The organism is Acinetobacter sp. YH12239, from assembly GCF_013417635.1.
Lineage (GTDB): Bacteria > Pseudomonadota > Gammaproteobacteria > Pseudomonadales > Moraxellaceae > Acinetobacter.
In genome coordinates, this window is record NZ_VPDP01000013.1 from 1 (window position 1) to 57,671 (window position 57,671).

The following is a 57,671-nucleotide window of genomic DNA, read 5'->3' on the forward strand; positions in this document are numbered from 1 at the left end:
AAAGTCATTTGAATGATTTCTTCTTGGTCTACGTGTCATAAAATACTCCATATATTGATGTTTATAACATCATTTGGGGAGCAAAATATCACTTATAAGTGTTGTTCAAATTTCCTGATCCACCTCTCCAATAGAAAAACTTGGTAGGTCTGTTTTTTGGAATCATCACATTGAAAATTTAAATTTTTTTGTGTGGGACTATTGAGCTTGACTGCATGATCAGAAGACACGGTGTAAAGGTAAATTTTCTGCTGATCTGGAGATTCAATACTTTTTGTAAAACGATAATGACTGTTGTGCGTCACTTTTAAGAATCCATCAATTAACGATGTACAAATAAATTTTTGCTCAAGTGCAGCTTGATCGATCGCATGCTCTGGTTGGCAAGCTGTCAAAAGTGTTACCAAGGGTAATATCAAATATAATTTATCGTTGTTCATGTGGCCTCCTGTGTCTTTTTAACTGTAAGACCATCATAAATTTGCTAGGTTTATAGATACAGATACACAAATTTTATAAAAATGAGCACAGTTCATGTTTCAGTATCAAATCTTAGCCAAACATATCAAACAGAAAATTTTGAGTGGAGAACTTTGTTCAGGACAGAAGCTCATTTCCCTTCGACAATTTTCAGCATTACATGCCGTCAGTTTAAATACAGCAAAAAATTGTTATACATTATTGGAATCGGAAGGGCTCATTACTGTTAAAAATAAATCGGGTTATTTTGTTCAACATTTGAAATCCAGAAACGATCCGCCAGTGTTGCCTTATCATCGTGAATTTGAAGCTGAAGCAAAGGATATCACTAACTTAGATTTGCAAATTGAAATACAGGAGTCTTCAACCAATAATCGATCAATTCATTTAGGTGCAGTACAAATCTCTCCAAATCACGTGCCTGTAGATGCAATCCGAAAGTCAATTCAACGTGCTTTAAAACACAGTCAACCAGAAGATTTCCTTTATAGTAATCGACAAGGGCATTTGAGATTGAGACAAGCTTTATCAGACCATTGGGCTGAAGATGGGTTTTATATCAATCCAGACGAGATTTATATCACCAATGGCTGTATGGCTGCGTTATCACTCGTGGTTCAGCTCTTGACCAAGGAAGGGGATGGCATTGTGATTCCAACCCCAAATTTTAATGGTCAATTACAGTTGTTAGGGACACTGAAACGCAAGTTGATTGAGATACCTGCAAATGTGGATGGTTTTGATTTAGAACGTCTAGAAAGAGCTATGCAGCACCCCGATACCAAAGCCTGTCTATTGACTGTGAATTATCAAAATCCACTAGGATTTGAGCTTTCAAATCATGATAAGCAGAAGATTGTGCAATTGGCTGAACAGTATCAATGCTATGTGATCGAAGATGATATTTATGCTGAATGTAGTTTTAATTTACAACGACCTTTACCGATCAAACATTGGGATGAAGCAGGCTATGTCATTTTATGCAGTTCAATATCAAAATCATTGTCCAGCGCATATCGAGTAGGTTGGTTTTGTTTACCGCCAAGGCTTAAACATTTACATCGTCAAATTGTCATTCAAAATGTCAGTGTGAATACACCTTTGCAATTGGCTTTGGCTGACCTGATGTATAGTAGAGCCTATCGTGAGCATCTACTCCGATTAAAACCAAAATTAAATCATCAAGTTGATGAATATCGACAAACGATATTAAGCGCTTTTCACGGGATTGACATTGGTTTAAGTCAGCCAGATGGTGGCTATGTTTTATGGCTGCAATTGCCGACACATATTGATGGTTTAGAACTCTATTATGCCGCACGTCAACATGGTATTAACATTGTTCCCGGAGATGTTTTTGGAGAAGAGCGCCGTTATAAAAATTATATTCGCTTAAATGCAGGGCATGAACAGACTCATGAAATTCATGACTCCATCGTGTTTTTAGCGGATTGGGTGAAACAAAAAATGAGGTCATCATCCCAAGCACCTTCTTGAAAAGTTTATGGCGCTAAACTAAGCTTTTTAAAGCAGTGATTTTCATGATCATCAATCATTCCTACCGCTTGCAGATAAGAATAGATAATGGTTGGACCCACGAATTTAAAACCATTCTTTTTTAGAGTTTTAGACAGTTGCAGGCTTAATTCGCTTTGTGTTGGTGCTAAGCGATAGTCTGGCACAGAATGAACTTTGGGTTGATGCCCTACAAAACTCCATAGCCATTTGACCATATCAGGCATGATTTGGCGCATATTCAACCATGCTCGAGCATTATCTCGAATCGCCTTTAGTTTACCTAAATGACGAATTATTCCCGGATCTTGTGCTATTTCGATTAAATGTTCATCTGTAAAAGTCGCAATTTCTTCAATGGTGTATTGAAAGAAATGATGTTGATATCGCTCGCGTTTTTTTAAAACAATAATCCAAGCGAGTCCTGCTTGCTGACCTTCTAAACAGAGCATTTCAAATAAGGTGTGTTCATCATATACAGGAACACCCCATTCTTGATCGTGATAATCAATATAAATCTGCTCATCGGAGCACCAGCTACAGCGTTGAATCGTCATGCGAATGCTCCGAAGTGATCAAATGGTAAAAGCAACCCACTGATCGTTTTGATTGTCCCAAAAGAACAACTCTGCTTGTTCTAAATCCGAAAAATTAATCCAGAAATCTTTACCTGCTTTATCTGCAAAACCAGTGCTAATCAACAGAGCTTCTTCGGTAATTTCCATAATCCAGCCCTGATGGCTTTGTCCATTTAAGACAATACGTTGTTGATTGCCAGATTCTGCAAATTCAACTAGACGATTAATCAAGGCTTCTGACATGAAAACTTCCTAAAAATAAAAACTTTAATTTAACGTAAATAAGGGTATGGATTGACAGGGCCTCGACCGCGACCATCTAAGTAAATTCCATAATGTAAATGAGGGGCAGTATGTCGAGCATTACCCGTATTGCCGACATAACCAATATGGTCACCTCGTCGCACGAAGTCACCCTCATTGAGACCTTTTTTATGCTGATCTAAATGCGCATAATAATGCCAAGAACCAGCGGGTCCTAAAATCCAAATGACTTTCCCACCCAGCTTATTATCGCGCATACTGCGAACAATTCCATCAGTTGCACTATAAACTTTTGTACCACGAGCCGCCAAGATATCAATGCCTTCATGTGTTCGACCGTGACTTCGTGATGCACCCCAAGTGTCTGTCAGTTGTCTCGCTTTTACACCTTGTACTGGGATAGGTAATTTTCGATCCAAAGGAAGCATATGTAAGCGAGCAACGAGGGTTGGATCAAGCGGCGTTTGTTTTGGAGGTTGGCTACTGCAGGCGACAAGTAAAATAGCTACACTTAGGATGATGTAATGTCGCAAATACTTAGTCACTCGAACTCCTTGATATGATACAGCCACACTTATTTGAATCGACTATGTCACAAATTCACGGCTGAGATCAATTTTTTCATCGCAGTTGGAATGCCCATTTCTGTTACAACTTGTGGAGCGAGCCATTCACCTCCTAATTCTGTTTGGAGGTATTCCATCTGGTCGAGATCAATATGGAAAATATGTGCATTCAGCAACCAGGTAAAGTGGGTGAAACTGTGTGAAATTTGAGTTGGTAATTGATTACTCACCAAACCATATTGTTGAGTCAATTGACTAAATTCTGAAGTTTCATCAATGATGGGTAAGGTCCATAAACCACCCCATAATCCTGAATGCGGACGTTGTTGCCATAACCATGTATTTTCAGTACTTCGCAGTAATAAAACATCCGCAGTTTTTATAGGCACTGCTTTTTTTGGCTTTTTAAATGGTAACTCTTGTGTCAGACCCTGCTTTAAAGCTTGGCATTCTGACTGCATTGGACAGTACAGGCAAAGTGGTTTTTTAGGAGTACAAATTGTTGCACCCAAATCCATAATGGCTTGCGTGTAATCATGGTTGCGTTGTTCAGGACAGAGTTGCTCGGCTAATTCCCACATTGCACGTTCATGGACAGGCTTTGATAAATCATCTTCAATGGCAAAGAAACGTGCTAAAACACGCTTAACATTTCCATCCATTATCACGCCGTATTTGCGTAATCCAAGTGACATCAATGCACCAGCCGTTGATCTACCTATTCCTGGCAGGGCCATCCAAGCTTCTAAAGTCTCTGGAAAATGTCCATTTTGACTTACGATTGTGGCTGCTTTATGCAGGTTGCGAGCACGCGCATAATAGCCTAGACCTGCCCAGTAAGGAGCAACTTCATCCCAAGTAGCACGACCTAAATCGGTGACCGTCGGAAAGCGCTCAATAAAACGATCATAGTATTTCAGAACAGTTTTCACTTGGGTTTGCTGCAACATAATTTCAGAGACCCAAACTTTGTAAGGATCATCTGCGACTTGCCATGGCAGGTCATGTCGACCATGTACATCAAACCAATCAAGTAACGCAGTTGAAAAAGAAAACATGAAAATACCATTAATACAATCTGTGCTCAGTATAACCAATCTAGGCAAAGACCTTTTAAAAAAGCATGAAAAAAGGCGCATATTGCGCCTTTTTGGAAAATCAACATTACTCTTGAATAATGCCCCAACGACTATCTAATTTAAGCGGTTGGTTTTTGTAACGAGGAATAATATGGATGTGTAAATGTTCCGACTCTTCATCGCCAAAAACTTTGCCATCATTAAAAGCGATATGAAAGCCTTCCGGATGATGACGGATTTTTAACTCGTTACGTGCCAGTTCTAACAGCGACTGTAAACTTTTACGCTCTTTATCAGTAATTTCAAAAAAAGAACTCACATGACGTAAAGGAATAATAACGGAATGTCCTTTAGTCAACGGCTGATGTTCTGGCAAAATCACACCGAATTCATTTCTATCAATCACATCATATTCATCGTGATTGCAATAAGTACATTGTTCACTCATCCTTACATTCCTCTTATATTTTATCTTCTTTCTTCAATAATCTTAGCGCTAATAAACTTTGAAAGTATATTAATCTAAGTGACGCGACAGTAACTCATACATCGCAGCTAAGCTTTTTTCCTCAGCTTCAGCGTTATAACCGAGATCTACACCATTGGCTTTTGCCCGTTCATCAGCTTGTGGATTGCTAAAACCGTGTTTTGCATCCTCAAAGATAATGACCTCATGCGGCACCTGAGCTGCAAACATTTCTTCTTTAAATTGTGCCACATCATCTAGCGTGACCATACTATCTAGCTCACCATGCAAAACTAGAATTTCAGCTTTAACTTGACCTTGTTGAGCAGGTGTTTGCGCAGATAAATTAGCATGGAAAGTAGCAACTGCTTTTAAGTTCGCACCAGATCGAGCAAGATCTAAGACAACTTTTCCACCGTAACAAAAACCAATCGCACCTAATCGAGTTGCGTCAACTTCAGGCTGTGTAGATAAAGTGTCTAACGCAGCAGTAGCGCGGTGTACAATCGTTTCAGGCTTTGCGAAAGTTTGCATCATCCATTCATTTGCTTGAGAGGCTTCAGTGGTTACCTTTTTGTCGCCGTACATATCAATGGCAAAAGCAGCATATCCTTGTTCTGCAAGTTCTCGAGCACGTTGTTCTGTATATTCATTACGACCCCACCACTCCGGGGCTACAATAATACCCGCAGCTCCTGAAGAGTTTTCAGGTGCGGCAAAATAACCAATCAATTGTGTACCATCTGCCGCTTTATACTGAATTTCTCTTGTTTGAATTGCTGAAGTCATTATTGAAAGTCCTTTCGTTTATGAAAATCAGCAAAGATTAAAGCATAAATGTTTTCCGAAGTGATGAATTTGCAATAAGAAAGTAAAATCAAATGTGAGAATTTATGAAAGATTGGAATATGTAAAACACGTATAAAAGCACGAATGAAAAGAAATAAAAAAAGAAGAAGGAGTACCTTCTTCTTTTCATCAATCTTGTGTTTTCAGTTTAATCTAGTGTTTAGAATACTAGACTTTGCCTCTTGAGATAAAGCCTACAATTGCGAGAATCACTGCAATCACAAGTAAGATAATTGCGAAATCTTTAGATAAGCCTGCTACACCACCAAACCCTAGCAAACTTGCTATCAATGCAATCACTGCAAAAATAATCGCCCAACGGAACATTTTGATTCTCCATAAATTTTTATTAATGTTCATTCAGTATAAGAAAATAAACTGAGCAAAATGTATACAAAGGGTATTTTAACGTAGAGTATTGATATTCTTTAGTTAATCAACTGTAACTGAGATTGATGAAATTTTATGAGAATTATTAGTGATATACTGACTCAAATTTTTGATATTTAGCTGAATCATGAGCACATCTTTACGCCCTGAATTTTGGAAACATTATTCACTGTTTGAAATGAACCAAGCAGAATGGGAGGCACTGTGTGATGGTTGTGGTATGTGTTGTTTGGTTAAATTAGAAGATGATGAAACCGAAGAAATCGCATATACCAAAGTTGCGTGCAAACTTCTAGATTGTCAGACGGGGCATTGTTCAGATTATGAAAATCGTCAGGTGCATGTACCTGACTGTATTCAGTTAACGCCTGAAAAATTACAACAAATACGATGGCTACCTTCGAGTTGTGCATATCGACGTATTAATGAAGGTAAAAAGCTACCGAGTTGGCATCACTTGGTGACAGGCAATAAACAAAGTGTGATTAGTGCTCGAAAATCTGTAGCAGGTCGTTGTATATCTGAACAGCTTGTTAATGAAAATGAAATAGATGAATACATCGTGCGGTGGGTACGCTAGTACATTCAATTGCTAGACTGCACATATTTTGTAATATAAAAACACTTTTAAAATGATCATTGCCGTTTAATCCTTGAGACTGATATTCAAGGATTTAATAAAGGGAAAGACATGTTAAAAGCTGCAAAACTGATTTGTATTGTTGGTTTGAGCGGAATCATAATGGCGTGTCATGCCAATCAAAATAAGGCCACTGAAGCACAGAATCCGCAGGAATCAACAGTCAAAAACGAAAATTCAAAAGCTCAAGAACAACGATATCAAGTTGAAAAAATTGCTCTATTTAATGAACCATGGGCGATTGCAACTTTACCAAATGGTCAACTGTTAATTACAGAAAAGTCAGGCATACTTAAGTTGTTTGACCCACAATCAAAACGTAGTTTTAAAGTGGCTGGTGTGCCTCAAGTTGCTTATGGCGGACAAGGTGGGTTAGGTGATGTTTCGATTCATCCTAATTTCAATAATAACGCTTGGTTATATCTCAGTTATGCCGAAGAAAAAAATGGATTGTTTGGTGCAGTGGTAATCCGAGCGAAATTGGATTTATCGAATATCGAAGCACCGAAACTGACGGATATCGAACGCATATGGGAGCAAGTCCCTAAAGTGTCGGGTCAGGGGCATTATGCACATCGTATAGTGTTTGACCAGCAAGCGAATTTATGGATTAGTTCAGGGGAACGGCAGAAGTTTCAGCCTGCACAAGATATGCAGTCTAATCTAGGTAAAATTGTATATTTGTATGATGATGGTCGTGCTCAAGAATCTAATCCATTTGCCAAACAAGGTGGTGTCTCAGCGCAGATTTGGAGTTTAGGTCATCGTAATCCTTTAGGTATGGCATTTGATCATCAAAATCGTTTGTGGGTGGCAGAAATGGGCCCTAAAGGTGGCGATGAGTTCAATCTTATTGAAAAAGGTAAGAATTATGGCTATCCAATTGTATCTAATGGTGATCACTATGATGGGAAACAGATTCCGAATCATGAAACGCGACCTGAATTTATAGCCCCTAAACTTGATTGGTCTCCAGTGATTTCACCCTCGAGTCTGATTTTTTATAAATCTAACTATTTTCCACAATGGAAGAACAAAGCCTTAATCGGTGGATTATCATCGAAAGCCATTATTGTGGTAGATCCACAATCTGAACCTGTACGAGAAATTCAGCGCTTGGATATGGGGGTTCGAGTACGAGACTTGCATGAAGCGAAGGATGGCACAATTTGGGGAATAGAAGATGGACCGCAAGCTTATTTATTCAAATTAAAAGCAAAACTCGAATCTGAGTAAAATGAAAAATGTTGAATAGTGATGGTTGTTTTGACTATTAATATTGGAATTTGACTATTACATAGTAGACTAGTCAACAGTACTTTGAGATCTATAAAAAATATGTCCGATACACAAATTCCGCTACCTGAACGCTTACGTCCACGTGATTTGTCTGAGATTATCGGACAAGATCATTTACTTGGTGAAGACGCACCTTTACGTCAAATGATTGACCAAGGACATTTACCTTCGATTATTTTTTGGGGGCCTCCAGGGGTCGGCAAGACCACCATTGCGCTATTGTTAGCTCAAGCTGTAGATCGTACTTTTATTAGCTTGTCTGCACTCAACACTGGTGTTAAAGAGCTTCGAGAAATCATTGGGGAAAGTGGCGATCTCATTGTGCCAGTGGTTTTTATTGATGAAATTCATCGCTTTAATAAATCTCAACAAGATGCCTTACTGAGCGCAGTAGAAAAAGGCAAGATTACTCTGGTTGGTGCAACCACAGAAAATCCTTCTTTTGAAGTCAATAATGCTTTGTTGTCGCGCTGTCAGGTGTATACGCTGAATGCATTATCTGAGCATGATATTCAACATTTAATTGAACGTGCACTCAAGCAAGACCAATTTCTGAAAGACCGTCATATTCATATCGAAGAATATGATGCATTAATTCAATTTGCCGCAGGTGATGCTCGTAAAGCACTCAATTTATTGGATCTCATTGCAAGCACATTTGAAGCAGATGTTGAAAATATTGTCACCAATGCCATCGTGGTGAAAGTAGCTCAACAAAATATTGCGAGATATGACAAATCTGGTGAGCAGCACTATGATTTAGTCTCAGCATTCATTAAATCAATTCGTGGAAGTGATCCTGACGCTGCACTATATTGGATGGCGAGAATGTTAAAGGGGGGGGAAGATCCAGTCTTTATTGCGCGTCGGATGTTGATAGCCGCTTCGGAAGATATTGGAAATTCTAATCCTAATGCGTTGTTATTGGCTGGGGAGTGTTTTAGATCCGTTCAAGCGGTTGGGATGCCAGAATGCCGTATTATTTTAGGACAATGTGCAGTGTATTTGGCCACAAGCGCGAAAAGTAACAGCACTTACTTAGCAATCAATAAAGCATTAGAGTTGGCTGAACGTACGTCAAATCTTCCAGTTCCATTGCATTTAAGAAATGCTCCAACCAAGTTAATGAAAGAGCAGGGATATGGTGTAGATTACTTATATCCACATCACTATCCAGAACATTTCGTGTTGCAGGATTATATGCCTCCAGAGCTGAAAGGTACCAAATTGTACGAATCAGCTCGTAATAAGCGTGAAGTCGAAGCAGAGCGTTTACAGCAGCGACGTTGGCAGCAAGAGCAGCAACAACAATAAAAAAAGCCCAGTTCTATGGGAAGCTGGGCGAAAAGCGATTCATCTGGTCGGCAACTACAGTCTCTCTCTTGAGCCACCAACTCCTGTAGTTGCCTGGTATAAAAATATATTAGTTGAACTTAGTAATATTGTAAAAACGATCATTTTAATAAATAGCATTAATTTATTCGATTAATGGGGGTAAATTTAAAAACAAAAACAACAATTGAGTTTTTTAATGATCAATGCCCCAGATTTGTCATCTTATTTAAATATCGATTCGATAAATTAATAGCATTACCAATGAGGAGAGAGCATTGGTAATGCTACTTAACAAAAATAATGAATGCATAACAACAATTTCAAAATATAAAAATAATATCAACAGATACAAAAAAGCCGAGTCATATGACTCGGCTTCATTTTATCTAAATTTTGATTTAGATATCAGAAAGGTCAACACCGATACGTGTAGCAACTTCTTCATAAGCTTCAACTACACCACCTAAACCTTGGCGGAAACGGTCTTTATCTAATTTTTTCTTGGTATCTTTGTCCCATAGACGGCAACCATCTGGAGAGAACTCATCACCAAGAACGATACGGTCATGGAACACACCAAATTCAAGTTTAAAATCAACCAAAAGCATGTTGCCTTGAGCAAAAAGATCTTTTAAAACCACGTTTACTTGGTGAGTTAACTCTTTCATACGCTCAAGTTGTTCAGCAGTAGCCCAACCTAAAGCAATTGCTTGAGATTCATTCACCATTGGGTCGCCCAAAGCGTCATCTTTGAAAAATAATTCAAATGTAGGTGGTGTAAGTTCTAAACCTTCTTCAACACCCAAACGACGGCAAAGCGAACCAGCTGCATAGTTACGGATTACACATTCAACTGGAATCATGTTTAACTTTTTAACCAAAACTTCGTTTGGTGTTAAAAGTTTTTCGAAATGAGTTTCGATACCTGCAGCTGCAAGTTTTTCCATGATAAAGGCGTTAAAACGGTTGTTCACCTTACCTTTGCGATCTAGCTGTTCGATTTTTTCGCCATTAAATGCTGAGGCATCATCACGAAAGACTAAAATCAGGTGGTCTGCACTATCGGTTTCATAAACGGATTTAGCTTTACCAGTATAGAGCAAGGTTTGTTTTAACATGGTGGAACCTTTTTCAGAAAAAATATGCCTAGAACGACTAGGCTGGCCAGTTTTGATAAATCTGGGTTAACAGGCTTGCAGCTTTTTGTTTGTCTGCAAACGCGTTAGTTGAGGTAAACACGGCCAAGGTATGACTCGAACCTACAGATGTCAGTTTAAGCACTAAACTTTCACCATCCACTTGAATTGTCGCGGAATGGGGATTCTTAGGTTGATTGACAAAGTTGTAGTTGAGGCTACTGAGAGTGGCGATTGTGTATTGCCAAATTGTAGCAGAATTTCCGTCAATTTTGATCAACGGATTGCCATTTCCATCAGTTAAAAGTTGTGGACGACCGACAGCAGTTGATTGTTCACTCTCAACAGGATTAGAAACGGTTGGTGCCACATTAGGACGAGGTAGCTCGAAACGATTACCTCGCTTATTAACCATTTGTGGCGCATTGTCTATTGCAAGCTGTTCAACAACAGGCGCTGGATAAAGCGGTGTTGCTGGTCTAACCATTGAACCTTCAGGAAATTTAAGCGGGGTTTGTGCAGTAGATTTTTTATAATCGAGTGAACCATTATCGATACCAATCGTACTACAACCGACCATGCTGAGGGCTGAAAGGGCAAGGGGTAAACCAAAACGTAGTTGCATAGTTGTTAAACTCTTCTTTAAATAATGCTCGCAGCTTTTAATGCATCACGCAGTGAAGCTCGATATTGTTCTGCTAATGGAGTAAGTGGTAAACGGATACCTGTACCAATTAATCCCATTTCATGAAGTGCCCATTTCACAGGAATTGGGTTTGATTCACAAAATAGAATTTCGTGTAAATTTGCAACTTGATCATTAATTGCTTTTGCTTGAGCTGCATCACCCACTAAACCAGCGGCACACACTTGGCTCATTTGCTTTGGAGCAACGTTAGCGGTCACAGAAATATTACCTTTCGCACCATGCTCAATCAGTTGATATGCTGTTGCATCATCACCTGAATAGACCACCATATCTTTGCCTTCAAGGGCTTTTAAAAGCTCAGCACCGCGAGGAACATCACCTGTTGCATCTTTAATCCCTACGATTTGAGGAATATCAGCAAGACGAACTACAGTTTCATTGCTCATATCAACGCCAGTACGGCCAGGTACGTTATAAAGAATTTGTGGTAAATCAACAGCTTCAGCAATTGCTTTGTAATGCTGATACAAGCCTTCTTGAGTCGGTTTGTTATAATATGGCGTTACTAAAAGTGCAGCATCTGCACCAAGCTCTTTAGCTTCTTTGGTAAGCTCAATCGCTTCATGCGTTGAGTTTGCGCCTGTGCCGGCAATAATTGGAATGCGTTTATTGGCTACACGAATGATTTCTTTGATCACTTGAGTGTGTTCAGCCATGCTTAAGGTCGAAGCTTCACCTGTTGTTCCCACGGCAACGATACTGTTTGTACCTTGCTCAATGTGCCATTCAACAAGCTTCTCGAGACCCTTCCAATCAACAGTTCCATCTTCAAACATTGGAGTGACGATTGCGACGATTGAGCCTTGAATTACCTGAGCTTGCTGAGTAGTCATTTTAAAACACGATCCTATTTTTCCATCCAGTGAAGGTTGAGAAGCGAAGTTTGGATGGGTATGTATTTTGATTTATATCACGATCCAATATGCCTGCATACTGGATAATGCGTATGCAAATTATGAACTAAGCAACCAATAAGAACAATATGAATTCACTTCAGTCAAAAAAAAGTTTAGTTAAAACAAGTAACTTTTTTAAAAAAAGCAATTTTAAGACCTGATGGTTAGGCATTTAAATAACAGTGAAGATAGATGTTCGTCTATCAAACTATTGCGGATAAAAATCAAAATTCGAAGTAAATCCGACCAATTTACCCTGAATTAATAGCTTATATCACTTACATCAGATTTAAGATGTATGTATAAGCAGGTGAATAAAGTAATAATTTTTAAATTATGTGATTATTGTAATTTATAAAACGTCTTAATTTTTTTACTTAAAGGTTAAATTATTCTAATACTTATAGATTTTATAATAGATTTTCCTTGGTTTTTTTCTAAATAAAAAAAATAATTAATCGTTTTGAAGACTAGAATTTATTTTGGTTGGCAACAGGTATGAAATTTAATCTTATTTTGATTACATTTTATTACACCATTTGATAACTCTCACTTTCATTGACTTACATAGATAATCGGGCATCGGACTCAAATGCTGATGAGTGAGGGAAGTTCAATGCAAGAATCAGTAAGTAACAAACATGCAATTTTGACGGTAGGTATCTGCTTCCTCATTGCAGTAATTGAAGGCTTAGATATTCAGGCTGCAGGTATTGCAGCTGCGGGTGTTCGTGAACATTTTGGTTTAGATAGTTCACAATTAGGTGTGTTTTTTAGTGCCGGTATTTTAGGTCTGTTACCTGGGGCACTGGTAGGTGGGCGTATTGCGGACCGTATTGGTCGTAAAACAGTTTTAATTTGGTCTGTTGCTGTTTTCGCTGTATTCACTTTATGTACGGTATGGGTAAATAGTTTTAACAGTTTATTGGCTGTACGTTTCCTTGCAGGTGCAGGACTAGGTGCAGCAATGCCAATTCTCATCACTTTGGCTTCTGAAGCAGTAACCCCACAAAATCGTGGTCGTGCTGTAGGGCTAATGTATTGCGGTATGCCTGTCGGTGCTGCGACCTTATCTTTAATTGCAAGTACAGATTTCGGTGCTAATTGGAAAAATATTTTCTATCTTGGTGGTTTATTACCATTAATTGTTATACCAGTGATGATGAAATTCTTACCTGAATCTAAAGAATTCTTGAAAACGCAAAATAGAACTGAAGCTGAAATTGCAGAAGCTCCACAAGGTTCGTTTAAAGATTTGTTTAATTCACAGAATCTTCTTCGTACGATGTTCATCTGGTGTAGCTATTTCTTCACGCTCATGGTGGTTTACATCATGCTCAGCTGGTTACCTTCTCTATTCCAAGAATTAGGTTTCTCAAGAAAAGAAGGTGCGACAGCGCAATTCTACTTCATGGTAAGTGCTACTGTAGGTACTGTGATTTTAGGTGTATTAACTGACCGCTGGAAAAAAGCTTATGTGATCTTGTTAATGTACGGTGGTATTTTGGCTGGCCTTCTTGCATTGAATGCAGCAAGCTCACTCACACAAATGTATTTGGCTTCAGCATTGGTTGGTGCTTTCGTGATTGGCTGTCAAGGTGTGCTTTACGCATTTGGTGGTATTGTGTACCCAACAGAAGTACGTGGTACGGGTGTTGGTGTAGCATCAGCAGTAGGTCGTATCGGTGCTATGCTTGGGCCAGCAATTGCAGGATCATTATTAACGGCTGGATTTGGTGCAGCAGGCGTAATCTCTGCAGCAATCCCTTGTATTATTATTTCTGCAATCTTCATGTTAATGTTGGTACGTCGTATCCAGAATTAAGACAAAAACATAGATTAAAGCCTGCTTGATGCAGGCTTTTTTATAGAGTTTTCATATCAAATTTTCTACTCAAACAATTGTAGTTCTCATGATCCTATGCAATAGTCCCTAACAATTTCAAAAATATTGGGAGCTGAAAAGGATGTTCCAACCACAACAAAGTGCACTTATCGTTGTTGATGTTCAGAATGGATTTACCCCTGGGGGAAATTTGGCGGTAGCGAATTCAGATCAAATTATTCCAACCATTAATTCACTTGCTCAGCATTTTGACAATGTTGTCCTTACCCAAGATTGGCATCCTCAAGACCATATTTCATTTTTTGAAAATCATCCTGGAAAGTCTGCTTACGAGACGATTGAATTAGCTTATGGTCGTCAGGTGTTATGGCCTTCACATTGTGTACAGGGTACACATGATGCAGATTTCCATCCAGAGTTGAATATACCCAAAGCGCAGTTGATCATTCGTAAAGGTTTTCATCCGCATATTGATAGTTATTCTGCCTTTTTAGAAGCTGATCATCGAACATCGACTGGCTTAGCAGGATATCTGCGTGAGCGTGGAATTCGTGACGTCTTCATTGTTGGGATTGCCACTGATTTTTGTGTGGCTTGGACGGCAATTGATGCTGCAAAATTAGGTTTTAACAGTTATGTCGTGTCAGATGCGACTAAAGGTATCGATTTAAATGGTTCGTTGCAACATGCATGGCAAGAAATGCTTGCACAAGGTGTGAAACGAATTTACGCCAAAGAGCTGATGAACCTCAGGCACTCAGCGCAAACCATTTAAAGGTCATGGTTCAAGATCATACGTCGTTAATCCAACAAGTGAACTTTTTAAATGAAAGCCATCAATCGATTCTTGCAGAAAACCTTTGCAGTGTGGGTACTCCTTTTTGCAGGAATTGCCATGTATATGCCAGAAGCATTTATTTGGCTTAAGTCTTATATCACTTGGATGCTCGGGATTATCATGTTTGGCATGGGAATGACCATGTCGTGGAAGGATTTTAAAAGTGTTCTCAGTCAGCCTAAGGCGGTTGCCATTGGGGTGGGTGCTCAATTTATAGTGATGCCATTATTGGCATGGGGATTGTGCATAGCATTTCGATTACCCGCTGAAATTGCCATTGGTGTACTCCTTGTTGGATGTTGTCCCGGAGGTACAGCATCTAACGTCATTGCTTATATGGCAAAGGCAAATGTGGCTTTGTCTGTCGCGTGCACCTCAGTTTCAACGATGTTAGCACCTTTGCTGACACCCTTGATTTTTTATCTCTTAGCGAGTCAGTGGATCGATATAGATGTGGTAGCAATGCTTGTGTCGGTAATGCAAGTGATTTTGTTCCCTATCATTTTAGGGGTGATCGTGAGCGGTCTATTTAAGCAAAAAATAGATCAATATATTGAAATGATGCCTATGGTTTCAGTCATCGCGATTGTATTGATTGTGGCTGCGATTATTGCTGGAAGTAAAGTGCAAATTTTACATTCAGGGTTACTGATCCTTGCTGTTGTAATTTTACATAATGGATTAGGATATTTTATAGGTTATTGGGCTGCAAAATTATTGCAGCTTAATCAAGCAGATGCTAAAGCAGTTTCGATAGAAGTAGGGATGCAAAATTCTGGCTTAGGCGTTGCTTTAGCTGCGGTTCATTTTGCGGCAACACCCATTACAGCACTTCCAAGTGCGATTTTTAGTTTATGGCACAATATTTCGGGACCCATCTTGGCGAGTTATTGGGCGACGCGTGACAAAGCTGTCCTTAAAAAAAATAAGTATGACGATGATGTGATTAAGTAGCTGATTTTATTTCATTAACTGATCTAGAAATTCTTTTTCAGTCATGATGTGGATACCATGTTGCTTTAAAAGCGCTGCTGTAACACCGTTCGCATTTATTTTCGTCCCTGAAAAAGAGCCATCATAAATCTGACCAAAACCACACGATGGACTTTTAGCTTTCAAAATCGCATGAGTAATCCTATGTTTTTTAGCAAAAGCCAAGGTCTGTTTTGCTCCTAAAATAAATGCTTCGGTAACATCTTTTCCCGAAAGATCAAATACTTTTGCATGACCACTCAAAACATCGGAGCCTGTTCCTTTTTGAATTTCAGCAGGGGCTCTGGGAGTGCTAAGCCCTCCAGAAATTTCAGGGCAGATTACGACGGCCTGATCGGTATCAATGAGCATTTTAATTTTTTGTTGAAGGCAATGTTGGCCATCGTAGCGAACTGGATGTCCGACTAAACATGCACTGATAAGATATTTCATTTAATAAAAAAAAGACCAATAATATGCATTATCGGTCTTTTTAAGTGTAGATCAAATTGAATTATTCAACCGTAACTGACTTTGCTAAGTTACGCGGCTGATCTACATCGGTACCGCGTAGTACAGCGACATGATAGGACAAAAGCTGCACAGGAATACTGTATACGATTGGTGATAATAGTGCTGAAACGCTCGGAACTTGAACGACGTGTTGGCGCTCTTTTTCCCTAATGCCACTATTTTCATCTGCAAATACAAACAGCTCACCACCACGTGCTTGAACCTCTTCCATATTTGATTTGAGCTTATCAAGCATGTCATCCTGTGGAGCAAGAATGACAACAGGCATATCATTATCAACTAAGGCCAATGGGCCGTGTTTCAACTCACCAGCTGCATAACCTTCAGCATGAATATATGAAATTTCTTTCAGTTTAAGCGCTCCTTCAAGCGCGATTGGGAACTGTGTTCCACGACCTAAAAATAGGCAATGTTGTTTTTCAACAAACAATTCAGATAGGCGTAAAATTTCTTTATCACATTGTAATGTGTCAAGAATCACTTTAGGTGTATGCCACAATCCCGTAATGATTTCTGTTGCTTGTTCATTAGAAATCGTTTGTTTAACTTGACCGAACTTAAGCACGAGAAGCATCAGGGCAGCAAGTTGTGTGGTGAATGCTTTGGTCGACGCAACCCCAATTTCTGGACCCGCTAATGTCAATAAGCTGTAATCTGTTTCACGCACCATGGAAGATGTTGCAACGTTACAGATCGTCATCGTGGTGATATTAATATTTTTCGCTTTGGCACGTTTTTGTGTATCACGAAGAGCAGCCAATGTGTCGGCAGTTTCACCTGATTGAGAAATACACACATAGAGTGTATTGTTCACGATCACTGGAGTGCGATAGCGGAACTCACTTGCAATTTCAACTTGGCAAGGTACATCAATCAGTTGTTCAAACCAATATTTTGCGATCATGCCTGCATGGTAACTGGTACCGCAAGCGATGATTTGAACTTGCTGAATCTGAGAAAAATCTTCTACAGCATTTGCAAGAAAATCATCACGTAAGTGATCGGCATTTAAGGCTTGAGAGATGGTTTGCTTGATCGCTTCGGGTTGCTCATAAATTTCTTTAAGCATGTAATGCTTATATTCACCTTTTGAAGCATTACTCACTGTCGCATCAAGTTCTTTGACAGGGCGTTCAACGCGCTTACCTTGTACATAGACTTCAATCGTATCACGTGTTAAACGCGCAATATCACCTTCTTCAAGGTATATAAAACGATTGGTAATCGGTAATAGGGCCAATTGATCAGAACTGATAAAGTTCTCACCAATTCCCACACCGATCACGAGCGGTGAACCTTCACGAACAGTGATCAATTCATTTGGGTAATCTGTATGTACGATACCGAGTGCAAATGCACCTTTGAGTTGAGGCACAACTTGTTCAACGGCTTTAAGCAGGTTAGGAGCAGACTTCAGTGCATCATGAACTAAGTGTGCAACAACTTCAGTATCTGTTTGGGATGTAAACACATATCCTAATGCTTCAAGATCATCTTTAAGCTCTTGGTAATTTTCAATAATACCGTTATGTACCACAGCAACTTGACCAGATATATGCGGATGTGCATTATTTTCTGTAGGTTTGCCATGAGTAGCCCAACGTGTATGTGCGATACCAAGCGCGCCAGTGATCGCTGCTTCTGAAACCGCTTCTTCAAGGTTGATAACTTTACCGACACGACGTTCACGTAAAACTTGACCTGCATTGATTAAAGCTAATCCCGCTGAGTCATAACCACGGTATTCAAGACGCTTTAAGCCTTCAATTAGAATATTCGTTATGCTTCGTTCTGCTACACCGCCGACGATACCACACATATTGCAATCCCCTTAATTCTTAATCTTTTGTGGACGTGGATAATTGTCTTTCACAAATTGTTTAGAGCGTTCTACGGCTAAACTATGATCATCCACATCACGAGTAATCGTCGATCCAGCACCAACTGTTGCACCATTACCAATTTTAACCGGCGCGACTAAAGAGCTGTTTGAACCTATAAAGGCTTGGTCACCAATGATCGTTTTAAACTTGTTGGCACCATCATAATTACATGTGATCGTACCCGCGCCGATATTTGAACCCTCACCCACTTCAGCATCACCTAAGTAGGTAAAATGATTGGCTTTAGAGCCTAAACCAATGGTGGTGTTTTTCACTTCAACAAAGTTGCCAATGTGTACTTCATTTGCCAATTTAGCACCAGGGCGCAAACGTGCAAATGGTCCAATTTGAGTGTGCTCACCCACAATGGCTGAATCAAATACGCTATACGGTTGAACTTTCGTGCCTGCAGCAATCTTAGAGTTTTTAATTACACAGCCTGCACCGATTTCGACATTGTCACCAAGTTCACATTCGCCCTCGATAATGACATTGATATCGATACGTACATCTTGACCAACCTTGAGTGAACCTCGGAGATCGAAACGACTCGGGTCGATCAAATGTACACCTTGCTGCATCAGCAATTTCGCTTGGTGGTTTTGGTATTCTCTTTCCAATGCTGCCAATTGCACACGATCATTTACACCTTCAACTTCGAAAGCTAAAGCAGGTTCAACTGAAGCAATTTCGAGTCCATCGTCAATTGCCATTGCTACGATATCTGTTAAATAATATTCGCCTTGCGCATTATTATTATTCAGACGTGGCAACCACTCGTGCAATTTGGCATTGCTTACTGCATAAATGCCAGTATTAATTTCTTGAATTAAACGTTGCTTTTCAGAAGCATCTTTATGTTCAACAATGGCTTGGATTTTACCATTTTCTCTCACGATACGACCGTAACCAGAAGCATCTGCTAGCGTGAGTGTGACTAAGCCAATACCTTTAGATTGTGTTGCTTCAAGTAAATTTTGTAATGTATCGGCGGTAATACAAGGCACATCACCGGATAAAATTAAAGAAATACCATCTTTGGGTAATACAGGTAAGGTCATTTGAACAGCATGACCTGTACCAAGTTGTTCAGCTTGTTCAACCCAGTCAATATTTTCTGTCGAAAATGCATGTTTAACTAAATCGCCACCGTGACCGAAAATGGTAATAATATTTTCAGCTTGTATTTTTTTTGCGGTTTCAATGACATGCCCTAAGAGTGGACTTCCTGCTAAAGGTTGTAATACTTTTGGTAGCTTTGAACGCATTCGCGTCCCTTTACCTGCAGCAAGAATAACAACTGTGGTTGACATACAACATCCTTTCTTTGGAGCTTGGCTTAAGCCATATCAATATAGAGATAAATTATAATACAAAGTGCTGCCCAAAGACCTGCGATGAGGTCATCAAGCATAATACCGAAACCACCGTCAACTTGACGATCAATGACACGAATCGGCCAAGGTTTCCAAACATCAAAGAGACGGAAAAGTGCAAAACCGACCAATAGCCATACCCAATTCATTAGGCCTAAGTAGATTAAAGGGAGAAACGTGATCGATTGCCCCGCAAATTCATCCCACACAATTCGTCCGTCATCATGGACGCGCATTATATCAGCGGCTCTTCCACAAATATATATCCCAATCAATGACATAACGATTATGGCAATCGTGCTATACAAAAAACCTATTGCCATGAAAGCAGGGATAAACAACAAGGCAAAAGCTGAACCAAAAGTACCAGGTGCTTTTGGCGCTAAACCAGAACCGAATCCAACGCCACAAAAAACAATGAAGCGTTCAGACCAAGTCATCGTTTTAAAATTAATTGGTTGTTTTTGCAAAGTGCTGATATCCCTGTAATTCTAGTTCTTGTGGTTGTTGATGATGATAAAAATCTAATTGCTGAGTCTCTTTTACGACACCAATTACCGTGATCGGTGTATCGCAGTGTTGAGCTTTTAATTCATCCAAGGCAGGTGAAGGAATGGTAAAACACAATTCATAATCATCACCACCTGCTAAAGCCAATTGCCATTTTTGTTGATTGGGCAATGCTTGTAAGGCAGGACTAAGTGGAAGTTGATCTAAGTGTAAGTCGGCACCTACATGTGATGCTTTTAGAATATGTCCTAGATCTTGTGCCAAACCATCGGATACGTCAATCATACTATGCGCCAATCCTTTAAGCGCTTGACCGAGTTCACAACGTGGAGTGGGATAGTCGAGGCGTTTTTTCAAAGCATGATCAGGATATTTTAATCCGAATGCAGCATCACCTATAGTACCGGACACACAGATTAAATCACCTGCTTGAGCACCAGAACGTGGCACGGCTTTTCCAATATCCACCCAGCCTAGAGCGGTAACTGATAATGTGAGATGTGGGCTTTGCGTTGTGTCGCCGCCAATTAAACTTACCCCAAATTGATCGCAACAATCATACAAACCCTGACTAAACCCTCTTAGCCAGTAATGATCAATTTGGGGTAGGCTCAATGCCAAGAGAATGCTTTGGGGTTTTGCACCCATGGCTGCAATGTCTGAAAGATTCACAGCTACAGATTTCCATCCAATCGCATGGGGATTTGTATCGATGGGGAAATGTCGACCAGCAACGAGGGTATCGGCACAAATGACCAATTGTTGCTGTGGAGGTGGGGTGAGCAGGGCTGAGTCATCACCGACACCTAAATCGACTGAAGAACAACTCGGTCGATTGAAATAGGTGTCAATAATAGAAAACTCAGCCATTTCAACAACTTATTTTGCTTGTTGCTTTTCTGCATCACGTAGGCTTTGTGCCAAACGGTCTAATACACCATTGATGTATTTGTGACTATCTGCACCGCCGAAGTGTTTAGCCAATTCAATTGCTTCATCGAGAACGACGCGATATGGAATTTCAAGATGCTCTTTCAATTCATACGCGCCAAGACGCAAAGTAGCTAATTCAACGCCGTCCAGTGCCGAGATCTCACGATCTAGTACTGGAATTAATAACGCATCCAATGCTTCATGATTTGCAATCACTTGTGTGAGCAACTCGTGATAATAGCTGAGATCCACTTTATGCATGGCATTTTCAGCACGTGTACGTGCTTCAATTTCATGCACAGGGTTGTGGCTCATTTGCCATTCATAAATCCCTTGTACAGCAAAACGACGTGCTTTGCGTTTAGCTGCATAAGTAGCTTGGAGTGTCTGCGACATGCTTTAGATCGCCTTTAGCAAGTTAACCATTTCAATTGCAGTCAAGGCAGCTTCGCCACCTTTATTACCTGCTTTTGTACCTGAACGCTCAATGGCTTGTTCAATGCTGTCTGTAGTCAATACGCCATTGATTACAGGTAAACCAGCTTCTAAACCAACAACACCAAGGCCTTTTGCACATTCACCAGCAACAAAGTCAAAGTGAGGAGTGCTACCGCGAATAACTGCACCAAGTGCAATTACTGCATCAAACTTACCAGAATTTGCGAGTTTTTTCGCCACAACTGGAAGTTCCCAAGCGCCTGGCGCGTGAACGACAGTGATATTATCGTCTTTAACACCATGTCGATGCAATGTATCAATTGCACCTTCTAATAAATGTTCAACAACAAAGCTGTTAAAACGACCAACTAGAATCGCGTAACGATCTTCGCTCGCGAGATGTAATAAACCTTCAATACGGCGAATCGCCATAGCAACCTCGATATTTAATAAGAGTTATGAATGAGAGCTCTGATCAGCTGTGATGTATTCGACCACTTCTAAATTAAAGCCAGACAATGCATTGAAGCGTAAAGGTGAGCTCAGGAGCTTCATTTTCTGTACGCCTAAATCACGTAAAATTTGTGCACCCACACCAATGGTTTGGTATTGCTGAGATAAGGCAGCATTTGACTTGGCTGGTTTTGGCGCAGTTAAAGCTTCTAATGCAGGACCTAAATCAGACAGCTGACGTTGTCCAATCCATACCAAGACACCACGATCGCTTTGAGCAATTTCTTTTAAAGCACGATCTAAGTTCCAAGCCGCTTCACCATCTTGCTTATTAAGCTTTAAGAGGTCTCGCGCTGGATTGAAGCCATGAACGCGAACAGTCGTCACACCTTCTTCAGGTTGACCTTTAACCAATGCCAAATGAATATCAGGATTCCCGACTTCACGATAACGGTAAAGATCAAAAGTACCATACTCTGTATCGAGTTTTTGTTGATCCAAACGCTCTACCGTTTGTTCATTGGTCATACGGTAGTGAATAAGATCAGCAATTGTACCAATTTTTAGACCGTGTTTTTCAGCAAAAATTTCAAGGTCAGCACGACGGGCCATAGTCCCGTCTTCATTGATAATTTCACAAATCACAGAAGCTGGTTCAAGACCTGCAAGACGAGCTAAATCACAACCTGCTTCGGTATGACCTGCGCGATGGAGCACACCACCTGATTGTGCCATGAGTGGAAAAATATGGCCTGGCTGAACGATATCTGCTGGTTTTGCATGTGCCGCAACTGCTGTTTGAATCGTGTGCGCACGTTCTGCTGGAGAAATACCTGTAGAAATGCCATTTGCAGCTTCAATAGAAAGCGTGAAGTTTGTCCCGTGTTGAGCGCCATTCGCATCAACCATTAACGGTAAATTTAATTGTTTGCAGCGTTCACGGCTTAAGGTTAAGCAAACCAAGCCACGAGCATGCGTGATCATGAAATTAATGTCTTCAGGTCGTACGTGCGTTGCAGCAATAACGAGGTCGCCTTCATTTTCACGATCTTCATCATCCATCAGGATGACCATTTTTCCTGCACGGATATCTGCTACAAGTTCTTCTACAGTATTGAGCGACATCAACCTTCACCTTTTTGTTATGTCATTCTGACATTTGAATAAATTTGTTGCGCCATAGTCTAACGCTTTTTTAGTCAGTTTGCCTATGCTTATGACTGTACCATTCAACACAGTCCAACATACACCTTCATAGCACATTGAAAAGAGAGATAAAATTACCAAAAGAGCAATTTTGTATACAAACTAGACGCTTAGTCTAACTTTTCACGACTGTGAGCTTTAAAAAAGAAAAACCAGATTTAACTTAGCATCAAATCTGGTTTACTTATTAAAATTTAATCTAATTAAGAGCTGATTGTACGATCCGTCGAAGAGCTTTGAGCTTTGCCTTTCAAAATTTCAGTACGGATATTTTGTGCAAGTTCGGCACAGGCTTCGTTCATACCATTAATCATGAAAGCGTGACGTGTTAACACACTGGTTGGATTTGGCATCGGAACCAATTGATAGCATTCACCAATATGCTTTAACTGATCGTGGGTCAAATATAGCGCCATTTCTTTCGCAATCAGATGATGTGTGAGTCTTTCCGCCGCTTGTACTGAGTCGAGTTGCATTGCTTCCACTGGCGCGGTTACAGCACAGCGCGTTTGTAATACGAACCGTTTATCCTCACGGTAACGTTTATAGAGTACTTCTGACAATAATTGAAACACCGAACCAATCATTAAGATGCAAGCAATCGAGTTATTCTTGAGTGAAGAAATACTGATAACAGCGCCTTGTTGATCAAAACTACGATTCACAACGATATCATCAACATTCAAATGATAACGCGCTGTACACAGTTCGATACTCTTATTTAAGAAAATTTGACATAAATTAAAATAAGGTAAAGAGACAGATTTGTTGACTGTATTAATTAATTGTTTCGGATCATAAAATTGGATATTCAGTGATAAAGCATCCTGATTTAACTGAAGAGTCGGTACTTTTGGCGTAATTGCAGCTTGTTCTTTATTTTGCTCTGGCGTATGAGGTTGTTTAGGCTGACTCTTTTCCAGTTCTAATGCTTCAGTGAGCAGCTTGATCTCATGACGTAAACGGGACTCATTATTTAATCTCGCAAGATATTCGCTACGAGTAGGGCGAGCAATGGCACGATAAGCCAACCATAATAAGCCATGAATAAAGAGTGACGTAAGGATTGCCAGCCATTGTGTTCTTAATATTTCGCCGATACTTGGTTTAACCAATGTGATTTCCACACTGCCAATTTTCTTTTCATTTTGTAGTGCATCTCGAACGAAGATTTCACCCTGACGCGTCTTAGACAATCCTGCAGTTGCGAGAACTTGATCACCTGTGCCAAGAATACGTATATACGCAACACTTGGATTCGTTGCATAGCGGTTGGCTAACAATGCAAGAGATACTGTATTGGCTGGTTCAAGTTCAGTTAAGCTATCTGCGACCAGTTGAGTCGTCATTAGCAAACCTTGACTTGCACGGTTTTCATTTAATTGATGTGTCGTTGCAATAACCAATAAAAAGGTATGCAAGGCAAAACTTACAATCAGCAGGCTAGCAAATAGCCCTTGTCTAGGCGCATTCAACGTAAACTTCCAAAGAAAATTAATTCAATTTCGATTATGATTCTTACAATATTCGTAGCTCAGACCCGAGTCAATTCATGCGAGAAATCATTCTTATTTCATTTTTAGGACCTGACCAACCGAATCAGTTTACTCGATTGATGCAGGTGTTGTCCGTACATTCTTTGCAAATTTTAGATGTAGGACAAGCAGTTATCCATAACCAATTGACTCTCGGCATCGTGGTTGCCTCCGAAGACCAGACAGCAACGGCTTTGGCCATGAAGGATATTCTGATTTTAGCACACGATATTGGTCTTACTGTGCGCTTTAAACCGATCGATTCAGAAGATTATGAGCAATGGGTGAAAGAGGGTGGACGTACACGATATATCGTGACGGCATTGGCACCTGAACTTACTGCAGCACATTTGCAAGCAGTGACTAATATTGTTTCAAGTCAAGGGTTTAATATTGAAACAGTCACTCGTTTGTCTGGTCGCCCAACGTTGAATCATTTTGAAAATGAACCAAAACGTGCTTGTGTGCAATTTGGTTTGAGCGGACAAATGTTAGATGCTGCAGCGATGCGAGCGGCATGTTTAAGTTTATCAAATGACCTTAGTGTCGATGTTGCAGTACAAGAAGACACGCCGTACCGTCGTAATCGTCGTTTAGTTTGCTTTGATATGGATTCAACGCTGATCGAACAAGAAGTGATTGATGAGCTTGCAATTGAAGCTGGTGTCGGTGCACAAGTCGCAGAAATTACTGAGCGTGCTATGCAAGGTGAGCTGGACTTTCAGAGCAGTTTCCGTGCGCGTGTGGCGCTACTGAAAGGTATGGATGCTTCTGTATTGCCTAAAATTGCAGAACGTTTAACGATTACTGAAGGTGCAGAACGTCTTATTTCAACCCTAAAATCTTTGGGTTATCGTACGGCTATTTTATCTGGTGGCTTCCAATACTTCGCTGAATATTTACAAGCAAAACTTGGGATTGATGAAGTTCATGCCAATATCTTGGATGTTCAAGATGGGCAGGTCACTGGCGAAGTTAAAGGGCATATTGTGGATGGCGCTCGTAAAGCATTTTTATTAGGCCAAATTGCAGATGAAATGGGCATTTCACTTGAGCAAACGATTGCAGTAGGTGATGGTGCGAATGATTTGCCAATGCTCTCTATAGCGGGCTTGGGCGTTGCATTCCGTGCTAAACCATTGGTGCGTCAAAATGCAAATCAAGCCATCTCAAGTGTTGGTTTGGATGGTGTTCTGTACCTGTTAGGTGTACATGATAAAGATTTAAGTCGAGCTTAAAATCAAAAAAGCTTATTAAAAAGGCGACCAAATGGTCGCTTTTTTTTATCTAAGTGAATCATTCTTAGACAAATTTTAATCAGCTAAGTTCAGACGAAAAAACAGATGGTCATCATCGAAAAAAAGATGTTTTTGACAAAAAATTACGAGGTATTTTTTTGTAATGACACGCCAAGATTGACTGATCCTGACTCTATGAAAAATGTCTAATCTTAAAAAATGTAATGACAAAAGAATGTTGCGACAATATGTGTCGCTTACAAAAGCATCAGGTCTTTTTTTCTGAAAAAAACTCACCATAATGCTTTCATAGACGCCAACAAGACCATTGAAGAAAGTGAAGCGTTATTTAATTTGTTGTGAAACACCATTGGGCAGTATTTGAAACATCTGAATTTTGACGGAGATTTTTATGGTCACTTTAACTTTTGCAACGATACTCGGATTTGCTCTGATCGCTGTAGCATTGGCGGCCGTATTCTTTTCACCTTATCGTCATTGGCTAGGGTTTATGTTGGCGGGTATGGTCTTCTGGGGTTTACTTGAAGGTATTCGTTATAGTGTTCAACACGTCTTTGACATGTCCTTGGCATATAGTTATTTAACAGCGATTAGCTTAGCCATGGTGGCTTTAACGGCTTTCTTACTTCGCGAAGATAGTCGTGCGCAAAAGGCTTTAGAAAATCGTCGTTATATTGAACATACTCCTGTATATGAGGACGATTAAATCCTACTGATGACAAATGATATGTAGACCAAAACTGCGTGGTAACAATTTTATATTTAAAGGTGTATCAAAATGATATACCTTTTTTTTGCCTATACGTTTTGTTAAACAAAGCTGCATTTCCTTACTTATAAGATATGCTAGGATGAATCAATTATTTTTGATATTAAAAAAACGGACTTAAATTGTCATGAAACTATCTTCAATACCTGTTGTGAAATTACCTATCGTTGATGCAAGCACAGATCCACTAGACCTTTTGGTGTTAGGTTTGGCGTTGCGTATGAAACAATTGTCACGTACGAGTCCAAAATTTATTGAGTTAATTCATGATCGTCAGTTCCGTATTCAAATTGGTACAGATCTGGGTGTTGCACGTCAGATTTTAGTCAACAATGGTCAGATTGATTCTGTTTCAGGTGATGCAGAGAAAGCCGATTTCGTACTTCAGTTTGCTGATAGCGAGCAAGGTGTTAAAACCCTGATGAAAGGTGATCCAACTGCATTCATGACGGGTATGCAAAATGGCAGTATTAAAATGGAAGGTGATTTCAGCTTATTGGTATGGTTTAACCAAGTCGCTAAATTAATTCCACCAAAAATTCCTAAACCTGTAAAAGAAAAAATACAATTTGCTCGTCAATTTATTAAAGAAAAGACGGGTAAGTAATACAGCACCTAAATACGGACTTTTCTCGTTTTGATTCTAGAGATGAGTATTGAAATGCAAGAAAAAAAGCCCTCATCAGAGGGCTTTTTTAGTCATTCAACTTCAAGATTAAAGGTTACCGGACCATCATTGATGAGATGCACTTTCATATCCGCTGCAAAGATTCCTGTTTGTACATGTTCAAACTGAGATTTTGCGTATTCCACTAACTGTTCATACAGTTCTTTTGCTTCGAGAGGCGGCATTGCAGGGCCGAAGTCAGGACGCAAACCTTTTTGGGTTTGTGCCATCAGGGTAAATTGCGAGACTAATAATAACCCGCCTCCGGCTTGGCTAAGATTCCAACCCATTTTTCCTTGGTCATCATCAAAAAAACGGTATTTTAAAATCTTATCGATGAGCTTCTTACCTTTTTCAAAGTTATCTTCTTTGCCAATACCAATAAAAACTAAAATCCCTTTTTCGATTTGACCAGTAATCTCACCATCCACAACGACTTTCGCTTCAAGGACGCGTTGGAGTAAAGCACGCATAATTCAACCAAGTTTGATGTTTTTTAATTCAAATGAATTGTATCAAATTGGAAAAAAGAAAAGGGATAAAGTCGTCATCTATCCTCATAAGTTATTGATAAAAAAATAATTAATCTGAGTATGCACCTTTGATCTAATAAAACGATTGAAATAATAAAAATTAACCTTTTTACCAATTTTGTTAAAGAAGGTAATTTACGCCTGCAGGAAAGGTAAATTTGAGAGAGAAAACGATGTTTAAGCGTTCAATGTTAGTTGCAATGCTTGCAACTGCAACTGCAACTGCAACTGCAACTGCAACTGCGACAGCAGCATCAGCTGCACCATTAACAAAAGATAACGGCGCACCAGTGGGTGATAACCAAAATTCAATCACTGCAGGTCCAAATGGTTCTGTATTATTACAAGATGTACAGTTGATTCAAAAACTTCAACGTTTCGGTCGTGAGCGTATCCCTGAGCGTGTTGTACACGCACGTGGTACGGGAGCTTATGGTGAATTCCTTGCAACTAAAGATTTATCAGATCTTACTATTGCTTCACTTTTCAAAGCAGGTACGAAAACTCCAGTATTCTTACGCTTCTCTACAGTAATTCATGGTAAGCATTCTCCAGAAACTTTACGTGACCCACATGGCTTCGCAATTAAGTTTTATACTCAAGAAGGTAACTGGGATTTAGTAGGTAACCAAACGCCTGTATTCTTCATTCGTGATGCGATCAAGTTCCCAGACTTCATCCACGCAATGAAACCAAGCCCAATTGACAACGTTCAAGACGCTAACCGCGTATTTGACTTCTTGTCTAGCCAGCCATGGGCAACAAATATGTTGACTTATGTATATGGTAACCAAGGTGTTCCTACGAGCTACCGTGAACAAGACGGTTTCGGTGTACATGCATTCAAATTGTACAACGACAAAGGCGAATATAAATACGTTAAATTTAACTTCCGTTCTAAGCAAGGTGTTAAAGGTCTAAACGTTAAAGAAGCTGCTGAATTACAAGGTAAAGACTTCAACCACTTAACGAATGATCTTTATAAGAACATCAATGCGGGCAATTTCCCGAAATGGGATCTTTATATCCAAGTGTTGGATCCTAAAGATTTGAATAGCTTCGATTTCGATCCACTTGATCCAACTAAAATCTGGCCTACTGATTTAGTACCAGAAACAAAAGTGGGTACTTTGACATTAAATCGTATGCCGAAGAATTTCTTCCAAGAAACGGAACAAGTTGCTTTAGCACCAGGTAATTTGGTACCAGGTATTGAGCCATCAGAAGACCGCTTACTTCAAGGTCGTATCTTCTCTTACTCTGATACACAAATGTACCGTTTGGGTGCAAATCATCAGCAAATTCCAGTAAACCGTCCTTTGGTAAATGTGAACAACAACAATCAAGACGGTTATATGAATGTTGGTGCAACTTCATCTAACGTGAATTACGAACCAAGCCGTATGGAGCCAAAACCATCTACAGCGAAAGCTCGTGCTGTTGAAACTCCACTTTCTGGTACGGTTCAGCAACGTGGTGTGAAGGAGCAAAACTTTAAGCAAGCGGGTGATTTATACCGTTCATACTCTGCTAAAGAGAAATCTGACCTCATTATGAACTTAGCAGCTGATCTTGGTAACGTAAAAGATTCAGAAACTAAACACATCATGTTGTCTTATTTCTATAAAGCAGATGCTGATTACGGCACACGTATGACTAAAGCTGTAAACGGTAACTTAGCGACTGTTAAAGCGAAAGCGGCAGCTTTAAAAGACTAATCAAGATTAGTCCTTGAATTGGTGATTAGGGTCTAAGGTGTCACCTCAAAAAAGTCCTGTAAAACTCAATTCCTTTCCTGCAACCCTAGGGGAGTTTTACAGGCACTCGTTATCGAATTTAAACTCAGGTGAGGGAAGAATGAAAAATATTGTATATAGTTTATTAATCGCTTTACTGAGTTTAAATTCAGTAATGCTTCACGCTCAAACGACGTCTGTCAGTAGCTCACAACAATCAGATCAGAAAGAAGTAATTGACTTATTTTTTGCAGCCGCGAAAACAGGAAATAAAGAAGTTATTCATGAATTTTTGAAACATGGTTTTCCAGTCAATATTAAAAACCATGCTGGTTTTACACCATTAATGATGGCGACCTACTATGGTAATCAAGATATTGTAACGACTCTATTGGAAAACGGCGCAGACCGCTGTGCTCGTGATAATAAGGGTAATACAGCTTTGATGGGCGCTATCTTTAAGCTTGAATGGTCGATTGCCAAACAATTGCGCCAGGTCGATTGTGATGCTCAAGCGAAACAGACAGGACACAAGACCACAGAAGAATTCGCAAAAGTTATTGGGCAAGATAAAGCATTGAAAGCTTTGACTGAGTCATATAGTCAAGACAATTCAAAAAAAATAATCAGTTTAAGTTTTAGTAATTAGTCGAATAATCTTCGACAATTACTAAAACGAGCTATGAATCGCAACAAAATATGCTTTAATGCAATAAGTTGCTAAAAACTGAAAAATAATATGTCTGCCATTATTCAATCCTTACTTGATACTGACTTGTATAAATTCACGATGTTACAAGTGGTATTACATCAATTTCCTCAAACGGATAGTGTCTATCAATTTCGTTGTCGTAACCTTGAAGATACAGCCTATCCACTCGTGGATATATTAGAGGAACTGAACGAACAGTTAGATTTACTGTGTCAGCTCAAATTTAAAGAAGACGAATTACAATATTTAAGAAGTTTGCGCTTTATTAAAAGTGATTTTGTAGACTATTTAGAATTATTTCAACTTAAGCGCCGCTTTATTAAAGCCAGTATCGATGATCAAGGCCGTTTAGATATCCGTATCGAAGGACCTATGGTTCAAGCAATGATGTTTGAAATTTTCGTACTTGCAATTGTCAATGAACTCTATTTTCATCGTATTCGCGATGAGCAGGTATTGGCAGAAGGAGAGCGCCGTCTTAAAGCTAAAATTGAATTGTTGAAACACTATGAAAGTAGTCAACAACCGAATGATCCACCATTTCTTGTTTCCGATTTTGGAACACGCCGTCGCTATAGTTTTGACTGGCAGAAACATGTGGTGGAAGAGTTTAATAAGGCTGCACCACATATTTTTCGTGGCACCAGTAATGTTTTATTGGCAAAGCAGTTGGGTATTACACCCATTGGTACGATGGCGCATGAATTTTTACAAGCTTTCCAAGCACTGGATGTTCGCTTACGTGATTTCCAAAAAGCTGCACTTGAAACTTGGGTGCAGGAATATCGCGGAGATTTAGGCATTGCACTGACAGATGTTGTTGGTATGGATGCATTCCTAAGAGACTTTGATTTGTATTTTGCCAAATTGTTTGATGGTCTACGACATGACAGTGGTGATCCATATGAGTGGGGCGATAAAGCCTATGCACATTATAAAAAATTAAAAATTGACAGCAAAACTAAAATGCTCACTTTCAGTGATGGTCTAAACTTAGAGAAGGCATGGGATTTGCATCAATATTTTAAAGATCGTTTCCAAGTTAGTTTCGGGATTGGTACTAACCTCACCAATGATATGGGACAAACTGCTTTGAATATTGTTCTAAAGTTAGTCGAATGCAATGGTCAATCGGTAGCTAAACTCTCTGATAGCCCAGGAAAAACGATGACCGATAATGATACCTTCCTTGCATATTTGCGTCAGGTATTTGATGTTGAGTCTCCTTAATCATAATTTCCCTTTTCTGATTTTTTGCTAATACCATGCAAAAAATCAGAATAATTTTGAAAAAGTCTTGTGCTAAGATTTGAACAAGGCCAATAGAACTATTCAATAAATATGACCACTAACGCTTTTGATTTCGGTCTGCTCATTGAAGCAGAACAACTTGTTCCTCATTTAGGAAGTGAAAAGTTACGTATTGTTGATTTGACCCGAAGTTCGGTCTATGAGCAATTACATATTCCGCATGCTATACATTTGAAGCCAAAATTTTTAGTGCGCCAAGAGGAACAAGCTACGGGTTTATTGCCTGATGATGAAGGGCTTCAGCAGCTAGTCCAGATATTAAACATATCACCTGAGCATCATGTCGTGGTCTATGATGATGAAGGTGGGGCATGGGCTGGTCGACTGATCTGGAATCTACACTGTATGGGTTTTTATAACACCAGTTTATTAAATGGTGGTATTCATGCATGGTTAGGCGCCAACTATCCTACTTCTTCAGAAGTTGAAGAGGTTCAGCCAGTCACATGTCTTTTTCAAGTTAAGACATCCAATGTTGATCAACACCGTATTGATTATTCAACTTTAATAAAAAAAATTGAAAATAAAACTTGCCAAGTATGGGACTGCCGAACTGCTGAGGAGTATACCGGGCAACGTCTCGCGGCACGTCGTGGTGGACATATTCCAACGGCTAGACATTTTGAGTGGAGTACTGCACTTAATCGTCAAAATCATTTAAAATTGCACCCCTTAGAACGCACGCAACAACGTTTAGAACAATTGGGCTTTCAATTTGATCAGCCAGTCGTCGTATATTGTCAGTCTCATCACCGTTCAGGTTTAGCTTACATTATTGGTCGATTACTGGGTTGGGATATCCAAGCTTATGATGGTGCGTGGAGCGAGTGGGGCAACCGCCTCGACAGTCCAATCATTACTGGAGAGTCACCTGAGTGAGTCTGACAAATTTAAAAAAGAAACTATTTATTCAAGCGCAGCAAATCGTCCCGCAACAAAAACTCAGCCGTTTGGTGGGTAAAGTCGCAGCCAGTGAAAACCCAGTATTAAAGAATGTTGTCATTCAAGCATTTAAAGCAAAATATGGCATTGATATGTCAATTGCTGAGCAACAAAATGCCTTGAAATTTAAATCCTTTAATGAGTTTTTCACTCGCTCTTTGAAAACAGGCGTTCGTTCAATTGATCCTAATCCTAAAAGTGTCGTGTCACCTGCAGACGGTGCAATTTCACAATTGGGTAAAATCAATGAGGGCGATATTTTTCAGGCAAAAGGTCAAAGCTTTTCAGTTGAAAAGTTAATTGGTGATCCTCAATTGGCAGCACCATTCAAAAATGGTGAATTTGCAACCGTATACTTATCACCGCGTGATTATCATCGTGTGCATATGCCTTATTCTGGTACATTGACTGAAACTTTATATATTCCAGGTGAATTATTTTCAGTCAACCAAACTACAGCTGAAAATATTCCGGGTTTGTTTGCACGTAATGAACGAATGGTATGTTTATTCGATACTGATGTGGGTCGTATGGCTGTTGTTTTAGTTGGCGCAATGATTGTTGCTGGAATTGAAACTGTTGCGACAGGTAAAGTAAAACCAACAGGTCGCTTAGAGCTGAACCATCATGCGATGAAACTTGAAAAAGGTGATGAGCTCGGGCGTTTTTATTTGGGTTCAACTGCTGTAGTTTTGTTTGAGAAAGATAAAATGCAATGGGACCAAGCATTTAAGGCGAACTCAACTGTAGTAATGGGTGAAGCGTTAGGTCATCTTATTTGAGTGTATCTTCTGAATAAAAAAAAGCGCCTTAGGCGCTTTTTTTTATTCGTGCATTTTATACAAGCGTTCTTTGGGAAACACGGCAATAAATGTAGAGCCTTCGTTTTCTTTCGACTCGATTTCAATATGTGCGCCATGTTGCATAAGTACGTGCTTAACGATGGCAAGGCCTAAACCAGTACCACCTGTTTGACGACTGCGTGCACTATCCACACGATAAAAACGTTCAGTTAAACGCGGTAAGTGTTTTGGATCAATTCCAATACCAGTATCCTGAACAGAAAAATAGCCACGTTCTCCATCATCATGCCAACCGATGGTGATGGTGCCACCTTTCGGGGTGTACTTTATGGCATTGGTAATTAAGTTACTAAACGCACTCGCCAATTCCATATCTGAACCAATTAAGTCACAGTGGCTGTCTATATCAAGGTTAAGTGTATGACCATAATCAATATTGTAAGCTTGCGCATCATCGAACAGATGGTTCATTAAACTTGGCATTTCGATAATTTGATTTTTCGCAATTTGTTTTTCATTTTCTAAACGAGACAAAAGCAAAAGATCATTGACCAATGCATTCATGCGTTTAGTTTGCGATTGCATTTGTTCAAAGGCACGTTTCCAGCGCGGATTGATATCTTCTTGATCTGTGAATGTTTCTATATACCCACTTAACACTGTGAGTGGTGTTCTTAATTCATGTGAAATATTGTCAACAAAATCTGAACGCATTTGCTCGAGATTTTTCATACGGGTAATGTCGTGCGCAACTAAGAGGCGACTTTCATTGCCAAAGCGAGTCAGTTTAATTTGCGCATACTTATTATCATGGTTCACCAATTTAATTTTTACACCATCTGGTGCTTGATGGGTATTATGAAAATATTCAATAAAATCAGGTTGGCGAATAATCGTGAGTAGGTTGCGGCCACGATCAACAGCTTGAATACCAAATAACTTTTCCGCAGCAGGATTCCACCATTCGATTTGATGGGAATCATCCGTAAGAATAATCGCCTCTGATAAAGCCACAAGAGAAGATTGGGTCCGATCGATCAGTCCAACCATTTCAGACTGTACAATACGTTCTTGGCGTTGAGACCGATATACATTGAACAGTAATGCCCCCCAGATTCCATTTAAATTTGGTGGTACATCGTAAGGACGATTCGAAATCCAATCATTGACTAAATATAATGAGCGTAATTGGATACCAAAAAATATGAGACAGGCAATGCCTAAGCATATCCAAAGATAGCCAATCCCTAACCCGATACAGCCCGCAATAATCAGTAGAAATACCAGTAAACGTAAGTCTTGCTTGGCAAAAGTCCATAAACTGCTATATAGAAACTTTTGATGTTCACGTGCCAATTCTGGGACGGGGTAGGGTTCGTACATAAAATCTAAATTAACCTAAAGCAACATCAGCTCGTGTTGAAAAACGATAGCCAGTACCACGCACAGTTTGAACATAACGGTCTGCACCATAAGGTTCGAGCACTTTACGTAAGCGACGGATATGGACGTCGATGGTTCTGTCTTCAATATACACATTTCCACCCCATACCTGATCAAGTAATTGAGCACGGGTATAGGCACGTTCTGGATGAGTCATAAAGAATGCCAATAGACGATATTCTGTTGGCCCCATATCAAGAATATTTTGATTATAGCTGACACGTTGGCTTACTGGGTCAAGAATTAAGCCATTTGCATCAATGGTTTTTTCGCCATTTAACGCATTTGCACGTCTTAACACCGCTTTAATACGGGATACCAACTCACGTGTTGAAAATGGTTTCGTCATATAGTCATCTGCACCAGCATCAAGACCTTGAACTTTATGGTCTTCTTCGCCACGCGCAGTCAACATAATGACTGGAATTTCTGAAAGTGTTTCATCACGCTTAAGGCGACGACACAAATCTACGCCACTCACCCCACCCGGTAACATCCAGTCGAGTAGGATAAGCGCTGGACGTTGATCAACAATCATTTGATGTGCTTGTTTCGCATCTTCTGCTTCCAAGCATTGAAAGCCTGCCATATCTAAAGAAGTATGGATCATTTCCCGAATTGGGAGCTCGTCGTCGACAATTAAAATGTAGTCATCTTTCACAACGCAATATCCTATGATGAACGGTGAACCGTTTTATATTTATGACAGGCTTATTACAAAGATTAATTATGACAGTATCATTGCAAGATGGAAATCGAAGTTAAATATAGCAATGTTTTGTGACAATTAAGCTGATATTTTGTCTCATTGATATTCATTAATCATGAATTAAATCAATATCTTAAATTTACTTACGATTTGTCACAATTTCTTCATCTTAATTTGATGCTACTTTTTCATTAGATCATTCAATAGGGCGAGAAAAACAGTTTTACATGCCTGAACGACCTCAGCACGTGGAAGTTTAAAACCACCCACCACCCAGCGAACAGCAACTTGAGTGACATAGCCATTTAGACCAGTTGCAATCAAGGAGATCTCTTTTTCAGTGAGATGGGTATGTGGCATCATCAATGTGACAAAGGCATGAATCATTCGGTCGAAACGGCCCATTGTTTCTTGAATGGTTGCATGATTATGAAGTTCTTGGACGAGCATTGCATCAATATAAATAATCCGAGCGGTACGCGGATCATCTTCTAAAAAACTAAAGAATGCATTTAGACCTGCATCAATCATGTTTAGAGGCTCAGGAGAGGCTTTCATAATAGCTTGCATTAATGTTTGTTGAAGCTTCTCAATCAGTTCTAAAAAGATCGTTTGGAATAAGTTTTCACTTTTCTTAAAAGATTCATAAAAGTAACGTTCAGTTAATTTCGCTTGTGTGCAAATATCTTTAACGGTTACTGAGAAAAAACCATGAGTTCCATATGCTTCAATACCCGCTTCAATAAGTTTCTCACGACGCGCTTGTTTGCGCGCAGTTAAGGACATCCCTTTAAATTGACGCTCTTTTGCAGGAGGCTTTTCAATCGCTTGCTCGTGTTCTGATGGAGTGAGGTTCTCTGGGTTCATAGCAATTCGAGTCTTTTTATAAAAGTGTTATGCTGCGGTCAGTATAGATTACCGATCAGCTAAAGATACTAAATTGGCCTATAGTAACAATAAAAATGGTCGATAGTTACATTGACAATAATAATTGTCAAAATTATAGTGAACATGAATGACCCAGATCAACGCTGTGGTGCATAAAAATCAAAAAAAGGATTCACAATGAAAAATTTTAAAAACAAAGTGGCTGCAATCACAGGTGCAGGTTCTGGTATTGGTCAACAACTTGCGGTGTTACTGGCTAAGCAAGGTTGTCATTTGTCTTTAAGTGACGTAAATGAAAAGGGCTTAGCAGAAACTGTTGAACTGACGAAGAATGCAAATGTACGAGTCACAACCAAGAAAGTAGATGTTGCGAATCGTGACGAAGTTAAAGCATGGGCGGCTGAAACTGTACAGAATCATGGTTCAGTGAACATGATTTTCAACAATGCTGGGGTGGCATTGGGTTCGACCGTTGAAGGCGCAACATACGAAGAGTTGGAATGGATTGTTAACATTAACTTTTGGGGTGTCGTGTACGGCACCAAAGAATTCTTACCATATATTAAGAAAACAGGTGATGGACACATTATCAACATTTCAAGTCTATTCGGTTTAACTGCGCAACCAACTCAGTCTGCTTATAATGCAACTAAATTTGCTGTACGTGGTTTCACTGAATCTCTTCGTCAAGAGCTAGATATTGAAAATGTGGGTGTGAGCGCGCTTTGCGTACATCCAGGTGGCATTCGTACCAATATTGCGAAAGCTGCAAAAATGAATGACAGTTTAAAATCTTTGGGCATGAATCCACAGAAATCTGCACAGACATTCGATAAATTATTACGTTGTCCACCTGAAGAAGCAGCGCGTCAAATTCTAGAAGCAGTGCAAAAAGATCGCCGTCGTTTACTGATTGGTAACGATGCGAAAGTGATTGATTTAATGCAACGTGTGATGCCAACGGGCTATCAAAAAGTGACTGCATTTGCGACTAAAATGAGTAAACGTTTCGATTCTAAATAATCGTTAAAAAAACCCGCGTCATGCGGGTTTTTTATTTTCTTGATTTTTAATTTAAATCAGTACTTGAACAGTTTTCTTTTTCCAAACAAATTGATAATACAAACCTTGCATCACACATAAGCAAACGAAAGCCAAAGCATAAGCGTACCAGATTCCCGCCAGCCCCCACCATGCGCTAAATAGATAAGCTGCTGGGAGTTCAATACAGAGTATGGCTACAATATTGATGATCATTGGCATAGTCACAGTGCCACTTGCACGCATAATTGAGGCGAAAATAGCACTCGCGCCAAAAAATAAAATTGACCACAGCACAATAAACAATAATTGTTGCCCGAGTATCACAACTTTTTCATCTGTAATAAATAATGCCATGAGATATTTTGAGAACAAATAAGCCAAGATTACAAGCCCGCCTGTAAAGACAAAATTCATGCCCAGTGCTGTTTTAGTTACACGTGATAAAGAATCCGCTTTACCTGCACCAATCGCTTGAGCCCCAAAAATAGAGGCGGCAATTGCGATAGACAGAGCAGGGAATTGGATATAGTTCAAAACCTGATTAACTGCGCCATAAGCAGCTGTTGCTTCTGATCCATAGCGATTGACCAAGCCGACAATGACTAACCCTGCCACAGAGGTCGTGACCATTTGAATGCCTGTAGGAACGCCAAGCCTGAGAATAATTTTGCTTAGTTCAGGATTGTGGCGTACATGTTTACACATTGCTAAATCTGGACGTAATGGATGATTTTTTTTATTTAAATAAACGTACAGAAAAATAAGCACGGCCAAATAACCCACAATCGTGGCGATGGCAGGTGCAATGATACCCAATTGAGGAAATCCAAAATATCCAGCGATGAGAACAGGAGTAATAAAGAGCCCAATTAGACTGGTCATTCCCAAAGCGATGAGAGGTGTAATGCTATCACCGACACCACGTAAGATAGAGGTATAAATAATATAGATAAAGAGGAGTGGGCTACCTGCTAACATCCATTGAACATAAGGCAAAGATAAATGCATGACACTTGGGTCTGTGCCCAAGGCCTCAAGAATGTGGCGTGCAGATAGAACACCTAAAATGGCAATAATCGTCCCGCCGATCAATGTCATAAAAATAGTAGAGCCGACAACTGCTCGAACTTTTTCTAAATTTTGTGCTCCCCACGCTTGACCAACCAATACCGTCGAGCCAGCCGAAAGCCCAATTACAAAAGCCAAGAGACAGAACAAAATAGGGAAGAAGACAGAAACAGCAGCAATTGCTTGAACGCCCATCATTTGCCCGACGAAGATCGTATTAATTGTGCCGGATAAATTTTGCAGGATATTGGTTGCAATCAGCGGAACTAAAAAAACTAAAAAAACTTTCCAGAAACCAGGTTCATCAATCGGCCGTAAGGTTCTCGCCATATATAAGTCTTATCCATTATTGTTTTCTATATCAACGGATTGACCTTAGCACCTTATCATTCAAATTGCTTTAGTAACAAAGTAATCCGTTGCATCTCTTTTCGTTATTGTGATTAAACCTTCGTTAAAATTTCTCCTGCAAGATGCAAGGTTTCCTCTTGTTTTGCAAAGCAGACCCGAATGAGCTTCAGATCTTGAGGTGGCTGTTGATAAAACACTGATATAGGAATCGCTACCAGTTTGTGTTGTTCTGCAAGATATTGGCACATTTCTATATCTGTGAGCTCAGGTCTTAGTGTACTGAAATCTAAGTTTTGAAAATAAGTTCCTGGTGACGGCAGATATTGAAATTTTGAATGTTGAATTCCATGGATGAATAAGTCACGTTTAGCTTGATAAAAATTGGGGAGATCTAAAATATGTTCAGGATGTTGTTCGATGAAGTGATTAAGCGCGACTTGAATCGGATGGACACCACAGAAATTGGCAAATTGATAAATTTGACGAAATACTTTCATCAGTGCCTGAGGTGCAACGCAATATCCAGTTTTCCAACCAGTAACATGAAACGTTTTTCCGAATGAACCAATCACAAAACTACGATCTCGAAGTTCAGGAAAACTAAGCGCAGAATAATGTTGTTGACCATCAAACACTAAATGTTCATAGACCTCGTCAGAAAGTACACAAATGTTTTTATCCTGAATCAACTCGATCAGTTGTTGCCAATCTTGCTTGGACCAAATTGCACCTGAGGGATTATGTGGTGTATTTACAATGATTAATCGCGTTCGTTCATTTATTCGATCTTTCACCACATTCCAGTCAACATGGAAGTCTGGATGTACCAAGTTGATATGGATCGCTTGCGCCCCAGCGAGTTTCACTGCAGGTGCATAACTGTCATAAGCAGGATCGAAAATAATTACTTCATCTCCAGCATTTACAACAGCTTGAATCGCACACAAAATTGCAGTCGTTGCACCAGGTGTAATGGTAATTTCGCTGATCGGGTCTAAATGGACTTGGTCTCGTTGGCAGAATTGGGCTGCAATTTTTTGTCTTAAACTCAGCAGACCGTCACCAGGTGGATATTGGTTATAGCCTTGTTGTGTGGCTTGAGCTAAAGCTGCAATTAATTCAGGAGGAGGTGGAAAATCAGGAAAACCTTGAGAAAGATTTAACGCGTTCAACTTTTGGGCGAGTGCTGACATCACGCTAAAAATAGTGACACCTAAGTCTGGTAATTTAGATTCAATTTTAATCATGCTGGATAGTAATATTTAGCCCGTTTCTTCGTAGTTTAGCAGTTGAAATGCCTGCACTAAATACAAATATCTGCGACATATTCGTTTTAATTTTCATAAGATTCTAATGATCTTCAATTAAGTTTAAAACCTTAGATGATCTATGTGATCTCATGTTAAAAATGATTGATCTGACTTTGCTTCATTTCATTTTTTAACCAATTTAAAAAAATAATCTTCCGAGGATCTTCAATAAATCTAGTATGGGACAGTAGATAATAGGCAGAACCATCCTGAAGAATTGGTGTTATTTTATTTACAGACTTGAGCTCTAATTCTTTTTCAATCATGTAGATAGAAATGATCGTCTTTCCTAAGCCAGCCAAGCAGCCTTCTAAACATAAGTAAAAATGCTCTAATTCTATTTTGGAATGTTTCTTCAAAATATCTTTGAGTTCATCCAATTGGTGTAATTTTTTTGAAAAATAAGGGCGTGATTTAGAAATTAACAATTCTTTGGTTTTAGGGTGGTGAGATGCTTGGACTGCCACAATATATTCATCGCCAATTTTCTCACTAAACAGATGCGATCCCCATTCAAAATCATTTCTTCGTATTGCGATATCGATATTATCTTTTTCAAAGTCGACTACACCACCACCTGTGAGCAAAACCACTTCAAAATCATGTCCAAGTTTTTTAAATTCAACAAGTCTTGGAATTAACCACTTCATCGAAATGGTTGGTTCACAGGACAGTACCAATTGTTTGTTTTCAGTTTTATTTTGAGTTAGTCCAATTAAACAATCATCCAATTGATTGAAAATATTCTGAGCGCAATGAAAAAGAGTTTCTCCTTCTTTGGTGAGTATCAAGGTTTTATTTCGTCGTTCAAATAATGTGATATTTAATATTTCTTCGAGATTGTAAATTTGCTTACTGACGGCACTTTGCGTAACAAATAATTTCTTTGCTGCAATCGTGACACTGCTGTATTTAGCGACAAAATAAAAAAACTTCAGTGAATTCAAAGATATTTTTTCTATCATTCCAAAAACTCATATATTTTTAGTCGATTTTATTGATTTTATTTTTTTAACTTTTGTTCAAAATGAAGATTACCAAAAGCAAAATAAAGCTAATACAATGGAAAATATATTAAAATTCAGTCCATTTAACAAGCAGCATCTCGATGAATACACATATTCAAAAGAGATAATCAAAAAGGGTTATGCGTTTATTGATTTAAATACATTCCAAGAAATACAGAAAAATAATAATTTTCACGATGTTAATGAGCAAGATGTCAGTGATTTTATAGACAGTTGGAACGCTCTAGATTTAGATCAATTTATGTCGGATAAAGGTAAATATCGAACAAGAAAACATGCAACTTTTACTATTAATGATAAGCATAAAATTTTACTGAAAAATTCTTATATTCCTCATTTTCAGACGATTGAATACAACACTTTGAATGGTGGAATTGCGAGATATTTTTCAGAGATTGATAAAAATACAATTGAAAATCCAATTTTTAGAAATTTACTACAATTCGCATATCTCACCTTTTCAGAAATTGAAACTGAAAATTGGTTTATCGAAGCGCATCAATTTCGCATTGAAGCAAAATTTAACGATAGTGGTAAGCCAACCCCTGAAGGGATACATCGCGATGGGGTGGATTTCGTTTTAATGGCCATGATCAACCGTCAAAATGTTCAGGGTGGAATGACCCGAATTTATGACTTAAATAAGAATTTGAAAGCAGAATTTATGCTTGAAAATTTTTTAGATATCGCACTTGTGGATGATCATCAGGTCTATCACAGCGTAACGGAAATCAAAGTCAATGATTTTACGTTGGGTGATATTGGATTAAGAGATGTATTAGTGATCACGTTTAAAAAGGCATAATGAATGGGTGAGTTTATAGCAGTTATTCTCATCACCATACTTGCTGTTGTGAGTCCTGGTGCTGATTTCGCTATCGTGACAAAAAACAGTTACTTATATGGTAGAAGGATAGGTGTTCTCACTTCACTGGGAATCTCTTTAGGCGTGTTGATTCATGTGACTTATACGCTCATTGCTGTCGCATTTGTCATGGCGTATACACCTCAAATTCTAAATATTGTGAAGTATATTGGAGCGATCTATCTCATTTATATCGGTTATAAAACTTTTGTACAAAGTCCGGTTGTCGAGACGTCATCAACTGCTGCAATTAATCCTTTTCAAGCAGTGAAATATGGCTTTTTCACCAATGCACTTAATCCTAAAACGACTTTATTTGTGATTAGTACATACACTCAAATCATCAGTGTGAGTACGCCTAAAGCGATTCTGGTCGGTTATGGGCTATTTATGTCTTTTGCTCATTTTTTATGGTTTGGATTGGTGGCTTTGCTTTTTTCATCGATTGTTTTAAGACAGAAAATGTTAGCTAAGCAAGTACAGATTAACCGAGTGATTGGAACTGTATTATGTCTGCTAGGGATAGCACTTTTGTTTGCTAAATTTCAATAATAGGGTAGCAATATGAAAAAGATGGCTTTTATCGACATGGAAGGTGTTCTTGTTCCTGAAATATGGAAACACTTTTCAAATGTATACAATATCCCAGAGTTGGCGATTACAACTCGAGAAGTCGCAGACTATAAGTCTCTGATGGAATTTAGAATTAATTTACTGAAAGAAAATAAAATTCCTTTAAAACAATTAATCAATGACATTAAAGAACTGGATGTTATTCCAGATGCTAAGGAGTTTTTAGAATATTTGCAAAAGGCTGAAAATTTTGAAGTTAACATTATTTCAGATTGCTTTTATGAGTTTTTATTTCCCTTTTTTGAAAAATTAAATCTTCCTGTTAAAAATACATATTGTCATCACTTAGAAATTGGACCAGATGGATTTATAGAAAATGTTCTGTATACACGAGATAAAGGGAAACATGAAATTATTGTAAAGTTCCAAAAAGAAAACGTTTCAATGACCAATAGTATTGCGATCGGTGATGCATTTAATGATTTTTCGATGTTGCATTTAGTTGATTATGGTTTTTTATTTCAACCTTCAGAAGAAGTGAGAAAGAACTCTCCAGCTTATTTTTGTAAAGTAGACTCTTATCAAGATATTATTTCACATTTAAATCGTAAAAAAGTGATATAACTTCATAATATTATTGTAGTTTATATAAGATAAAGCAGATAGAAATGACTCTAGTGAGAGCTTAGTTATTTGAATGACTAAGAATAATAAATACAGCCCATTCATGCAGAAATGGGCTTTTTTATGAGGTCAATTCACAATGAATTCAATTTTAGTCAGCGACCAAATTTAAATTTCATTTCTAAGTTAAATCAAAAATTCAACTGCTGCTCGGATGATCCCTAATACCAAACCGATAAATGCACCAACGACAACACCGTTGACGCGGATCATATGTAGGTCACCACCCACTTCACTTTCAATCTTATCAATCATTTCTCGTGAGTCCCATTCGTGAATGCGTTCACTGATAAATAAAATGACTTTTTCGCTGTATTGATCACTGAGATTAACTGCCATTGAACTCATTTTTTCATTTAATAATTGGCGTAATGCAGGATTGGAAATGATGTTTTGACCGACTTGTTGAATCGCGACACGTAAATTTTCAGCAATACCTGAATCTGCTTTCTCCAAATCTTCACGAATGGCATTGCACAGAATGACGACTGCACCAGTAATAAAATTTAAAACTTGAGGACTATCTAACAATGCATTTTTAGTCTCATTTAATTTAAGACTCGCCTGACTTTCAGGATTTGCCAGTTCAGTCATTAAATGCTGTGCAATACTCTCAATTTTTTGACGCCATGGATGCTCTGGATCAGCCAACATTGACTCGACACGCTCTATCAAAGAGTCAATCGTTCTTTGTTGAACATCGATACCGATCCAACTTGCGCCTTTGGCTAAACGCCACACTCCGAGTTCTTTAAACAGGGTGCGGGTTAGCTCGCGAGTTTGTTCAGGATGTGAAGTGACCCAACCGTGCGCAACATCTAGACCACGTTGTAAAACATCTTGGTGGAAGTCATTTTCTAATACGGCACGAATCATTTCACTGGCCAGGGTATTGATTTGAGTGTTCTTCACCCACTGCACACTGTTAGTTTGAATAAACCTACCGACTTGTTCTTGTCCAACAAACTCAAAAACTTTAGGCACTGTTTGTTGAATCACTTGAGTCACTTGACGATTGTTATCTGGATTGGCTAGCCATTGTCCTGCTGCCAAACTTACATCTGCTTGACTCAAGCTTTTTGCCACAATCTGTGGCGATAGGAAGTTTTCTTGAACAAAACGTCCCATGGATTCTGCAATACGCGCTTTGTTACGTGGAATAATTTCGGTGTGATCTTTTAAAAACTTAGGGATAGGAATACGACCGAATGGATTCCGAAACAAAACCGTAATGGCATACCAATCTGCTAAACCACCAACCACACCTGCTTCAGCAGACAACATTAAAATATGAATAAGCCAAACATATTCTGGAAAAATTTTGGCAGCCACCATGAGCGATATCCAAGCCAACACAGCGACAACCAGTGCGATCATGGCAAAACGTTTGCTTCGATCCAAACTAGGGATAGTCATTGTTGGTGATGCGCTCATGCATAATTCCTATCTAAGCTGTTGTATTAATATTATTTTATTGTGATTGAGAAGGCTGTGTTTGTACAGGCAGTACGTCGCCTGTAGCACTTAAACCATATTTAGACCCTAAGGCTTGTAAAATTAAACGTGCATCAAAAGCATCTTGAGGTGCTGTTTTTTGATTTTTAAAAAAGGTGATGGTATAGGCTACTTGAACTGGCTCTAAACTGACCACCTGTGGCACATCATAAAAAGGATCAAAGAACATAGGGTGTCTACGATATCCATAACCATACGGGTAAGGATTGGAATAAACCACAGCTTGACGAGGTGGTTGTTGTGTGCGATTGCTTGGATCATCTTGGACTTTAAAAAAATGAAAGCCCTGTTTGACCGTTGTTTGTGCAGCTTTAAGTAAGGTTATTTCTTCAGCTGTCCCATAGCTCATATTGGATGAGCCTTGAAAACTAATGCGGTACGTCGATTGGTTCAAGGGAATAGTTGAGAATTGCCCAAGCTGATCAAATGTACGTGGTTTACTTGGCGTCGTGACACAACCAGACAGCAGGATCATGCCAGATAATCCCAAAATCATGCATAAGTTCTTCATTTCGCTCTCCTGAAGTCTGTTGTGTCAATATCAATTTAGAAGCTACTGTTTGGCTGTTTTAAGAATTCTATTTCCTCAGGCGTAGAGAGACGATTTAAAATTTCATTACGATGAGGATAGCGGCCGAAACGTTCAATGATGATTTGATGTTTCTTCTCAAAGTCTAAATTTACAGGGTTGCCTAATGCCTCAAACAAACGAAGCGCTTGAGTGTGAATGATTTTTGATTCGCTATGCATGAAAGGCATATATAAGAAGCTACGTTGTTCAGGTTCCAGTTCGAGATCTAAACCAAGACGAACCGCTTCTTGAGCTAGCCCAAGTGCTAATGGATCTTGGGCAAAAGATTCAGGTTTGCCACGATAAACATTACGAGAAAATTGATCCAAGACAATGATTTCTGCTAAGCGTCCTAAAGCAGTTTCCCGCCATGTCCATAGTTCGCCTGCGGCAGCTTGTTGGATGGTGTGACCAAATTGCGCTTGAATAAGTTGATCGAAAGCATCGCTTTTCGCAAACCAATGCGGTTGAGTTTCAGCACTGAACCAAAAATCTATAACGTTGTGATAATTCATATTCTTTACAGTTTGTTAGCATTTATTCTGCAATAAAATCACAAATTTCAGATGTCTTAAAGACTAAGATTGTGTTAAAAATTTGCCAAAATAAAAGGTTTATCCAACTGAAATGTATATGCAAACTGCATTTGCGAATATAAATCACGGTATACTTGATATAAATCAATAATTTTTTATCTCAGTCGTTCTTCTAGATAAGCGAGTAAGTAATGAGTCAACCCGAAGCGCTCTCTGAAACAATTTTACCAAATTGGGTGGATTCGACGGTGTTTAAAGGTATGTTACGAGGCATTGAGCGCGAAAGCCTAAGGATGCAAAGTGATGGCTTTATCTCCCAGAAAGATCATCCTAAGGGTTTAGGCTCTGCGTTAACTCATCCTCATATTACGACAGATTATTCTGAAGCCTTACTTGAGTTTATTACCCCTCCTCAATCTTCAATTTCTGAAGCATTAAGCTACTTAGAAGATATTCATGCTTTCACCCATCGACACCTAGAAGATGGTGAAAAGCTATGGCCAATGTCGATGCCATGTATGTTGGATGATGAAGAAGAAAGCATTCGTCTTGCGCAATATGGCTCATCCAATATCGGTAAATTCAAAACTTTATACCGCCGTGGTTTAGGTGTACGTTATGGTCGTCGTATGCAGACGATTTCAGGTGTACATTACAATGTTTCATTCCCTGATGCGTTGTTTGAGCAGTTGCAAGCAAACGAGCAAGATGAAGCTTTAAAACAGCTCAGTTTGCAGGATTATCGCAGCCATCGATATTTCGCTTTAATTCGAAATTTCATTCGTTTAACCCCATTGGTTATGTTCCTGATAGGTGCAAGCCCATCGGTCTGTCGTTGTTTTATGACGGGTCGTGAACATCATTTATTGCCTTTAATTAAGGGAACATTGTATTTGCCATATGCCACTGCATTGCGTATGGGGCGCTTTGGATATCAAAACTCGGCGCAGAAAGAGTTAGGTATTCATTACAATGATTTGAAAGGATATTTAGCAGGTTTACAAAAGGCGGTGAAAACGTCTTATGCTGCTTTCAGTCGTTTGGGATTAGATGACGAAGCGGGTGAGCCGATCCAAATTAATGATCACGTACTGCAAATTGAAAACGAGTACTACAGTCTTGTACGTCCTAAACAAGTACCACAGTCTGGTGAAACACCATCTGATGCATTAGCAAACCGTGGGGTAGGGTATGTTGAATTACGCGCAGTAGATGTGAATCCATACAGCCCAATTGGTATCAATGAAGATACTGCAGGCTTCCTTGAGGTATTAGCGCTTTATTGTTTATTAAAAGACAGTCCTGAACTGCTAGATGATGAACTTGAAGTGATTGAACAAAACCAGCAAGAAGTTGTGAATCGTGGGCGTGCACCAAATGCTGCCATTGTTGAAAATGGTCAATCAATTGAAATTGAGACATGGGCAAATCAATATCTCAAACAGATGCAGCCTTTAGCAGAAACGTTAGATCAAGCTCACTCGACCTCGTTGTATTCTGATGCAATGCAAATTATGCAATCACGAGTAGATGAAGTGGATGAAACCTTCTCTGCGAAAATAGTAGAAGATACAGTAAAACATAGTGGTACTTGGAGCTTAGGTAGTGTGCTCGCGCATCAACATGCTGATCATTATCAAAACTATGTGTTATCTCAGGATAAAGTCACCTATTTTGAACAACTCACAGTGCAATCACTTGAACAGCAACAACAGTTGGAAGCAGAGTCTAGTTTAAGCTTTACAGAATATCTAAAAGCATATCGATAAAAATATTGAGGAAAGTATATGCAGTGGCAAAATTATCGCATGATGAGTGGTCTGTTGTTTGTAGCCAGCGTGATTGGAATGGCCTTCGCGTTGTATCTCGAACATGTCCAAGGACTTGAGCCTTGTCCATTGTGTGTATTTCAACGGTTAGGTCTGATCGGATTGGGGCTGATTTCTTTTATTGCGTTTCTACACAATCCCGTCCGTAATGGTTTAAAACGAGTATATGCTTTCCTAGGGACATTATCGATTTTATGGTCAGCGGGTGTTGCTGCACGTCATGTATGGCTGCAGAGTTTACCTCCAGAAAAAGTGCCAAGTTGTGGGCCTGGCTTAGATTATTTGGTAGATGCTTTGCCGCTTAAAACTGTGCTTCAACAAGTGCTGTCAGGATCAGGCGAATGTGCGGTAGTAGACTGGACTTTCCTAGGTCAGTCTTTACCTGTGTGGTCTTTGGTATTTTTTAGTATTTTGTTGATCATCTCGATTTGGCAGTTATTCAGAAAGTATCCTGCTTAAAATAAAAAAGCCAACTGATCAGTTGGCTTTTTTATTGAAGATGGTCAGGTTTCTACGATTCCTTCCATGCTTTCTAATTTGATTAAATATTTACGGATTTGCTCTTCAGCTAATTCATCGTGATGTGGATAGAACCATTTAACGATTTGCTCAGCAACACTGGAATGGTATTGAATCTCCATATGATTGAGCCCGTAGAACACCGCTTTGTGTGATTCTGGCAATTTCAGTTGGAATCGCGGATTTGGATGCTCACCCAAAGCACTTTGCACACTCACTAAGTAATCGCCAATGACTTTAAGTGTACGATTTTTACGATTTTCAAACTCAATTGTTCCAGCTACTAAGAATGTATTGATATGTGAAGGCAGCGGTGCAGGTTTACGATTATCATCCATCATGCCAATACGAGCGTGATTGTGTTCCCAGTCGTCATCACGGACACTACCATGGCGTAAATCCAAAATACCATCACTGCGAATATTCACAATGTGGCTGGCTAACTTGATGACGGGAAAGTGTCCAATTTTTTCTTGAACGGCAAAGCCAATACGTTCTAGAACCGCACCATGATGTGGAGAACCTAAGCAGACCAAATTCTCTGCCATGTGAAACCATTGATGGAGATTTTGTTTACCATAAAACAAAGCACTTCTAGAAACCAAACCACCCATACTGTGACCGATTAAATCAAGGCTGGTGATACGTGGATTGCGCTTTACCAAGTCTTCAAGCATATTGGCCAACGAACGACCATTCGCTGAAATTCTGCGCCCAGTGTTGTAATGCAAATAAAGCATGGTGTTGTTGTCGCGTTGTGCAAGTAGTTTTTCACCAATACCGCCATAGTTGCGATTCGTCCAATCAAGATGATTCATGCACAGACCATGGCAAAAGATCACGACACGACCTGACAGGTCACCCTGTTGTAACTCTCCATAGTGATCATACAGATTACTGGTAATCGCCAACGGATTTTGATTTTTGAGTAAATAGTCGCCAATCACGCCATTAAGAGCACTGACCAAAAAAATCATTTTTGGCGTGAGGGGCTTATCATGGAGTTTCGGAAATTGATCAATGATTTTGCGCAGGGCTGGTGCGACCAAATAATTTCCGTAATTTAGAAGCGTGTCATATGAAAATTGATATAACTTTTGAACGTAGGTTTTCTTTTGAAATTCTTTTGATGTTTTTTTACTTAAACCAAATACGGTTAAGAGCACTTCACGTTGAAGTGATTGAATGAGATTTTGAACAGCAAGGTTAATTGGAGTGCTGACCAGTTGTGCCAAACCTTCAAGCACATCGGCCTGACTCGGAGGAGATCGATCCCATTTACAATAGGTTTCATGTAGTGGCGTTAAACTCGGCATCTAGTCTTATCCTGATAGTGCATGATCATCTAAAGACACTTTATTTTTAGCAATGATCACTGTATAAAATTCCTTGTATTTATCTTATGTTGTTCATCCCGAACAATTTTTAAGATAACTTTGATTTCAGATCGGCTCTAATTTTTTTGTCTGACAATATTTGTTATCGTACAAAAGAGAAACAAATATGTGATATGAATCACAATAAAAATTAGAACAATTTTGAGGAAAATGCAATTAATCAGTTCATGAATATTATCTATCTACATGGATTTCAAAGTAGTCCTTTTTCGATCAAAGGGCAACTGATTCGTCAGTATTTTGAAAGACATGAACATGTACAAGTGCATTTGCCTGATTTAAATATGCCGCCTGATCAGGTCATTGCTTCGATTTCGACACTCATCGAGTCTATGTCAAATGTCGTTTTGATTGGGAGCAGTTTAGGTGGATTTTATGCGACGCAGCTTGCCGCGAAACATGGAGTCGCAGCTGTACTGATTAATCCCGCTATGCAACCATGGAAATTATTTAGAAACTTGTTTTCAACGGCGCAGTTTCCTTATCCAGTCACTGCGAATTGGTCGTTAGATGAAGCTCAGCTTGATCAATTGGAGCATATGGTAGCTCCGTTTGTGCAAGATGCAGACAAAATCTTGGTCTTGTTACAACAAGGTGATGAAGTTTTGGATTATCGTGAAGCGGAACGTTATTATAATTGCGATGGTCATCAAGCGTTCCTCATTACAGAAACATATGGCAATCACGCGATGGATGATTTCGCGGATAAAATACCCTTGGTATATCAGTTTTTAGCTGACAGCTTAAAATAAGGAAACAATTCAACGTGTCTCAATATACGGCCCAATCCCTTGAAGTCTTATCTGGTTTAGATCCTGTACGCCGTCGTCCAGGCATGTATACCGATACCACACGTCCAAACCATTTGGCGCAAGAGGTTATTGATAATGCGGTCGATGAAGCATTGGCAGGACACGCAAATAAAATTACAGTGACTGTGTATAAAGATGGTTCATTGGCAGTAGAAGATAACGGGCGTGGTATGCCAGTTGATATTCATCCTGAATATGGTCAAAGCGGCATTGAAATTATTCTGACTAAACTGCATGCAGGTGGGAAATTCAGTACAGATAATTATCAATTCTCTGGTGGTTTGCACGGGGTTGGTATTTCTGTTGTAAATGCGCTTTCCACACGTGTGGAAGTCCAAGTTCAGCGCCAAGGTAATTTATACAAAATGGCCTTTGAGCAAGGTGAAGCAACGGCACCACTTGAAGTTCTGGAAGGTAAAGCACCCAAACGTGCATCGGGTACCTCAGTTCACTTTTGGCCTGAAGCGAAATATTTTGATTCACCTAAATTTGCATTGAAGGCACTTAAACACAATTTAAAAGCGAAGGCGGTATTAGCTGCTGGCTTACAAATCAATTATGTTGATGAAATTAACGACGAAAAGATCACGTGGCAGTTTGAAAAGGGTCTCGTCGATTATTTGATGGATGAGTTGGAAGATCGTGAAATCATCCCTATGCCTGCATTTGTCGCTACAGGTGACGCGGAACGTGCCAGTGCGGAGTTTGCGATTTGTTGGAATGTTGAAGGTGGAGAGAGCATTCAAGAATCTTATGTGAACTTGATTCCAACGGCGCAAGGTGGCACACATGTGAATGGTCTTCGTTCAGGTGTGACGGATGCGATCCGAGAGTTCTGTGAGTTACGTAATCTCTTACCACGTAATATGAAGCTTTCAGCGGAAGATGTTTGGGATGGCGTGAACTATATTCTGTCTTTGAAATTTCAAGAGCCACAATTTTCAGGTCAAACCAAAGAGCGTCTTTCAAGTCGTGAAGCCTCTGCGATTGTGCAGAACATCGCAAAAGATGCTTTTGCCTTATGGTTGAATCAAAACTCTGAAATTGCAATGCAATTGGCTGAAATGGCGATTTCAAAAGCGGGACGTCGTTTAAAAGCTGCAAAGAAAGTTGAGCGCAAAAAAATCGTTTCAGGTCCAACTTTACCAGGCAAATTATCTGATTGTGTGGGACATAGTTTGGAAGAGTCAGAACTATTTATTGTAGAAGGTGATTCTGCTGGAGGATCTGCCAAACAGGCGCGTGATAAGAATTTCCAAGCGATTATGCCGATCCGCGGAAAAATTTTAAACACTTGGGAAGTCTCTTCAGATGAAGTACTTGCTTCTCAAGAGGTGCATAATATTGCAATCGCAATAGGAGTCGATCCAGGTTCTGATGATTTGTCTGAACTCCGCTATGGCAAGATCTGTATTCTTGCCGATGCAGACTCAGATGGATTACATATTGCGACTTTGCTATGTGCATTATTTGTGAAGCACTTCCCAAGTCTAGTTGAAGCAGGGCACTTATTTGTTGCGATGCCACCTTTATTCCGTATTGATGACGGTAAAGATGTGCATTACGCGCTTGACGAAGCAGAATTAGAAGGCATATTGAAAAAAGCCAAAACTAAATCCCCACAAATCACACGATTTAAAGGTTTGGGTGAGATGAATGCAAGTCAGCTCCGTGAAACAACATTGGATCCCAATACTCGTCGTTTGGTGCAACTAGATTTGGATGATGTGCATTTTACTTCAGGTTTATTAGATAAATTATTAGCCAAGAAACGCGCAAGTGATCGTAAAGAATGGTTGGAACAAAAAGGCAACTTAGCTGAATTAGTCGTTTAATTTTCTGCAGACACGAGCATTAAAGCCCGCAGATGCGGGCTTTTTTATACTTCACAGAGTGAACAATTCACACCACGACAGTTGTGTAGCACTGAACTGCGTGCACTATTTTTATTGGTACCTGGACCGCCGACTAAAGGTCCTGCAAGTTGTTCTGCGCCTGACCCTGGACGCCATTTGGTCTTCATGTTGATTTGTTGTCTGCCAGTAATCATTGGTTTAGCTAAGGTGGGTTGTTGACAGTATTTACATTCGATAGTGTCAGTTGCAATCCTAGAAATAGGCACACGTTGTTCAAAAATTCCTTCGCAGTGCTCACAGCGGAAATCGTATAATGGCATGATCGTGCTCCTACTTATTTTTAAGCATGCGCATGTTTAAAAGTTAAAAAGGAGGTAGCTCGCATGCTTACTCAAGCTACCCCGTAAAATGGTGAAACCTGTAACAACAATAATGCGCTAATTAGCGTTTATGCCCCCAAAATTTATCGTCATTTAAAGCACCTTGCGGCAAGATATTTTGTTCAAAAATGGAGGTTGGGAGTGAGACGGTACATGCACAGTTTGGAATATCTACAATACCTCCGATACGACCCTCAACCGGTGCAGCGGTAAGTAACATGTAGGCTTGTGACCCAGTAAAGCCAAAATTTTCAAGATACTTAATGGCTTTTAGACATGCTTGGCGGTAAGCCACTGTCGCATCGAGATAGTGATTTACACCATCTTCAACACTGATCCCTTCGAAAGTCAGCCATTGATCATAATTTGGACGCACATTGCTTGGAACAAAGATAGGTGAATCAATATTGTATTTTTCCATCCCACCTTTAATTAAATCGAAACCGACACGTGTAACGCCATCCATTTCAATCGCACCACAGAAACCAATTTCACCATCACCTTGTGAGAAGTGGAGGTCGCCCATTGAGAAGCCAGCACCTTTTTGATAAACAGGGAAGTAAATACGGCTTCCTGCAGCAAGGTCTTTAATGTCTGTGTTACCCCCATGTTCACGTGGAGGAACTGTGCGTGCAGCTTCAGCCGCCATACGATCAAATTCGGGACCTTTTACACCACGCAGAACGGCTGTACGTGGATCAGGAGGGTTTGCTTGACCTTTAGGAACGAGCAATGCTTCACGGCGATTCCATTCTTTCAGTAAATCATGTGATGGTAGGGTTCCCATCAAGCCAGGATGTTTTAAACCTGCAATACGTACACCAGGGATATGACGTGAAGTTGCAAATAAACCTTTCAAATCCCAAATGGCTTTATCTGCCTCTGGGAAATAGTCCGCCAAGAAGCCACCACCATTTTCTTTGGCAAAAACACCCGAAAAACCCACATCAGAAATCGGTTGAATGTCTAGTAGATCAATGACCAACAAATCACCTGGTTCTGCACCTTCAACATAGAATGGCCCTGTTAAAGGATGAGCACGTGTTAAATCCACATTTTTAACATCAGAAATATCGTCAGTATCTTTAATTTGTGCGTCAAGGAAATCCAAACTTTCAATCAGAATTTCTTCACCAGGTTTTACTGATGTCAGAAAAGGTAAGTCTGGGTGCCAACGGTTGTGACCAATTTCGGCTTGCTCCGCAAGTGGAACTCCTGGTTTGATTTTGATATGTTGCATAATGTATCCCCTATATTGAGGTCAAATAAAGTTTAGGTCTCAGTGTTGTTGTGATGCTTCGTGTATCCGTAACGGATCAAGTGGTTTCACTGCTGGCTCAATCATCTGAATTTGAAGCTTCCTATTGTCGTAATAGATGATGAATTCACTAATGTGCTTGTTGTTTAGAAAAGCTTTCGCGAGTGCAGGTTCAACTAACACTTTAAAACGACGGCTTAAACCCCGAGCACCAAATCGAACATCATGTCCTGAACTCAGGAATCGAACGGCAGCATCGGTCAAAGCAATGGTTCGACTTTGCTTTTTTAGACGTTGGTTCATTTTGTCAATTTCGAGTTGGACTAAGGTTGCAGCAAAATCAGATTCAACTGGCTGATAATGTAAGATTCGCTCAATGCGATTTAGAAACTCAGGATCAAACTTTTTATCGAGTGCTTTTGTCGTGATTTCACTGTCATCTAATTTCAAATGCTTGGCTAATTTCTGGAGTGGTTTTGGTAATTGACTAAGTTGTTTCAGGCGCTTTTGAGCATCTTTGGCACCTACATTACTGGTCATAAAAATCATACAGTTTTTAAAGTCTAAAACCTTTGTACCCGCAGTTAATTTTAAAGTTCCTGTTTCAAGCACATTGAGTAGCCCTCGAATGACTTCAGTACTGGCTTTTTCAATTTCATCAAAGAGAACAATGCCAGGTTTGGAGAAACTCCCTTGAATCAGGGCTTCATCGAATAAAGTATTTCCTTCTTTAGAGCCGACATAGCCTGGTGGGGCACCTGTCAGGGCGGCTGCATAATGCTCTTGTGCCAATGTATTCATATCAATTCGGCAGAATGCATCAGCTTTACCGTGTATCGCTTCAGCAATGAGGCGGACTGTTTCAGTTTTTCCTACACCGGTAGGACCTAACATCAGTGTGACACTTAAAGGACGATGAGCTGCGTTAAAATCTGCTTTCACTGTGGTGAGCATATTTTCAATTTCATCAAGTGCGGCTTCTTGTCCAATAATATGTTCACGTAGATGGGTCATCACGGTATCTGGTTCAAAACTGAATCGGGAAGTACGTGCTATACATTCCTTGCTTTGCATGTCATAGCGTTGTTTTGCCAAACTTTCCTGATTGGCATGTATACGGTCACTGGCAAATGTCATGTTCGAAACCTCCTGAAATCAAGTCGGACGAAGCTTCTTTAAGAAGCTTCTTTCTCTAACCCTTCGTGAGGTAAGTTGCCAATTGGGCACTCTGCAACGCCAATGGTTGAACGTGTAAACTGCTCAACATTTTCCTGTGCTTTTTGTGCGTCTAAGACCCATGTCTTGTAGAAGTCGAATGGACAATCGGCAACCCCTTTATCACCATCACCATTGTTGTATACGCCTGTATAGCCACGGTGTAGCAGCTTGAACAAGTGGTTTTGTGATTGATCGTATTTACGTGCATCACGTATTTCTGTGAGTGATAACTGCGCGTATTGGATACCATTTTCTTCCGTACCACATTCACCTAATGTACGTCCGTCAAAGCCGACCACTGCTGAATGTCCAAAGTAGGTATACACCCCATCAAAACCAGTACAATTGGCAACAGCGACATAAACGTTATTTGCCCAAGCCATACATTTGGCCATATTGATTTGCTGTTCATCAGCCGGGTACATATAACCTTGGCATCGCACCACAAGTTCAGCACCTTTCATCGCACAGTCGCGCCAAATTTCAGGGTAATTGCCGTCGTCACAGATAATGAGTGACATCTTGATGCCTTTAGGGCCTTCTGTCACATAAGTCGTATCTCCAGGGCACCAGCCTTCAATTGGACACCATGGAATAATCTTGCGATATTTTTGAACGATTTCACCTTTATTATTGATGAGCACTAAGGTGTTATATGGCACTTTATGCGGGTGTTCTTCGTGCTGTTCCCCAGTAATTGAGAATACGCCCCAAACATTTGCTTCAATACAAGCTTGAGAGAAAATTGCCGTTTCATCACCTGGGATTGTGGCTGCCGTTGCCATCATTTCATCATGATCATACATAATGCCCATGGTGCTGTATTCAGGGAAAACAATGAGATCCATGCCTGGAATACCTTGTTTAATACCTTTCAACATTTCAGCAATTTTTTTTGCATTCTCAAGTACTTCTGCTTTGGTGTGCAAGCGTGGAATTTTATAGTTCACTACTGCTACACCTACTGTATTTGGACTACTTGAGATATCACCGTGACGCATTCAACTTACTCCCCATATCTTTAAAATTAAAATCTATATAAGGAGTTTCGCGTGAAATTGATCGATGCAAAATACGGTGAATTGCGTATATGAAGCGATATTTCAAATAAGTTTTTAGATCGAAATAACAATACCACTCCAACAAATGGTCAAAAAATCCCCCGAAAAAATCGAGGGAAATGCCAAATTAAGAGTTGATGAGATGAAGTGCTTTAAACTGAAAGATATGTACTAATGGTTGCTTCATCGACATTCGCTCTGACATCTTCATAAGCAAAACGGCCTTTATCGATGACCAAGAAGCGATCTGCCATCGCCATAGTAAAGCTCAGTACTTGCTCGGAGACCACGATAGTGAGGTCTCGTTGATCGCGAATTTCTTTTAGCGTTTTCGCGATATCTTTAATAATCGAGGGCTGGATTCCCTCGGTAGGTTCATCGAGCAGCAATACTTTGGGATTGGTGGCGAGTGCACGTGCAATTGCCAATTGTTGCTGTTGTCCACCAGATAAATTTCCCCCTTTGCGTTTACGCATATCCCAAAGTACAGGGAAAAGCTCATACAGATCGTCAGGTACTTTGCCATGGGCAGACGCAGGGAGACCTGTTTGAATATTCTCTAGAACAGACATGGTTGAGAAAATCATACGACCTTGAGGAACATAAGCAACACCATTTTCCACACGTTGATACGGGTCAAGCTTTTCTAAGTTTTTACCATCGAGCTTGATTTCGCCTTGAGTATTTTTAATATCACCGATAAGAGTTTTAAACAGTGTGGTTTTTCCCATCCCATTTCGACCCATAATCGCCACAATTTCTTTGGGTTGAATTTTAAGTTCTAGATCATGAATGACTTGGCTTTGTTTATAACCTGAACACAAAGAACTAATTTCTAATAATCCGCTCATAAGGCCTCCTTAGTGTCCGAGATAGACTTCAATGACTTTTGGATCACTTTGCACATCATCCATTTTTCCTGCTGCGAGGATTTTCCCTTGGTGCAATACTGTCACTTTATCTGCAATGGTTTTTACAAACTCCATATCGTGCTCAATCACGAGGACTGAGCGTCCTTTACTGATTTCACGAAGCAGTTGCGCTGTCTGTTCACGCTCAGAAACACTCATGCCTGCCACAGGTTCATCCAGCATTAACAACTCGGGGTCTTGCATAAGCAACATCCCTATTTCAAGCCATTGTTTTTGTCCATGAGACAATAAGCCTGCGGAGGTGTGTAATAAATCAGTGAGGAAAATTTTTGAAGCGACTTCTTGGATACGTTCTTCAACATCTTTGGTTCGCTTAAAGAACAAAGCCCCAAAAACATTACGACCACGTGGGAAAGACATTTCGAG

60 protein-coding genes (1 of these 60 running past the window's edge) are annotated in these 57,671 nt (G+C 39.6%); 23 read left to right on the forward strand and 37 right to left on the reverse strand.

All coding sequences use genetic code 11. The features are described from left to right. Positions 1-92 precede the first annotated feature (92 nt). Entirely contained in the window at positions 93-440 is a 348-nt protein-coding gene (locus tag FTV17_RS11225; protein WP_179999593.1) for a hypothetical protein, read from the reverse strand. Between the two features lie 94 nt (positions 441-534). On the opposite strand from FTV17_RS11225, the gene FTV17_RS11230 reads away from it, so the two are divergent. Then, positions 535-1,977 (forward strand): PLP-dependent aminotransferase family protein, encoded by a 1,443-nt coding sequence (locus tag FTV17_RS11230; protein ID WP_179999595.1) that lies wholly within the window; start codon positions 535-537, stop codon positions 1,975-1,977. A gap of 5 nt (positions 1,978-1,982) precedes the next feature. On the opposite strand, the gene FTV17_RS11235 is transcribed toward FTV17_RS11230, so the two are convergent. The 7 genes from FTV17_RS11235 to FTV17_RS11265 all read right to left on the reverse strand — a co-directional run bounded on the left by FTV17_RS11235 (position 1,983) and on the right by FTV17_RS11265 (position 6,124). After that, positions 1,983-2,552, reverse strand: coding sequence for a DNA-3-methyladenine glycosylase I (locus tag FTV17_RS11235; RefSeq protein ID WP_179999597.1), 570 nt, complete (start codon positions 2,550-2,552; stop codon positions 1,983-1,985). 18 nt (positions 2,553-2,570) lie between these two features. Beyond that, complete coding sequence (locus FTV17_RS11240) at positions 2,571-2,816, reverse strand: hypothetical protein (RefSeq protein WP_035264881.1); 246 nt, start codon at positions 2,814-2,816, stop codon at positions 2,571-2,573. Positions 2,817-2,845: 29 nt separating this feature from the next. Further along, on the reverse strand, positions 2,846-3,370 hold the full coding sequence (locus FTV17_RS11245) for a M23 family metallopeptidase (RefSeq protein ID WP_035264946.1): 525 nt from the start codon (positions 3,368-3,370) through the stop codon (positions 2,846-2,848). A 59-nt stretch (positions 3,371-3,429) separates the two neighbouring features. Further along, positions 3,430-4,461 carry an A/G-specific adenine glycosylase gene (gene mutY / locus FTV17_RS11250; RefSeq protein ID WP_218945360.1) on the reverse strand — a complete coding sequence of 344 codons (1,032 nt, stop codon included), beginning with the start codon at positions 4,459-4,461 and terminating at the stop codon, positions 3,430-3,432. A 106-nt stretch (positions 4,462-4,567) separates the two neighbouring features. Further along, complete coding sequence (locus tag FTV17_RS11255) at positions 4,568-4,954, reverse strand: HIT family protein (RefSeq protein WP_373687206.1); 387 nt, start codon at positions 4,952-4,954, stop codon at positions 4,568-4,570. Positions 4,955-4,999: 45 nt separating this feature from the next. Next, positions 5,000-5,737 carry a dienelactone hydrolase family protein gene (locus FTV17_RS11260; protein ID WP_179999601.1) on the reverse strand — a complete coding sequence of 246 codons (738 nt, stop codon included), beginning with the start codon at positions 5,735-5,737 and terminating at the stop codon, positions 5,000-5,002. Between the two features lie 228 nt (positions 5,738-5,965). After that, complete coding sequence (locus tag FTV17_RS11265) at positions 5,966-6,124, reverse strand: DUF1328 domain-containing protein (protein WP_035264869.1); 159 nt, start codon at positions 6,122-6,124, stop codon at positions 5,966-5,968. A 190-nt stretch (positions 6,125-6,314) separates the two neighbouring features. Between FTV17_RS11265 and FTV17_RS11270 the strand changes: the two genes are divergently transcribed. The 3 genes from FTV17_RS11270 (at position 6,315) to FTV17_RS11280 (ending at position 9,440) form a co-directional block, all read left to right on the forward strand. After that, positions 6,315-6,767, forward strand: coding sequence for a YcgN family cysteine cluster protein (locus FTV17_RS11270; RefSeq protein WP_179999603.1), 453 nt, complete (start codon positions 6,315-6,317; stop codon positions 6,765-6,767). Between the two features lie 111 nt (positions 6,768-6,878). Continuing rightward, entirely contained in the window at positions 6,879-8,063 is a 1,185-nt protein-coding gene (locus FTV17_RS11275) for a PQQ-dependent sugar dehydrogenase (protein ID WP_179999605.1), read from the forward strand. 102 nt (positions 8,064-8,165) lie between these two features. After that, complete coding sequence (locus FTV17_RS11280; protein WP_092766586.1) at positions 8,166-9,440, forward strand: replication-associated recombination protein A; 1,275 nt, start codon at positions 8,166-8,168, stop codon at positions 9,438-9,440. A 419-nt stretch (positions 9,441-9,859) separates the two neighbouring features. Here the strand turns inward: FTV17_RS11280 and purC are convergent, their stop codons facing one another. From purC to dapA, 3 genes are read right to left on the reverse strand one after another with little or no spacing between them, the layout of a single operon-like run. Continuing rightward, a complete protein-coding gene (purC, locus tag FTV17_RS11285) occupies positions 9,860-10,579 on the reverse strand; it encodes a phosphoribosylaminoimidazolesuccinocarboxamide synthase (protein WP_092766585.1) in 720 nt (239 codons plus the stop codon). A gap of 37 nt (positions 10,580-10,616) precedes the next feature. Then, positions 10,617-11,222: a lipoprotein-34 precursor (NlpB) gene (locus tag FTV17_RS11290; protein WP_179999606.1), complete on the reverse strand. Its 606-nt coding sequence runs from the start codon at positions 11,220-11,222 to the stop codon at positions 10,617-10,619. Between the two features lie 17 nt (positions 11,223-11,239). After that, positions 11,240-12,139: a 4-hydroxy-tetrahydrodipicolinate synthase gene (gene dapA / locus FTV17_RS11295; protein ID WP_179999608.1), complete on the reverse strand. Its 900-nt coding sequence runs from the start codon at positions 12,137-12,139 to the stop codon at positions 11,240-11,242. Positions 12,140-12,818: 679 nt separating this feature from the next. Between dapA and mhpT the strand changes: the two genes are divergently transcribed. From mhpT to FTV17_RS11310, 3 genes are all read left to right on the forward strand, one after another. Further along, positions 12,819-14,027 (forward strand): 3-(3-hydroxy-phenyl)propionate transporter MhpT, encoded by a 1,209-nt coding sequence (gene mhpT / locus FTV17_RS11300; protein ID WP_179999610.1) that lies wholly within the window; start codon positions 12,819-12,821, stop codon positions 14,025-14,027. A 142-nt stretch (positions 14,028-14,169) separates the two neighbouring features. Further along, positions 14,170-14,823, forward strand: coding sequence for a bifunctional nicotinamidase/pyrazinamidase (gene pncA, locus FTV17_RS11305; protein WP_179999612.1), 654 nt, complete (start codon positions 14,170-14,172; stop codon positions 14,821-14,823). Between the two features lie 51 nt (positions 14,824-14,874). Continuing rightward, positions 14,875-15,840, forward strand: coding sequence for a bile acid:sodium symporter family protein (locus FTV17_RS11310; protein ID WP_179999614.1), 966 nt, complete (start codon positions 14,875-14,877; stop codon positions 15,838-15,840). A 6-nt stretch (positions 15,841-15,846) separates the two neighbouring features. Here FTV17_RS11310 and FTV17_RS11315 read toward each other — a convergent pair whose 3' ends face one another. From FTV17_RS11315 to FTV17_RS11355, 9 genes are all read right to left on the reverse strand, one after another. Further along, positions 15,847-16,311, reverse strand: a complete 465-nt coding sequence (locus tag FTV17_RS11315) for a DUF523 domain-containing protein (RefSeq protein WP_179999616.1) — start codon at positions 16,309-16,311, stop codon at positions 15,847-15,849. A 61-nt stretch (positions 16,312-16,372) separates the two neighbouring features. Further along, positions 16,373-18,211, reverse strand: a complete 1,839-nt coding sequence (gene glmS / locus FTV17_RS11320) for a glutamine--fructose-6-phosphate transaminase (isomerizing) (protein WP_179999618.1) — start codon at positions 18,209-18,211, stop codon at positions 16,373-16,375. A gap of 12 nt (positions 18,212-18,223) precedes the next feature. Then, the gene (glmU, locus tag FTV17_RS11325) at positions 18,224-19,588 is read right to left on the reverse strand and encodes a bifunctional UDP-N-acetylglucosamine diphosphorylase/glucosamine-1-phosphate N-acetyltransferase GlmU (RefSeq protein ID WP_179999620.1); all 1,365 of its coding nucleotides are present in this window, start codon (positions 19,586-19,588) and stop codon (positions 18,224-18,226) included. A gap of 26 nt (positions 19,589-19,614) precedes the next feature. Further along, positions 19,615-20,091 carry a phosphatidylglycerophosphatase A gene (locus FTV17_RS11330; RefSeq protein ID WP_179999727.1) on the reverse strand — a complete coding sequence of 159 codons (477 nt, stop codon included), beginning with the start codon at positions 20,089-20,091 and terminating at the stop codon, positions 19,615-19,617. Between the two features lie 10 nt (positions 20,092-20,101). After that, complete coding sequence (gene thiL, locus FTV17_RS11335) at positions 20,102-21,031, reverse strand: thiamine-phosphate kinase (RefSeq protein WP_179999622.1); 930 nt, start codon at positions 21,029-21,031, stop codon at positions 20,102-20,104. Between the two features lie 9 nt (positions 21,032-21,040). Next, the gene (nusB, locus tag FTV17_RS11340; protein WP_179999624.1) at positions 21,041-21,490 is read right to left on the reverse strand and encodes a transcription antitermination factor NusB; all 450 of its coding nucleotides are present in this window, start codon (positions 21,488-21,490) and stop codon (positions 21,041-21,043) included. Between the two features lie 3 nt (positions 21,491-21,493). Beyond that, the gene (gene ribE, locus FTV17_RS11345; protein WP_035264832.1) at positions 21,494-21,964 is read right to left on the reverse strand and encodes a 6,7-dimethyl-8-ribityllumazine synthase; all 471 of its coding nucleotides are present in this window, start codon (positions 21,962-21,964) and stop codon (positions 21,494-21,496) included. A 24-nt stretch (positions 21,965-21,988) separates the two neighbouring features. Then, positions 21,989-23,110 carry a bifunctional 3,4-dihydroxy-2-butanone-4-phosphate synthase/GTP cyclohydrolase II gene (gene ribBA / locus FTV17_RS11350; protein ID WP_179999626.1) on the reverse strand — a complete coding sequence of 374 codons (1,122 nt, stop codon included), beginning with the start codon at positions 23,108-23,110 and terminating at the stop codon, positions 21,989-21,991. A gap of 284 nt (positions 23,111-23,394) precedes the next feature. Beyond that, on the reverse strand, positions 23,395-24,666 hold the full coding sequence (locus tag FTV17_RS11355; RefSeq protein ID WP_179999627.1) for a hypothetical protein: 1,272 nt from the start codon (positions 24,664-24,666) through the stop codon (positions 23,395-23,397). Between the two features lie 77 nt (positions 24,667-24,743). Between FTV17_RS11355 and serB the strand changes: the two genes are divergently transcribed. The 3 genes from serB to FTV17_RS11370 all read left to right on the forward strand — a co-directional run bounded on the left by serB (position 24,744) and on the right by FTV17_RS11370 (position 27,361). Then, positions 24,744-25,964, forward strand: coding sequence for a phosphoserine phosphatase SerB (gene serB, locus FTV17_RS11360; RefSeq protein WP_179999629.1), 1,221 nt, complete (start codon positions 24,744-24,746; stop codon positions 25,962-25,964). 412 nt (positions 25,965-26,376) lie between these two features. Then, complete coding sequence (aciT, locus tag FTV17_RS11365; RefSeq protein WP_035264816.1) at positions 26,377-26,691, forward strand: ciprofloxacin tolerance protein AciT; 315 nt, start codon at positions 26,377-26,379, stop codon at positions 26,689-26,691. A gap of 190 nt (positions 26,692-26,881) precedes the next feature. Then, a complete protein-coding gene (locus tag FTV17_RS11370) occupies positions 26,882-27,361 on the forward strand; it encodes an SCP-2 sterol transfer family protein (protein WP_092766561.1) in 480 nt (159 codons plus the stop codon). 92 nt (positions 27,362-27,453) lie between these two features. On the opposite strand, the gene dtd is transcribed toward FTV17_RS11370, so the two are convergent. After that, positions 27,454-27,894 carry a D-aminoacyl-tRNA deacylase gene (gene dtd, locus FTV17_RS11375; RefSeq protein WP_035264810.1) on the reverse strand — a complete coding sequence of 147 codons (441 nt, stop codon included), beginning with the start codon at positions 27,892-27,894 and terminating at the stop codon, positions 27,454-27,456. Between the two features lie 233 nt (positions 27,895-28,127). Here dtd and FTV17_RS11380 point away from each other — a divergent pair, with 233 nt between their 5' ends. From FTV17_RS11380 to asd, 5 genes are all read left to right on the forward strand, one after another. Continuing rightward, positions 28,128-29,672 (forward strand): catalase, encoded by a 1,545-nt coding sequence (locus FTV17_RS11380; RefSeq protein WP_179999631.1) that lies wholly within the window; start codon positions 28,128-28,130, stop codon positions 29,670-29,672. 193 nt (positions 29,673-29,865) lie between these two features. Further along, on the forward strand, positions 29,866-30,339 hold the full coding sequence (locus FTV17_RS11385; RefSeq protein WP_257219936.1) for an ankyrin repeat domain-containing protein: 474 nt from the start codon (positions 29,866-29,868) through the stop codon (positions 30,337-30,339). Positions 30,340-30,429: 90 nt separating this feature from the next. After that, positions 30,430-31,632: a nicotinate phosphoribosyltransferase gene (pncB, locus tag FTV17_RS11390; protein WP_179999635.1), complete on the forward strand. Its 1,203-nt coding sequence runs from the start codon at positions 30,430-30,432 to the stop codon at positions 31,630-31,632. Between the two features lie 111 nt (positions 31,633-31,743). Beyond that, positions 31,744-32,592, forward strand: coding sequence for a sulfurtransferase (locus tag FTV17_RS11395; RefSeq protein WP_092766557.1), 849 nt, complete (start codon positions 31,744-31,746; stop codon positions 32,590-32,592). Further along, positions 32,589-33,437: an archaetidylserine decarboxylase gene (gene asd / locus FTV17_RS11400; RefSeq protein ID WP_179999637.1), complete on the forward strand. Its 849-nt coding sequence runs from the start codon at positions 32,589-32,591 to the stop codon at positions 33,435-33,437. The genes FTV17_RS11395 and asd overlap by 4 nt, the downstream gene beginning before the upstream one ends. Before the next feature lie 42 nt (positions 33,438-33,479). Here the strand turns inward: asd and phoR are convergent, their stop codons facing one another. The 3 genes from phoR to FTV17_RS11415 form a co-directional block, all read right to left on the reverse strand. Then, complete coding sequence (gene phoR, locus FTV17_RS11405; protein WP_179999639.1) at positions 33,480-34,841, reverse strand: phosphate regulon sensor histidine kinase PhoR; 1,362 nt, start codon at positions 34,839-34,841, stop codon at positions 33,480-33,482. A gap of 10 nt (positions 34,842-34,851) precedes the next feature. Further along, complete coding sequence (gene phoB, locus FTV17_RS11410; RefSeq protein ID WP_035264799.1) at positions 34,852-35,562, reverse strand: phosphate regulon transcriptional regulator PhoB; 711 nt, start codon at positions 35,560-35,562, stop codon at positions 34,852-34,854. A 228-nt stretch (positions 35,563-35,790) separates the two neighbouring features. Next, positions 35,791-36,477 (reverse strand): TetR/AcrR family transcriptional regulator, encoded by a 687-nt coding sequence (locus FTV17_RS11415; RefSeq protein WP_179999642.1) that lies wholly within the window; start codon positions 36,475-36,477, stop codon positions 35,791-35,793. A gap of 198 nt (positions 36,478-36,675) precedes the next feature. On the opposite strand from FTV17_RS11415, the gene FTV17_RS11420 reads away from it, so the two are divergent. After that, positions 36,676-37,521 carry an SDR family oxidoreductase gene (locus tag FTV17_RS11420; protein WP_035264797.1) on the forward strand — a complete coding sequence of 282 codons (846 nt, stop codon included), beginning with the start codon at positions 36,676-36,678 and terminating at the stop codon, positions 37,519-37,521. A gap of 51 nt (positions 37,522-37,572) precedes the next feature. Here the strand turns inward: FTV17_RS11420 and FTV17_RS11425 are convergent, their stop codons facing one another. From FTV17_RS11425 to FTV17_RS11435, 3 genes are all read right to left on the reverse strand, one after another. After that, positions 37,573-38,940 (reverse strand): MATE family efflux transporter, encoded by a 1,368-nt coding sequence (locus FTV17_RS11425; RefSeq protein WP_092766554.1) that lies wholly within the window; start codon positions 38,938-38,940, stop codon positions 37,573-37,575. Between the two features lie 113 nt (positions 38,941-39,053). Continuing rightward, positions 39,054-40,208: a methionine aminotransferase gene (locus tag FTV17_RS11430; RefSeq protein ID WP_179999644.1), complete on the reverse strand. Its 1,155-nt coding sequence runs from the start codon at positions 40,206-40,208 to the stop codon at positions 39,054-39,056. Positions 40,209-40,363: 155 nt separating this feature from the next. After that, complete coding sequence (locus FTV17_RS11435) at positions 40,364-41,236, reverse strand: LysR family transcriptional regulator (RefSeq protein ID WP_179999646.1); 873 nt, start codon at positions 41,234-41,236, stop codon at positions 40,364-40,366. Between the two features lie 97 nt (positions 41,237-41,333). On the opposite strand from FTV17_RS11435, the gene FTV17_RS11440 reads away from it, so the two are divergent. Genes FTV17_RS11440 through thrH form a run of 3 tightly spaced genes read left to right on the forward strand, consistent with a single transcriptional unit; the run spans position 41,334 to position 43,361 of the window. Then, entirely contained in the window at positions 41,334-42,104 is a 771-nt protein-coding gene (locus FTV17_RS11440) for a 2OG-Fe dioxygenase family protein (RefSeq protein ID WP_179999648.1), read from the forward strand. A 3-nt stretch (positions 42,105-42,107) separates the two neighbouring features. Beyond that, the gene (locus FTV17_RS11445) at positions 42,108-42,716 is read left to right on the forward strand and encodes a LysE family translocator (RefSeq protein ID WP_035264787.1); all 609 of its coding nucleotides are present in this window, start codon (positions 42,108-42,110) and stop codon (positions 42,714-42,716) included. A gap of 12 nt (positions 42,717-42,728) precedes the next feature. Beyond that, positions 42,729-43,361, forward strand: coding sequence for a bifunctional phosphoserine phosphatase/homoserine phosphotransferase ThrH (gene thrH / locus FTV17_RS11450; protein WP_179999650.1), 633 nt, complete (start codon positions 42,729-42,731; stop codon positions 43,359-43,361). A gap of 186 nt (positions 43,362-43,547) precedes the next feature. Here thrH and FTV17_RS11455 read toward each other — a convergent pair whose 3' ends face one another. Genes FTV17_RS11455 through FTV17_RS11465 form a run of 3 tightly spaced genes read right to left on the reverse strand, consistent with a single transcriptional unit; the run spans position 43,548 to position 46,022 of the window. Next, positions 43,548-44,855, reverse strand: coding sequence for a DUF445 domain-containing protein (locus FTV17_RS11455; RefSeq protein ID WP_179999652.1), 1,308 nt, complete (start codon positions 44,853-44,855; stop codon positions 43,548-43,550). A 37-nt stretch (positions 44,856-44,892) separates the two neighbouring features. Next, positions 44,893-45,447: a hypothetical protein gene (locus tag FTV17_RS11460; protein WP_179999654.1), complete on the reverse strand. Its 555-nt coding sequence runs from the start codon at positions 45,445-45,447 to the stop codon at positions 44,893-44,895. Between the two features lie 35 nt (positions 45,448-45,482). Then, entirely contained in the window at positions 45,483-46,022 is a 540-nt protein-coding gene (locus FTV17_RS11465) for a DUF924 family protein (protein WP_179999657.1), read from the reverse strand. A 212-nt stretch (positions 46,023-46,234) separates the two neighbouring features. Here FTV17_RS11465 and gshA point away from each other — a divergent pair, with 212 nt between their 5' ends. Both gshA and FTV17_RS11475 read left to right on the forward strand, forming a co-directional pair. Further along, positions 46,235-47,812, forward strand: coding sequence for a glutamate--cysteine ligase (gshA, locus tag FTV17_RS11470; RefSeq protein ID WP_179999660.1), 1,578 nt, complete (start codon positions 46,235-46,237; stop codon positions 47,810-47,812). An 18-nt stretch (positions 47,813-47,830) separates the two neighbouring features. Next, complete coding sequence (locus FTV17_RS11475) at positions 47,831-48,331, forward strand: disulfide bond formation protein B (protein WP_179999663.1); 501 nt, start codon at positions 47,831-47,833, stop codon at positions 48,329-48,331. Positions 48,332-48,375: 44 nt separating this feature from the next. Here the strand turns inward: FTV17_RS11475 and FTV17_RS11480 are convergent, their stop codons facing one another. After that, positions 48,376-49,707 carry a hypothetical protein gene (locus tag FTV17_RS11480; protein WP_179999665.1) on the reverse strand — a complete coding sequence of 444 codons (1,332 nt, stop codon included), beginning with the start codon at positions 49,705-49,707 and terminating at the stop codon, positions 48,376-48,378. A gap of 248 nt (positions 49,708-49,955) precedes the next feature. On the opposite strand from FTV17_RS11480, the gene FTV17_RS11485 reads away from it, so the two are divergent. Together FTV17_RS11485 and parE are read left to right on the forward strand one after the other, a co-directional pair. Further along, positions 49,956-50,540 (forward strand): YqiA/YcfP family alpha/beta fold hydrolase, encoded by a 585-nt coding sequence (locus tag FTV17_RS11485; RefSeq protein WP_179999668.1) that lies wholly within the window; start codon positions 49,956-49,958, stop codon positions 50,538-50,540. Positions 50,541-50,554: 14 nt separating this feature from the next. Continuing rightward, positions 50,555-52,435, forward strand: coding sequence for a DNA topoisomerase IV subunit B (gene parE / locus FTV17_RS11490; protein WP_179999670.1), 1,881 nt, complete (start codon positions 50,555-50,557; stop codon positions 52,433-52,435). A gap of 44 nt (positions 52,436-52,479) precedes the next feature. On the opposite strand, the gene FTV17_RS11495 is transcribed toward parE, so the two are convergent. From FTV17_RS11495 to urtD, 6 genes are all read right to left on the reverse strand, one after another. Next, positions 52,480-52,776, reverse strand: a complete 297-nt coding sequence (locus FTV17_RS11495; protein WP_035264759.1) for an FmdB family zinc ribbon protein — start codon at positions 52,774-52,776, stop codon at positions 52,480-52,482. Positions 52,777-52,897: 121 nt separating this feature from the next. Next, positions 52,898-54,076, reverse strand: a complete 1,179-nt coding sequence (fmdA, locus tag FTV17_RS11500) for a formamidase (RefSeq protein WP_092766540.1) — start codon at positions 54,074-54,076, stop codon at positions 52,898-52,900. Between the two features lie 39 nt (positions 54,077-54,115). After that, positions 54,116-55,231 (reverse strand): AAA family ATPase, encoded by a 1,116-nt coding sequence (locus FTV17_RS11505; protein WP_179999673.1) that lies wholly within the window; start codon positions 55,229-55,231, stop codon positions 54,116-54,118. Between the two features lie 38 nt (positions 55,232-55,269). After that, positions 55,270-56,313 (reverse strand): aliphatic amidase, encoded by a 1,044-nt coding sequence (locus FTV17_RS11510; RefSeq protein WP_035264753.1) that lies wholly within the window; start codon positions 56,311-56,313, stop codon positions 55,270-55,272. Positions 56,314-56,525: 212 nt separating this feature from the next. Next, a complete protein-coding gene (gene urtE, locus FTV17_RS11515; protein WP_179999676.1) occupies positions 56,526-57,224 on the reverse strand; it encodes an urea ABC transporter ATP-binding subunit UrtE in 699 nt (232 codons plus the stop codon). A 9-nt stretch (positions 57,225-57,233) separates the two neighbouring features. Continuing rightward, a protein-coding gene (gene urtD / locus FTV17_RS11520) for an urea ABC transporter ATP-binding protein UrtD (RefSeq protein ID WP_092766538.1) crosses the window boundary here: on the reverse strand, positions 57,234-57,671 show its 3' portion. It continues 321 nt past the right edge of the window; only the last 438 of its 759 coding nucleotides appear in the window; its start codon lies beyond the right edge, outside the window — the gene reads right to left on this strand; the stop codon is at positions 57,234-57,236.

Excerpts from the sequence above, each read along its gene's own strand:
- dapA (WP_179999608.1), bottom strand. The coding sequence starts at position 12,139 with ATGACTACTCAGCAAGCTCAGGTAATTCAAGGCTCAATCGTCGCAATC.
- FTV17_RS11230 (WP_179999595.1), top strand. The coding sequence starts at position 535 with ATGTTTCAGTATCAAATCTTAGCCAAACATATCAAACAGAAAATTTTG.
- ribE (WP_035264832.1), bottom strand. The coding sequence starts at position 21,964 with ATGGCGATTCGCCGTATTGAAGGTTTATTACATCTCGCGAGCGAAGAT.
- ribBA (WP_179999626.1), bottom strand. The coding sequence starts at position 23,110 with ATGTCGCTCAATACTGTAGAAGAACTTGTAGCAGATATCCGTGCAGGA.
- FTV17_RS11235 (WP_179999597.1), bottom strand. The coding sequence starts at position 2,552 with ATGACGATTCAACGCTGTAGCTGGTGCTCCGATGAGCAGATTTATATT.
- serB (WP_179999629.1), top strand. The coding sequence starts at position 24,744 with ATGCGAGAAATCATTCTTATTTCATTTTTAGGACCTGACCAACCGAAT.
- FTV17_RS11475 (WP_179999663.1), top strand. The coding sequence starts at position 47,831 with ATGCAGTGGCAAAATTATCGCATGATGAGTGGTCTGTTGTTTGTAGCC.
- urtE (WP_179999676.1), bottom strand. The coding sequence starts at position 57,224 with ATGAGCGGATTATTAGAAATTAGTTCTTTGTGTTCAGGTTATAAACAA.
- FTV17_RS11275 (WP_179999605.1), top strand. The coding sequence starts at position 6,879 with ATGTTAAAAGCTGCAAAACTGATTTGTATTGTTGGTTTGAGCGGAATC.
- FTV17_RS11395 (WP_092766557.1), top strand. The coding sequence starts at position 31,744 with ATGACCACTAACGCTTTTGATTTCGGTCTGCTCATTGAAGCAGAACAA.
- thiL (WP_179999622.1), bottom strand. The coding sequence starts at position 21,031 with ATGGCTGAGTTTTCTATTATTGACACCTATTTCAATCGACCGAGTTGT.
- FTV17_RS11225 (WP_179999593.1), bottom strand. The coding sequence starts at position 440 with ATGAACAACGATAAATTATATTTGATATTACCCTTGGTAACACTTTTG.
- FTV17_RS11480 (WP_179999665.1), bottom strand. The coding sequence starts at position 49,707 with ATGCCGAGTTTAACGCCACTACATGAAACCTATTGTAAATGGGATCGA.
- FTV17_RS11455 (WP_179999652.1), bottom strand. The coding sequence starts at position 44,855 with ATGAGCGCATCACCAACAATGACTATCCCTAGTTTGGATCGAAGCAAA.
- FTV17_RS11505 (WP_179999673.1), bottom strand. The coding sequence starts at position 55,231 with ATGACATTTGCCAGTGACCGTATACATGCCAATCAGGAAAGTTTGGCA.
- FTV17_RS11290 (WP_179999606.1), bottom strand. The coding sequence starts at position 11,222 with ATGCAACTACGTTTTGGTTTACCCCTTGCCCTTTCAGCCCTCAGCATG.
- glmU (WP_179999620.1), bottom strand. The coding sequence starts at position 19,588 with ATGTCAACCACAGTTGTTATTCTTGCTGCAGGTAAAGGGACGCGAATG.
- FTV17_RS11510 (WP_035264753.1), bottom strand. The coding sequence starts at position 56,313 with ATGCGTCACGGTGATATCTCAAGTAGTCCAAATACAGTAGGTGTAGCA.
- FTV17_RS11265 (WP_035264869.1), bottom strand. The coding sequence starts at position 6,124 with ATGTTCCGTTGGGCGATTATTTTTGCAGTGATTGCATTGATAGCAAGT.
- FTV17_RS11260 (WP_179999601.1), bottom strand. The coding sequence starts at position 5,737 with ATGACTTCAGCAATTCAAACAAGAGAAATTCAGTATAAAGCGGCAGAT.
- FTV17_RS11425 (WP_092766554.1), bottom strand. The coding sequence starts at position 38,940 with ATGGCGAGAACCTTACGGCCGATTGATGAACCTGGTTTCTGGAAAGTT.
- fmdA (WP_092766540.1), bottom strand. The coding sequence starts at position 54,076 with ATGCAACATATCAAAATCAAACCAGGAGTTCCACTTGCGGAGCAAGCC.
- FTV17_RS11280 (WP_092766586.1), top strand. The coding sequence starts at position 8,166 with ATGTCCGATACACAAATTCCGCTACCTGAACGCTTACGTCCACGTGAT.
- FTV17_RS11430 (WP_179999644.1), bottom strand. The coding sequence starts at position 40,208 with ATGATTAAAATTGAATCTAAATTACCAGACTTAGGTGTCACTATTTTT.
- purC (WP_092766585.1), bottom strand. The coding sequence starts at position 10,579 with ATGTTAAAACAAACCTTGCTCTATACTGGTAAAGCTAAATCCGTTTAT.
- dtd (WP_035264810.1), bottom strand. The coding sequence starts at position 27,894 with ATGCGTGCTTTACTCCAACGCGTCCTTGAAGCGAAAGTCGTTGTGGAT.
- FTV17_RS11460 (WP_179999654.1), bottom strand. The coding sequence starts at position 45,447 with ATGAAGAACTTATGCATGATTTTGGGATTATCTGGCATGATCCTGCTG.
- phoR (WP_179999639.1), bottom strand. The coding sequence starts at position 34,841 with ATGTACGAACCCTACCCCGTCCCAGAATTGGCACGTGAACATCAAAAG.
- FTV17_RS11370 (WP_092766561.1), top strand. The coding sequence starts at position 26,882 with ATGAAACTATCTTCAATACCTGTTGTGAAATTACCTATCGTTGATGCA.
- mhpT (WP_179999610.1), top strand. The coding sequence starts at position 12,819 with ATGCAAGAATCAGTAAGTAACAAACATGCAATTTTGACGGTAGGTATC.
- pncB (WP_179999635.1), top strand. The coding sequence starts at position 30,430 with ATGTCTGCCATTATTCAATCCTTACTTGATACTGACTTGTATAAATTC.
- FTV17_RS11420 (WP_035264797.1), top strand. The coding sequence starts at position 36,676 with ATGAAAAATTTTAAAAACAAAGTGGCTGCAATCACAGGTGCAGGTTCT.
- mutY (WP_218945360.1), bottom strand. The coding sequence starts at position 4,461 with ATGTTTTCTTTTTCAACTGCGTTACTTGATTGGTTTGATGTACATGGT.
- FTV17_RS11485 (WP_179999668.1), top strand. The coding sequence starts at position 49,956 with ATGAATATTATCTATCTACATGGATTTCAAAGTAGTCCTTTTTCGATC.
- FTV17_RS11240 (WP_035264881.1), bottom strand. The coding sequence starts at position 2,816 with ATGTCAGAAGCCTTGATTAATCGTCTAGTTGAATTTGCAGAATCTGGC.
- aciT (WP_035264816.1), top strand. The coding sequence starts at position 26,377 with ATGGTCACTTTAACTTTTGCAACGATACTCGGATTTGCTCTGATCGCT.
- glmS (WP_179999618.1), bottom strand. The coding sequence starts at position 18,211 with ATGTGTGGTATCGTCGGCGGTGTAGCAGAACGAAGCATAACGAATATT.
- FTV17_RS11330 (WP_179999727.1), bottom strand. The coding sequence starts at position 20,091 with ATGACTTGGTCTGAACGCTTCATTGTTTTTTGTGGCGTTGGATTCGGT.
- nusB (WP_179999624.1), bottom strand. The coding sequence starts at position 21,490 with ATGTCGCAGACACTCCAAGCTACTTATGCAGCTAAACGCAAAGCACGT.
- FTV17_RS11440 (WP_179999648.1), top strand. The coding sequence starts at position 41,334 with ATGGAAAATATATTAAAATTCAGTCCATTTAACAAGCAGCATCTCGAT.
- FTV17_RS11415 (WP_179999642.1), bottom strand. The coding sequence starts at position 36,477 with ATGAACCCAGAGAACCTCACTCCATCAGAACACGAGCAAGCGATTGAA.
- FTV17_RS11270 (WP_179999603.1), top strand. The coding sequence starts at position 6,315 with ATGAGCACATCTTTACGCCCTGAATTTTGGAAACATTATTCACTGTTT.
- FTV17_RS11465 (WP_179999657.1), bottom strand. The coding sequence starts at position 46,022 with ATGAATTATCACAACGTTATAGATTTTTGGTTCAGTGCTGAAACTCAA.
- FTV17_RS11315 (WP_179999616.1), bottom strand. The coding sequence starts at position 16,311 with ATGAAATATCTTATCAGTGCATGTTTAGTCGGACATCCAGTTCGCTAC.
- FTV17_RS11495 (WP_035264759.1), bottom strand. The coding sequence starts at position 52,776 with ATGCCATTATACGATTTCCGCTGTGAGCACTGCGAAGGAATTTTTGAA.
- thrH (WP_179999650.1), top strand. The coding sequence starts at position 42,729 with ATGAAAAAGATGGCTTTTATCGACATGGAAGGTGTTCTTGTTCCTGAA.
- FTV17_RS11385 (WP_257219936.1), top strand. The coding sequence starts at position 29,866 with ATGCTTCACGCTCAAACGACGTCTGTCAGTAGCTCACAACAATCAGAT.
- FTV17_RS11380 (WP_179999631.1), top strand. The coding sequence starts at position 28,128 with ATGTTTAAGCGTTCAATGTTAGTTGCAATGCTTGCAACTGCAACTGCA.
- gshA (WP_179999660.1), top strand. The coding sequence starts at position 46,235 with ATGAGTCAACCCGAAGCGCTCTCTGAAACAATTTTACCAAATTGGGTG.
- FTV17_RS11445 (WP_035264787.1), top strand. The coding sequence starts at position 42,108 with ATGGGTGAGTTTATAGCAGTTATTCTCATCACCATACTTGCTGTTGTG.
- FTV17_RS11435 (WP_179999646.1), bottom strand. The coding sequence starts at position 41,236 with ATGATAGAAAAAATATCTTTGAATTCACTGAAGTTTTTTTATTTTGTC.
- pncA (WP_179999612.1), top strand. The coding sequence starts at position 14,170 with ATGTTCCAACCACAACAAAGTGCACTTATCGTTGTTGATGTTCAGAAT.
- FTV17_RS11310 (WP_179999614.1), top strand. The coding sequence starts at position 14,875 with ATGAAAGCCATCAATCGATTCTTGCAGAAAACCTTTGCAGTGTGGGTA.